Annotated in this window: 42 protein-coding genes and 1 riboswitch; of the genes, 22 read left to right on the top strand and 20 right to left on the bottom strand. The window is 69.4% G+C overall.

Annotated features, from left to right (window positions below):
* A partial coding sequence (locus tag ABFX54_RS36410) for a hypothetical protein (RefSeq protein ID WP_346111267.1) occupies window positions 1-1,319 on the bottom strand: 1,319 nt, incomplete at its 3' end.
* Window positions 1,320-1,671: 352 nt separating this feature from the next.
* On the opposite strand from ABFX54_RS36410, the gene ABFX54_RS36405 reads away from it, so the two are divergent.
* From ABFX54_RS36405 to ABFX54_RS36395, 3 genes are all read left to right on the top strand, one after another.
* Window positions 1,672-3,150, top strand: coding sequence for a class I adenylate-forming enzyme family protein (locus tag ABFX54_RS36405; protein WP_346111266.1), 1,479 nt, complete (start codon window positions 1,672-1,674; stop codon window positions 3,148-3,150).
* Between the two features lie 140 nt (window positions 3,151-3,290).
* Entirely contained in the window at window positions 3,291-3,644 is a 354-nt protein-coding gene (locus ABFX54_RS36400; protein WP_346111265.1) for a DUF4190 domain-containing protein, read from the top strand.
* Window positions 3,645-3,779: 135 nt separating this feature from the next.
* Window positions 3,780-5,432, top strand: a complete 1,653-nt coding sequence (locus ABFX54_RS36395; RefSeq protein WP_346111264.1) for a DNA repair helicase XPB — start codon at window positions 3,780-3,782, stop codon at window positions 5,430-5,432.
* 293 nt (window positions 5,433-5,725) lie between these two features.
* Here the strand turns inward: ABFX54_RS36395 and ABFX54_RS36390 are convergent, their stop codons facing one another.
* The gene (locus tag ABFX54_RS36390; protein ID WP_346111262.1) at window positions 5,726-6,058 is read right to left on the bottom strand and encodes a hypothetical protein; all 333 of its coding nucleotides are present in this window, start codon (window positions 6,056-6,058) and stop codon (window positions 5,726-5,728) included.
* A 121-nt stretch (window positions 6,059-6,179) separates the two neighbouring features.
* Between ABFX54_RS36390 and ABFX54_RS36385 the strand changes: the two genes are divergently transcribed.
* Both ABFX54_RS36385 and ABFX54_RS36380 read left to right on the top strand, forming a co-directional pair.
* Window positions 6,180-8,189, top strand: coding sequence for a HelD family protein (locus ABFX54_RS36385; RefSeq protein WP_346111261.1), 2,010 nt, complete (start codon window positions 6,180-6,182; stop codon window positions 8,187-8,189).
* Window positions 8,190-8,252: 63 nt separating this feature from the next.
* A complete protein-coding gene (locus tag ABFX54_RS36380) occupies window positions 8,253-8,783 on the top strand; it encodes a YbhB/YbcL family Raf kinase inhibitor-like protein (RefSeq protein WP_346111260.1) in 531 nt (176 codons plus the stop codon).
* A gap of 193 nt (window positions 8,784-8,976) precedes the next feature.
* On the opposite strand, the gene ABFX54_RS36375 is transcribed toward ABFX54_RS36380, so the two are convergent.
* From ABFX54_RS36375 to ABFX54_RS36350, 6 genes are all read right to left on the bottom strand, one after another.
* Window positions 8,977-9,213: a hypothetical protein gene (locus ABFX54_RS36375; RefSeq protein ID WP_346111259.1), complete on the bottom strand. Its 237-nt coding sequence runs from the start codon at window positions 9,211-9,213 to the stop codon at window positions 8,977-8,979.
* Window positions 9,214-9,362: 149 nt separating this feature from the next.
* Entirely contained in the window at window positions 9,363-10,991 is a 1,629-nt protein-coding gene (groL, locus tag ABFX54_RS36370) for a chaperonin GroEL (RefSeq protein ID WP_346111258.1), read from the bottom strand.
* Window positions 10,992-11,320: 329 nt separating this feature from the next.
* Window positions 11,321-11,521: a cold-shock protein gene (locus ABFX54_RS36365; RefSeq protein WP_106250594.1), complete on the bottom strand. Its 201-nt coding sequence runs from the start codon at window positions 11,519-11,521 to the stop codon at window positions 11,321-11,323.
* A 247-nt stretch (window positions 11,522-11,768) separates the two neighbouring features.
* Window positions 11,769-12,044 (bottom strand): MoaD/ThiS family protein, encoded by a 276-nt coding sequence (locus ABFX54_RS36360; protein ID WP_132331077.1) that lies wholly within the window; start codon window positions 12,042-12,044, stop codon window positions 11,769-11,771.
* A gap of 24 nt (window positions 12,045-12,068) precedes the next feature.
* On the bottom strand, window positions 12,069-13,301 hold the full coding sequence (thrC, locus tag ABFX54_RS36355) for a threonine synthase (RefSeq protein WP_346111257.1): 1,233 nt from the start codon (window positions 13,299-13,301) through the stop codon (window positions 12,069-12,071).
* Between the two features lie 13 nt (window positions 13,302-13,314).
* A riboswitch (SAM riboswitch) is annotated at window positions 13,315-13,456 on the bottom strand.
* 79 nt (window positions 13,457-13,535) lie between these two features.
* Window positions 13,536-14,090, bottom strand: a complete 555-nt coding sequence (locus ABFX54_RS36350) for an RNA polymerase sigma factor (protein WP_346111256.1) — start codon at window positions 14,088-14,090, stop codon at window positions 13,536-13,538.
* A gap of 107 nt (window positions 14,091-14,197) precedes the next feature.
* On the opposite strand from ABFX54_RS36350, the gene ABFX54_RS36345 reads away from it, so the two are divergent.
* The gene (locus ABFX54_RS36345) at window positions 14,198-15,628 is read left to right on the top strand and encodes an alpha,alpha-trehalose-phosphate synthase (UDP-forming) (protein ID WP_428834610.1); all 1,431 of its coding nucleotides are present in this window, start codon (window positions 14,198-14,200) and stop codon (window positions 15,626-15,628) included.
* 141 nt (window positions 15,629-15,769) lie between these two features.
* On the top strand, window positions 15,770-16,942 hold the full coding sequence (locus tag ABFX54_RS36340) for an MFS transporter (protein ID WP_346111273.1): 1,173 nt from the start codon (window positions 15,770-15,772) through the stop codon (window positions 16,940-16,942).
* Here ABFX54_RS36340 and ABFX54_RS36335 read toward each other — a convergent pair.
* Genes ABFX54_RS36335 through ABFX54_RS36325 form a run of 3 tightly spaced genes read right to left on the bottom strand, consistent with a single transcriptional unit; the run spans window position 16,920 to window position 18,693 of the window.
* On the bottom strand, window positions 16,920-17,549 hold the full coding sequence (locus ABFX54_RS36335) for a hypothetical protein (protein WP_346111253.1): 630 nt from the start codon (window positions 17,547-17,549) through the stop codon (window positions 16,920-16,922). The genes ABFX54_RS36340 and ABFX54_RS36335 overlap by 23 nt on opposite strands.
* Window positions 17,550-17,583: 34 nt before the next feature.
* Complete coding sequence (gene otsB, locus ABFX54_RS36330; protein ID WP_346111252.1) at window positions 17,584-18,354, bottom strand: trehalose-phosphatase; 771 nt, start codon at window positions 18,352-18,354, stop codon at window positions 17,584-17,586.
* A 39-nt stretch (window positions 18,355-18,393) separates the two neighbouring features.
* Complete coding sequence (locus ABFX54_RS36325) at window positions 18,394-18,693, bottom strand: DUF3263 domain-containing protein (protein ID WP_346111251.1); 300 nt, start codon at window positions 18,691-18,693, stop codon at window positions 18,394-18,396.
* Window positions 18,694-18,811: 118 nt separating this feature from the next.
* On the opposite strand from ABFX54_RS36325, the gene ABFX54_RS36320 reads away from it, so the two are divergent.
* From ABFX54_RS36320 to ABFX54_RS36300, 5 genes are all read left to right on the top strand, one after another.
* The gene (locus tag ABFX54_RS36320) at window positions 18,812-19,618 is read left to right on the top strand and encodes an SAM hydrolase/SAM-dependent halogenase family protein (RefSeq protein WP_346111250.1); all 807 of its coding nucleotides are present in this window, start codon (window positions 18,812-18,814) and stop codon (window positions 19,616-19,618) included.
* A gap of 145 nt (window positions 19,619-19,763) precedes the next feature.
* Window positions 19,764-20,531: a hypothetical protein gene (locus tag ABFX54_RS36315; protein WP_346111249.1), complete on the top strand. Its 768-nt coding sequence runs from the start codon at window positions 19,764-19,766 to the stop codon at window positions 20,529-20,531.
* Entirely contained in the window at window positions 20,528-21,775 is a 1,248-nt protein-coding gene (locus ABFX54_RS36310) for a S8 family serine peptidase (protein ID WP_346111247.1), read from the top strand. The genes ABFX54_RS36315 and ABFX54_RS36310 overlap by 4 nt, the downstream gene beginning before the upstream one ends.
* Before the next feature lie 25 nt (window positions 21,776-21,800).
* On the top strand, window positions 21,801-22,205 hold the full coding sequence (locus ABFX54_RS36305) for a Zn-ribbon domain-containing OB-fold protein (RefSeq protein ID WP_346111246.1): 405 nt from the start codon (window positions 21,801-21,803) through the stop codon (window positions 22,203-22,205).
* Window positions 22,202-23,386 carry a lipid-transfer protein gene (locus ABFX54_RS36300; RefSeq protein ID WP_346111245.1) on the top strand — a complete coding sequence of 395 codons (1,185 nt, stop codon included), beginning with the start codon at window positions 22,202-22,204 and terminating at the stop codon, window positions 23,384-23,386. Before ABFX54_RS36305 ends, ABFX54_RS36300 begins: the two co-directional genes overlap by 4 nt.
* 190 nt (window positions 23,387-23,576) lie before the next feature.
* Here the strand turns inward: ABFX54_RS36300 and ABFX54_RS36295 are convergent, their stop codons facing one another.
* The 5 genes from ABFX54_RS36295 to ABFX54_RS36275 form a co-directional block, all read right to left on the bottom strand.
* A complete protein-coding gene (locus tag ABFX54_RS36295; protein ID WP_346111244.1) occupies window positions 23,577-24,593 on the bottom strand; it encodes an ABC transporter ATP-binding protein in 1,017 nt (338 codons plus the stop codon).
* On the bottom strand, window positions 24,577-25,614 hold the full coding sequence (locus tag ABFX54_RS36290) for an ABC transporter ATP-binding protein (protein ID WP_346111243.1): 1,038 nt from the start codon (window positions 25,612-25,614) through the stop codon (window positions 24,577-24,579). Before ABFX54_RS36290 ends, ABFX54_RS36295 begins: the two co-directional genes overlap by 17 nt.
* Window positions 25,615-25,628: 14 nt before the next feature.
* A complete protein-coding gene (locus ABFX54_RS36285; RefSeq protein WP_346111242.1) occupies window positions 25,629-26,609 on the bottom strand; it encodes an ABC transporter permease in 981 nt (326 codons plus the stop codon).
* A complete protein-coding gene (locus tag ABFX54_RS36280) occupies window positions 26,602-27,546 on the bottom strand; it encodes an ABC transporter permease (protein WP_346111240.1) in 945 nt (314 codons plus the stop codon). Before ABFX54_RS36280 ends, ABFX54_RS36285 begins: the two co-directional genes overlap by 8 nt.
* A gap of 129 nt (window positions 27,547-27,675) precedes the next feature.
* Window positions 27,676-29,313 (bottom strand): peptide ABC transporter substrate-binding protein, encoded by a 1,638-nt coding sequence (locus ABFX54_RS36275; RefSeq protein WP_346111238.1) that lies wholly within the window; start codon window positions 29,311-29,313, stop codon window positions 27,676-27,678.
* 472 nt (window positions 29,314-29,785) lie between these two features.
* On the opposite strand from ABFX54_RS36275, the gene ABFX54_RS36270 reads away from it, so the two are divergent.
* The 4 genes from ABFX54_RS36270 to ABFX54_RS36255 all read left to right on the top strand — a co-directional run bounded on the left by ABFX54_RS36270 (window position 29,786) and on the right by ABFX54_RS36255 (window position 32,124).
* The gene (locus tag ABFX54_RS36270; RefSeq protein ID WP_346111237.1) at window positions 29,786-30,721 is read left to right on the top strand and encodes an ABC transporter permease; all 936 of its coding nucleotides are present in this window, start codon (window positions 29,786-29,788) and stop codon (window positions 30,719-30,721) included.
* Window positions 30,714-31,580 (top strand): ABC transporter ATP-binding protein, encoded by an 867-nt coding sequence (locus ABFX54_RS36265; protein ID WP_346111236.1) that lies wholly within the window; start codon window positions 30,714-30,716, stop codon window positions 31,578-31,580. Before ABFX54_RS36270 ends, ABFX54_RS36265 begins: the two co-directional genes overlap by 8 nt.
* Window positions 31,581-31,596: 16 nt before the next feature.
* Window positions 31,597-31,761, top strand: coding sequence for a hypothetical protein (locus tag ABFX54_RS36260; RefSeq protein WP_346111235.1), 165 nt, complete (start codon window positions 31,597-31,599; stop codon window positions 31,759-31,761).
* A 207-nt stretch (window positions 31,762-31,968) separates the two neighbouring features.
* A complete protein-coding gene (locus ABFX54_RS36255) occupies window positions 31,969-32,124 on the top strand; it encodes a hypothetical protein (RefSeq protein ID WP_346111233.1) in 156 nt (51 codons plus the stop codon).
* Between the two features lie 779 nt (window positions 32,125-32,903).
* Here ABFX54_RS36255 and ABFX54_RS36250 read toward each other — a convergent pair.
* Window positions 32,904-33,866, bottom strand: coding sequence for a hypothetical protein (locus ABFX54_RS36250; protein WP_346111232.1), 963 nt, complete (start codon window positions 33,864-33,866; stop codon window positions 32,904-32,906).
* Between the two features lie 409 nt (window positions 33,867-34,275).
* Complete coding sequence (locus ABFX54_RS36245; RefSeq protein ID WP_346111230.1) at window positions 34,276-35,592, bottom strand: KamA family radical SAM protein; 1,317 nt, start codon at window positions 35,590-35,592, stop codon at window positions 34,276-34,278.
* Window positions 35,593-35,769: 177 nt separating this feature from the next.
* On the opposite strand from ABFX54_RS36245, the gene ABFX54_RS36240 reads away from it, so the two are divergent.
* The 5 genes from ABFX54_RS36240 (at window position 35,770) to ABFX54_RS36220 (ending at window position 43,206) form a co-directional block, all read left to right on the top strand.
* On the top strand, window positions 35,770-36,327 hold the full coding sequence (locus tag ABFX54_RS36240) for a DUF1707 SHOCT-like domain-containing protein (protein WP_346111229.1): 558 nt from the start codon (window positions 35,770-35,772) through the stop codon (window positions 36,325-36,327).
* A gap of 196 nt (window positions 36,328-36,523) precedes the next feature.
* Window positions 36,524-37,543, top strand: coding sequence for a phosphate acyltransferase PlsX (plsX, locus tag ABFX54_RS36235; RefSeq protein WP_346111227.1), 1,020 nt, complete (start codon window positions 36,524-36,526; stop codon window positions 37,541-37,543).
* A 42-nt stretch (window positions 37,544-37,585) separates the two neighbouring features.
* Window positions 37,586-40,027, top strand: coding sequence for an HAD-IC family P-type ATPase (locus tag ABFX54_RS36230; RefSeq protein ID WP_346111226.1), 2,442 nt, complete (start codon window positions 37,586-37,588; stop codon window positions 40,025-40,027).
* On the top strand, window positions 40,024-41,751 hold the full coding sequence (argS, locus tag ABFX54_RS36225; RefSeq protein ID WP_346111225.1) for an arginine--tRNA ligase: 1,728 nt from the start codon (window positions 40,024-40,026) through the stop codon (window positions 41,749-41,751). Before ABFX54_RS36230 ends, argS begins: the two co-directional genes overlap by 4 nt.
* 120 nt (window positions 41,752-41,871) lie before the next feature.
* Window positions 41,872-43,206 carry a hypothetical protein gene (locus ABFX54_RS36220; protein ID WP_346111224.1) on the top strand — a complete coding sequence of 445 codons (1,335 nt, stop codon included), beginning with the start codon at window positions 41,872-41,874 and terminating at the stop codon, window positions 43,204-43,206.
* 600 nt (window positions 43,207-43,806) lie between these two features.
* On the opposite strand, the gene ABFX54_RS36215 is transcribed toward ABFX54_RS36220, so the two are convergent.
* Complete coding sequence (locus ABFX54_RS36215; protein ID WP_043633494.1) at window positions 43,807-44,190, bottom strand: cell division protein SepF; 384 nt, start codon at window positions 44,188-44,190, stop codon at window positions 43,807-43,809.
* A 168-nt stretch (window positions 44,191-44,358) separates the two neighbouring features.
* Here ABFX54_RS36215 and ABFX54_RS36210 point away from each other — a divergent pair, with 168 nt between their 5' ends.
* Window positions 44,359-45,123 (top strand): PhzF family phenazine biosynthesis protein, encoded by a 765-nt coding sequence (locus ABFX54_RS36210; RefSeq protein ID WP_346111223.1) that lies wholly within the window; start codon window positions 44,359-44,361, stop codon window positions 45,121-45,123.
* 1,391 nt (window positions 45,124-46,514) lie between these two features.
* Here ABFX54_RS36210 and ABFX54_RS36205 read toward each other — a convergent pair.
* A complete protein-coding gene (locus tag ABFX54_RS36205; RefSeq protein WP_346111221.1) occupies window positions 46,515-47,309 on the bottom strand; it encodes a hypothetical protein in 795 nt (264 codons plus the stop codon).
* Window positions 47,310-47,929: the final 620 nt, after the last annotated feature.

Raw genomic sequence — 47,929 nt, 5'->3', positions numbered from 1 at the left:
GCGCCCGCCGGGGCGGCCCCACCGGCCGACCCCAGCCGCCGCAGCTGCCGGTCGGAGTCGGCCGGATAGCGGACCGACAGCCCGCCGCCCAGCGCCAGGGCCGCCGTCGTGGCCCTGAGGTCCGCGGGGTCGGCCGCCCAGCGCAGCGCGACCCCGAGCGCCTCGGGAGCGAGGGTGTCGTCGGCGCACATGTACGACAGCACGTTGGCCGCCGCCACCCGCTCGGCCGCGCTCCCCTGCCCCCACACCTCCAGGAACTCCTGCCGCACCTCGTTCGGGGAGTGGCGGGCCAGCAACGCCACGCCCTCCGCGGCGCGGAGCTGGACCGCGGGCCCCTGCCCAGGCAGCGACAGCACCCAGGCGCGCAGCGGCTGCCACAGCCAGAACGCGTAGCGCGCGACCAGCTCCCCCAGTACCCGCTCGCGCTGGTGGGCCGCGCGGAAGCCGGTGCGCCCGCCCTCGGCGCCGATCAGCGGCCCCGAGGCGGGACGGTGACTCTGCTCCTCGCAGAGCTTCTCCAGCCGGGCGAGCTGCCGTTCGTAGACGGACCCGGCCAGCCGGTGGGTGAACGCCAGCGCCGCCACGGCCAGCACCTCGCGAATGGGCGGCTTGGTGTCGAACCAGGCCGCCACCTCGTCACCGGCCGGCTCGTCGCCCCGGGTCAGGCGCGCGGCCAGGCGCACGACCTCGGCGGGGGTGGCCAGGGTCAGCGCCAGGTCCCTGGCCCTGCCCACCTCGTCGCCGCCGAGCCCCGCGCGCCGGTCGAACGTGCGCAGGCACAGGTCGAACAGCTCTCCCCGCTCCGGCACGGTCCACCGCTGCTCCACCTCGACCGCCTGGGACAGCTCGCCGCCCCTGGTGACGACCAGGTAGGAGCCGAGTTCGGCCAGCTTGCGGGCCAGGTTGACCAGCTCGGTGCGGTCGGTGCTGGGCGTGATCCAGTCGTGCAGCAGGTAGGCCCGGCCCGGCTCGTAGTCGATGCCGGTCAGCAGCTCGCCCGCCCCCGCCGCCGGGGACAGCACGGTGATCGTGCTCTCGGCCAGCGACATGCGTGACAGCAGCGCGAGCCCGCCTAATCGCCGGCCCGTCTCCTCCTCCCCGACGAGGACGAGCAGGTGGCGGGTGGTCAACCGGCGCATCGCCTCGGGGAAGCCGCCCGGCTCCAGGTAGGGGCAGAGCAGCGCGTCGGCCTCCCTCCGGCTGAGGTCTCCCGTGGCCGGACCGGCCACGGCACGGAGATGGTCACCGACCGTTCTGAGACTTCCGGTGAGCGTTATGTTGTCGAGGTCGATCTCGCCCGGTGCAGGCGTTTCGGTCACGAAAGTCACCTCGGGATTAACGGGGAAGTTTTCTACAGGAAGCTTTCCTGCCCAACAAGTTTCTTCATTCACGTACAGCGGAGTCGCACAGCGTCACCATTGCTGGCCCGACCTGCGGAAACGGTCGCGCGGTCAGGTCGATCCGGATACGCGGGACGGACTCTTTCCTCACTACTCAAGACCTCGCGGCCCTCAGATCTTCCACCATTACACGATCCCGGCCAAACTGAAAACACAAATGACACGAAAGCGGATTTATGCTCATTTACGGGCTACATGAAGACCGTCCACAATGACTAGTCAAGGCGAAGGAGGCTTGACTGCGCCTCCTCACTCGCATCAGGTTGGGCATGTGACCGAGCAAACGCTGGGCCGTCTGGCCGAGGAGTCGTGGAACCGTTTCGACGACCACGACTCGGTGTTCTACGAGGGCGTCTGGCACCGCAGTCACACGCTCGCCGAGCGGGCGCGCCGGATGTGCGGCGGAATCGCCGAGGCGGGGATCCGGCCCGGCGACCGCGTGGCCGTGATGATGGCCAACTGCCCCGAGGTGCCGCTCATCTACCAGGCGCTGTGGGCGGCGGGCGCGGTGGTGACGCCGGTGGTGTTCCTGGTGGGGCCGGACGAGCTGCGGCACATCCTGCTCGACAGCGGCGCCCGCGCGATCGTCACCTCGCCGGAACTGGCCGCCACGGTACGCGCCGCCGACGTGGACATCCCCGTCTACGTGGACACGGCGGAGCTGGAGCAGGCGACCGGACGCGGCCCCGTGACCAGTTCCCCCGGCGACCTGGCCGCCCTCATGTACACCGGCGGCACCACGGGCCGGGCCAAGGGCGTCATGCTCAGCCACCGCGGCCTGTGGCAGGTCGCCAAGGACGCCTTCGAGCTGTCCCGCCAGGAGGGTCTCGACCGCGCGCTGATCCCCGTGCCGCTGTCGCACGCGTACGGGCTGATCGTCACCGTCGCCTCGATGCACGCCACCGAGCCGCAGCAGGCGGTGCTCATGCGCTGGTTCGACCCGAAGGCGTTCCTCGCGCTGGCCGCCGAGCACCGCGTCCAGTACGGCAGCGTCGTCCCCACCATGATCCACCTGCTGCTCGCCGAGCCGCTCGACGAGCACCCCCTGCCCGACCTGGCCTTCCTCACCTGCGGCGCGGCGCCGCTCGGCCGGGAGGCGCTGGAGGAGTTCGAGCGCAGGATGCCGGGCACGCAGATCCTGGAGGGCTACGGCCTGACCGAGACGAGCGCGGTCACCACCTTCAACCCGCCGGGCCGGCGCCGGGTCGGCAGCGTCGGCCTGCCGCTGGCCGGCTACTCGATCACCGTCCGTGACGGCGACGGCGAGGCGGTGGAGACGGGGGACGTGGGCGAGATCTGCGTCTCGGGCGAGTCGCTGATGCTCGGCTACTGGGGCGAGCACGAGCCGGACCCCGAGGGCACGGCGCTGGTCGGGGCCGAGTTGCGGACCGGGGACATCGGCTGCGTGGACGACGACGGCTACCTCTACATCGTGGACAGGAAGAAGGACCTGATCATCAGGGGCGGCTTCAACGTCTTCCCGCGCGACGTGGAGGACGCGCTCAACCGGCATCCGGACGTCGTGCTGTCGGGCGTCGTGGGCCGCCGCGACCCGCACCTCGGGGAGGAGGTCGTGGCGTTCGTGCAGCTCAGGGAGGGTGCGAAGGTGACGGCCGAGGAACTGATCGGGTGGGCGCGGGACCGGGTGGGGCGGGTGAGGTATCCCCGTGAGGTGCGCTTCGTCGACTCCGTCCCGGTGACGAGCGTGCTCAAGCTGGACCGGAAGGCGCTGCGGGAACGACTCGGCTGAGCGCCCGGTGGTCTCGCGCGAACGACGCTCGGAGGCTTCGGCGCTCTCATGCGAGCGATGCCCGGAGGCCCTGTGATCTCGTATATCGGGTCAGGCGCCGGCCAATTCCGTGATAAGTGTTGACCTGTCTGGAGGTGAACATGAGTCAGGAAGACCCGTCGGGCTATCCGTACCAGCCCTATGGCGCCCCCTACGGTGAGCAGCCGCCCCCGCAGTACGGCTACGGCTACGGCACGCCTCCACCGCGCAACAACGGCCCCAACGCCAACGCCATCGTCTCCCTCGTGCTCAACCTGCTCGCGGTCGTCTCGTGCTGCAACATCCTCGGCATTCCCGGCGCGATCCTGGCCGGCCTGGCCCTCGGCCGGGCCGCCACCGATCCGCGTTCGGCCCGCAGCATGGTGATGTGGAGCTGGATCCTGTTCGGCGCGGGCTTCGTGCTGACCATCGCCGGCTTCGTCATCCTCGGGGTCAGCGGCGCGTTCGACGACTGAGCCGCGCTGGCCAGCCTCCATTGGCATCGTGGACTAATCCTGGCTCCACCGTTGTTGGAGTCTTGAAGCGGGGACGCCGGGATCACGAGACGATGGTCCTGTCGCGCCGAGCCCCCGTCTGAACCCCACGGAGAAATGCCAGTGAGCGATGGACCGCTGATCGTCCAGTCGGACAAGACGCTGCTGCTTGAGGTCGACCACGAAAGGGCCGACGCCTGCCGTAAGGCGATCGCCCCGTTCGCCGAGCTCGAACGCGCTCCAGAACACGTGCACACCTACCGCGTCACCCCGCTGGCGCTGTGGAACGCCCGCGCCGCGGGCCACGACGCCGAGCAGGTCATCGACGCGCTCATCGGCTTCAGCCGCTACCCGGTGCCCCACGCGCTGCTCGTGGACATCGCCGAGACCATGGCCCGCTACGGCCGGCTCCGGCTGGAGAAGGACCCCGTCCACGGCCTGACCCTCACCTCCACCGACCGGGCCGTGCTCGAAGAGGTGCTGCGCTCGAAGAAGATCCAGCCGATGCTGGGCGAGCGGATCGGCGCCGACTCCGTGGTCGTGCATCCGAGCGATCGGGGCAACGTCAAGCAGGCGCTGCTCAAGCTCGGCTGGCCCGCCGAAGACCTGGCCGGCTACGTCGACGGCGAGCAGCATCCGATCAAGCTGCTGCAGGACGGCTGGGAGCTGCGCCCCTACCAGCGCGAGGCGGCCGAGGCGTTCTGGAACGGCGGCTCTGGCGTGGTCGTGCTGCCCTGTGGGGCGGGCAAGACCATCGTCGGCGCGGCCGCCATGGCCCACGCCGAGGCCACCACGCTCATCATGGTCACCAACACGGTCTCGGCCCACCAGTGGAAGACCGAGCTGCTCAAGCGCACGTCCCTGACCGAGGACGAGATCGGCGAATACTCCGGCACCAAGAAGGAGATCCGCCCGGTCACCATCGCGACCTACCAGGTGATGACCACCAGGCGCAAGGGCGTCTACAGCCATCTGGAGCTGTTCGACGCCCGCGACTGGGGCCTGATCGTCTACGACGAGGTGCACCTGCTGCCCGCGCCGATCTTCCGGATGACCGCCGACCTCCAGGCCCGCAGGCGGGTGGGGCTGACGGCGACGCTGGTGCGCGAGGACGGGCGCGAGGGCGACGTGTTCTCGCTGATCGGTCCCAAGCGCTACGACGCGCCCTGGAAGGAGATGGAGAACCAGGGCTGGATCGCGCCGGCCGACTGCGTCGAGGTGCGCGTGACGCTGACGGACGAGGAACGGCTGGCGTACGCGATGGCCGAGTCCGACGAGCGCTATCGCTTCTGCGCCACGACGCCGTCCAAGACGCACGTGACCGAGGCGCTGGTCCGGCGCCACCTGGGCGAGCAGGTGCTGGTCATCGGCCAGTACATCGACCAGCTCGACGAGCTGGGTGAGCACCTCAACGCGCCGGTCATCAAGGGCGAGACCCGGGTCAAGGAGCGCGAACGCCTCTATCAGGCGTTCCGCGACAAGGAGATCCAGGTGCTGGTGGTGTCGAAGGTGGCCAACTTCTCCATCGACCTGCCGGAGGCCGCCATCGCGATCCAGGTGTCGGGCACGTTCGGCTCGCGCCAGGAGGAGGCGCAGCGGCTCGGGCGGGTGCTGCGGCCCAAGGCCGACGGCGGGGGCGCGCGGTTCTACACGGTGGTCAGCAGGGACACGGTGGACCAGGAGTTCGCGGCGCACCGGCAGCGGTTCCTGGCCGAGCAGGGGTACGCGTACCAGATCATCGACGCCGACGACGTGCTCGGCGGCGTCTGAGGGGCGTCTGGGAACGACGTCTAAAGATGGTGATGCCCGGCCGCTCGCCCGAGCGGCCGGGCACTTCCGCGTGGTGTCATGTCCACGAGACTCCGCGGGCCGACGACATTCGAACCACCCCCCTCACCTGCGTACTATCACGCCGCCTGCGACATACCCCCATGATCCGACAAACCCACCTGAAATGCCCGATTATCTCGGTGTTCTCAGGTTCGTTACGAACGTACGGATCTGTGGTAATTCGCGCAAGCCGAGCACGTCAAACATGCCCCCTCGGCGCACCGGCAGGCCCCTCAGCGCACGAGCAGACCCCCGAGGAAGAGCACGCCCTCCGCGACGATCCACGCCAGCACCCCTGCGCCCATCAGCCGCGCGAAGGCGTGGGGATCGTGCCGAGGCCACGGGAGCAGCCAGGCGGCCACCGTGCAGCAGGCGGCCAGCACCGCGAACAGCCCGGAGACGGCGGAGACCGTGGACAGGCGCTGCGAGCACAGTGAGGCGGCCTCCCCGCCCGCGCAGAACGCCTGCGCCCCCCACCCAGCGAACACCGACAGACCCCACAGCGCGGCGAGCAGGAAGCTCGCGATCGTGGGGATGACCGGCGAGAAACGAAGCTGGACCCGCACCACCTCCTGTGCGTACCCAGACCGCCGCCGGTAAATGCTTTGGAGTCATGCCGAAGTCGCCGTTAAACTGGTCGATTCGCTGCCTTGACCACCTCCGAAACCGACAGGGAGGCACTTCCGCATGCCCGCACACCAGCTGGCACCCGACATACCCACCGACGTGCTGGCCGCCGAGCAGGCGCATCTGGCCGAGTCCAGGGCCGCGCTCAAGGCCATGCGCGCCCACGCCCAATCCCTGTCCGCCGACGCGGCCGGCGACTGGGTGTCGCAGCAGATCCTCCAGTCGCTGCTCGACCAGCGCGTCGCCGCCCTGGCCGACCATCCGGACACGCCGCTGTTCTTCGGCCGCCTCGACCGTGCCGCGGGTGACGACCTGCCCGGCACGATCTACGTCGGCCGCCGCCACGTCCACGACGGAGGCAGCAAGCCGCTGGTCATCGACTGGCGGGCGCCGGTGTCCCGCGCGTTCTACCAGGCCAGCCCGGCCGACCCGATGGGCGTCGTACGCCGGCGCCGCTTCGGCTACCACGGCGGCGCGCTCACCGCGTTCGAGGACGAGCCGCTCGGCGAGGGCGGCGAGATCGGCCCGTCGAAGATCCTCACCGAGGAGATCGAACGGCCGCGCACCGGGCCCATGCGCGACATCGTGGCCACCATCCAGCCCGACCAGGACGAGATCGTCCGCGCCACGCTGGCCCAGACCGTCTGCGTGCAGGGCGCGCCCGGCACCGGGAAGACCGCCGTGGGCCTGCACCGCGCCGCCTATCTGCTGTTCACCCACCGCGAGCGGCTGGCCAGGTCCGGCGTCATGATCGTCGGCCCCAACCGGGCCTTCCTGTCCTACATCTCCTCGGTGCTGCCCGCGCTCGGCGAGGTCAAGGTCGACCAGACCACGGTGGCGGGCCTGCTCGGCGACCACGCGGCGCCCGAGGACCCGCTGGTGGCGGCGGTGAAGGGCGACGCCAGGATGGCGCCGGTGCTCGAAGCCGCGCTCTGGCTGCACATCGTCAAGCCCGAGGACGGCCTGGTGTTCACCAAGGGCGCCTACCGCCACCGGGTGGCCGACTACGAAGTACGCGAGATCGTGGCCTCCCTGCGCGGCACCACCCGCTACAACCCCGGCCGGGCCGCCCTGGCGCAGCGGCTGGCCCACATGGTGCTGGTCAGGATGGAGCAGCGCGGCGAATCCCCCGACGACCGGGTGCAGGACGCGGTGGCCAGGTCGAAGCCGGTCAAGCAGCTCGTGGACGCCGTCTGGCCCAAGCTGACGCCCGAGCAGGTGCTGTTCCGGCTGCTGTCCGACCCCGGCTTCCTCGGCCGGGCGGTCAAGGCCGCCAAGTCGGATCTGTCGCCGGAGGAGCAGGAGCTGCTGATCTGGCGCAAGCCGTACCGGAGCTGGAAGTCGGCGAAGTGGTCCGCCGCGGACGCCGCGCTCCTCGACGAGCTGGGCGACCTCATGGAGCGCACGCCGTCGCTCGGCCACCTCGTGGTGGACGAGGCCCAGGACCTGTCCGAGATGCAGTTGCGCGCGCTCGGGCGGCGCTGCCGCAACGGCTCGGCCACCGTGCTGGGCGACCTGGCCCAGGGCACGACGCCGTGGTCCACCACCTCGTGGGAGTCGGTGCTGCGCCACCTCGGGCAGGGCGAGGGCGAGGTGACGGAGCTGACGCTGGGCTTCCGCGTGCCGCGCGAGGTGCTCGACTACGCCGCCCGGCTGCTTCCCTCCATCGCGCCCGCCCTGGCCGCCCCGCGCTCGCTGCGCCCCGGCCTCGGCTCGCTCACCGTGAGCGAGGGCGGCTCGGTGGCGCGGGCCGCCGAGGAGGCGCTGGCCAAGGAGGGCTCGATCGGGGTCATCGTCCCCGACGCGCTGATCGACGAGGTCTCGCGGGCCCTGGCGGAGCTCCCCCACGCCGTGCTCGACCCCGACGCCGCCCAGGAGCACCGCCTGCTGATCGTGCCCGCCACGCTGGCCAAGGGTCTGGAGTACGACCACGTCATCGTGGTCGAGCCGGCCGACATCGTCGCCGCCGAGCCCAGGGGCCTGGCCCGGCTGTACGTCGTGCTGACCCGCGCGGTGACCTCCCTGACGGTCCTGCACGACAAGGCGCTCCCGGCGCAGCTGACGGCGTGAGAGCGGTGGGCACGGCCGCTTCTAGGATGGCTGGGCAAGCAGCTCTCAACCTAGGAGGATGCCGTGCCCGCACCGCTTCCACACGAATACCTGCCGTCGGTTCCCGCGCTCACGGTCGAGAGTGACGACCTCCAGGACGGCGCCAGGCTCGCCGACCTCCACGTCTTCAACGACTGGGGCATGACAGGCGGGAACCAGTCTCCCCACCTGCGCTGGTCCGGTGCTCCCGAGGGCACCCGGAGCTACGCCGTCACCTGCTACGACCCCGACGCCCCCACCGGCAGCGGCTTCTGGCACTGGGTGCTGTCCGACCTGCCCGCCTCGGTGACGGAGCTGCCCGCGGGCGCGGGCAGCGCTCCCGACTTCAAGGGCCTGCCCGAGGGGGCCGCGCACGCGCGCAACGACTACGGCACGAAGGCGTACGGCGGCGCCGCCCCGCCTCCCGGCGACCCGCACCGCTACGTCTTCACGGTCCACGCGCTCGGCGTCGACCGGCTGGGCGTCGACAGCGACGCCAGCCCGGCGGTGGTGGGCTTCAACATCACCGCCAACACCCTGGCCCGCGGCCACATCGTCGCCCTCTACGGCGTCTGACCGCGAGACACATGAAAGCGCCCCGCCACGGCGGCGGGGCGCTTTTCGGGCCGGCGATCGTCACCGCCGGCGACCTCGTGTGTCAGCCGGGCCCGGCCACCGGCGGCCGAAGCCGGACGGGTCCGGCCGCGGGCCGGGCGGCCTCAGTCGGTCAGCCAGCCCTGCGGGCAGGCTGGCCGCGGGCCGGGCGGCCTCAGTCGGTCAGCCAGCCCTGCGGGCAGGCCATGAGCTGCGGGAGCAGCGCGTCGAGCACCGTGAGCCCGGTCTGCGAGTTGGGCAGGCAGATCGGCCCCTGCAGCTCACGCAGCAGGGGGATGTCGTTCAGCGACAGGGCGCTCCGCTCGGCGAAGGCCGGGACGGCCGGGGCGGTGGTGGCGGCGACGAGAGCCAGGGCGGCGACGCCGAAAATGCGCTTGCTGCGAGAAAGCATCCTCTTACTCCTTTGTACAGGCGGTGTGGTGGCACCACCCTTCCTCACTTGGAGTAGCCGAGCAATTGTGAAACGTAATGGCAGTCAAACAAAACAAGAGCGGCCCGGAAAAGCCCGGACCGCTCTTCGTTCTTACGACGAGAAAAGACCTAGAAGTCCATGTCGCCGCCGCCGGGCATGCCGGCCGGCGCAGCGGGGGTCTTCTCGGGCTTCTCGGCGATGACGGCCTCGGTGGTGAGGAAGAGCGCCGCGATGGAAGCGGCGTTCTGCAGCGCGGAGCGCGTCACCTTGGCCGGGTCGAGGATGCCCACCTCGAACATGTTGACGTAGTCGCCGGTCGCGGCGTTGAGGCCCTCACCCGGGGTGAGGTTGCGCACGCGCTCGACCACGACGCCGCCCTCAAGGCCGGCGTTGACCGCGATCTGCTTGAGCGGCTCCTCCAGCGCCTTCTTGACGATGGCGGCACCGGTGGCCTCGTCGCCCGTCAGCTCCAGCTTGTCGAACGCCTTGGCGCCGGCCTGCAGCAGGGCCACGCCACCGCCGGGGACGATGCCCTCCTCGACGGCCGCCTTGGCGTTGCGCACGGCGTCCTCGATGCGGTGCTTGCGCTCCTTGAGCTCGACCTCGGTCGCGGCGCCGGCCTTGATCACGGCCACGCCGCCGGCCAGCTTGGCCAGGCGCTCCTGCAGCTTCTCGCGGTCGTAGTCGGAGTCGGTGCGCTCGATCTCGGCGCGGATCTCGTTGACCCGGCCCGCGATCTGCTCGGCGTCACCGGCGCCGTCGACGATCGTGGTCTCGTCCTTGGTGACGACCACCTTGCGGGCGCGGCCCAGCAGGTCGAGGGTGGCGGTCTCGAGCTTGAGGCCGACCTCCTCGGCGATGACCTGACCGCCGGTCAGGATCGCGATGTCGTTGAGCATGGCCTTGCGGCGGTCGCCGAAGCCCGGGGCCTTGACCGCGACCGAGCGGAACAGGCCGCGGATCTTGTTGACGACCAGGGTGGCCAGGGCCTCGCCCTCGACGTCCTCGGCGATGATCAGCAGCGGCTTGCCGGACTGCACGACCTTGTCGAGCAGCGGCAGCAGGTCCTTGTTGGCCGAGACCTTGCTGTTGACGATCAGGATGTACGGGTCTTCGAGCACGGCCTCCATGCGGTCGGAGTCGGTCACGAAGTACATCGACGTCATGCCCTTGTCGAAGCGCATGCCCTCGGTGAGCTCAAGCTCAAGGCCGAAGGTGTTGCTCTCCTCGACGGTGATGACGCCTTCCTTGCCGACCTTGTCCATCGCCTCGGCGATGAGCGAGCCGATCTCGGGGTCGGCGGCGGAGATGGAGGCGGTGGAGGCGATCTGCTCCTTGGTCTCCACGTCCTTGGCCAGCTTGGAGAGCTCCTCGCTGACGCGCTCGACGGCCGCCTCGATGCCCTTCTTCAGGGCCATCGGGTTGGCGCCGGCGGCGACATTGCGCAGACCCTCGCGCACCAGCGCCTGGGCGAGCACGGTGGCGGTGGTGGTGCCGTCACCCGCGACGTCGTCGGTCTTCTTGGCGACTTCCTTGACCAGCTCGGCGCCGATCTTCTCCCAAGGGTCCTCGAGCTCGATCTCCTTGGCGATGGACACACCGTCGTTGGTGATCGTGGGAGCGCCCCACTTCTTCTCCAGCACGACGTTGCGGCCCTTGGGACCCAAGGTCACCTTGACGGCGTCGGCGAGCTGGTTCATACCGCGCTCGAGACCGCGCCGGGCGTCCTCGTCAAACGCGATCATCTTGGCTGCCATAAGGCTAGACCTCCCAGATACAGGGTGGCTTGTCGTGGACCGAGCCGACGCCCGCGACGGCATGGGCCCGCATCTCCGTTCGGCAGACCCCATCGTCTCGATCCGATGTTGGCACTCTGCTGCACAGAGTGCCAACGAACTGTTTAGCACTCTACCCTGCCGAGTGCAAGCGAACGCACCCGCGCCGGATGTTCCTCCCCAGGTCGGAAGTCAGTACGGCGAGCCGCCCGAAGCAGCTCGCCGCACGCGAGTCGACGATTGAGAGGTGACGGTTCGCACGGACTGCGCTGCCGTGCGAGCCCGCCCGGTGCATACCAGTTGACGTGACCTCAGACCGTGCGGACGGACTCCGCCTGCGGCCCCTTCTGGCCCTGCGTGATCTCGAACTCGACGCGCTGACCCTGTTCGAGAGAGCGGTACCCGTCCATCATGATCGCTGAGTAATGGACGAATACATCCTTACCACCGTCTACCGCGATGAAGCCGTAGCCCTTGTCCGCGTTGAACCACTTGACGGTGCCCTGCGCCACTTCCGACTCCTCTTACTGGTCTCTCAGATCTCGCCCATTCCTCCGCGAGGCCTGTAATCGCCTGACATAACTGAAAATCATGCAGACGATCGCCCTCGACCATACCTGTGGCACGGGGTTTGGCAACAGAGTCAATCTGCAAACCAGGTATTTCTTCGCAGCGAAGCTCGTACAACGTTGAATTAGCCCTGGAAAAGCAGAAGGCGCCCACAAGGGGCGCCTTCCACGATCGGGGATGCCGCGGCACTCAGCCGCCGGCGACCGCGGGGATGATGGAGATCTGCGTGCCCTCTGGGGCGGGAGTGTCGAGACCCTGGGCGAAACGGACGTCCTCTTCCCCAACATAAACGTTGACGAAACGTCGAATCTTGCCCGATTCATCCAGAATTCTCGCGCCGATGCCGGGGTAGTCGGAGTCCAGCTTGGCGAGCACGTCACGAAGAGTCGCGCCTTCGCCACTCACTTCGGCGTTGCCCCCGGTGTACGTGCGCAGAATGGTGGGAATCCGCACAGAAACGCTCATGGTAAATGTCGCCTTTCCTGGTTGTCAGACAGTCGCGCGGAACGCGTCGAGGGAGGGCCGGATCACGGCCGTGGGCGCGGCGTCGTCGCTGATGGCGTCGAGGGTCTTGAGCCCGTCGCCGGTGTTCAGCACCACGGTCTCGGCCTCGGGATCGAGCCTGCCGCTCTCGGCCAGCTTCTTCAGCACGCCGACGGTCACCCCGCCCGCGGTCTCGGCGAAGACCCCCTCGGTCGAGGCGAGCAGCTTGATGGCGGCCACGATCTCGGCGTCCGTGACGTCCTCGACGGCTCCTCCGGTGCGTCGTGCGATGTCCAGCACGTAGGGACCGTCGGCCGGGTTGCCGATGGCCAGTGACTTGGCGATGGTGTCGGGCTTGACCGGCTGGACGACGTCGTGACCGGCCTTGTACGCGGCCGACACCGGCGAGCAGCCTTCGGCCTGCGCCCCGAAGATCTTGTAGGGCGTGTCCTCGACCAGCCCCAGCCGGATCAGCTCCTTGAAGCCCTTGTCGATCTTGGTGAGCTGGGAGCCCGAGGCGATGGGGATGACGATCTGCTCGGGCAGCCGCCAGCCGAGTTGCTCGGCGATCTCGTACGCGAGCGTCTTGGAGCCCTCGGCGTAGTAGGGCCGCAGGTTGACGTTGACGAAGCCCCACTTGTCGCCCATGGGGTCGCCGATCAGCTCGGAGCAGAACCGGTTGACCTCGTCGTAGGTGCCGTCGATCGCGATCAGCCGGCCACCGAACACGCGGGCCATGGCGATCTTCGCGGCTTCGAGGTTGGCCGGGATGAACACGCACGCGTCGAGCCCGGCCCGCGCCGCGGCGGCGGTGACCGCGCCCGCGAGGTTGCCCGTGGAGGAGCAGGAGAGCGTGTGGAAACCGAAGTTGCGCGCCGCCTCGACGGCCATGGCGACCACGCGGTCCTTGAAGGAGTGGGTGGGGTTTCCCGAGTCGTCCTTCACGTACAGGGATTTGAGTCCCAGTGACTTGCCGAGGTTTCCGGCCTTGACCAATTTGGTCCAGCCGGGGTTCATATTCGGCTTTTCGGTCACGTCAGCCGGGACAGGGAGGAGCTTGCGGTAACGCCAGATGTTGGCCGGGCCGGACTCGATGTCCGCCCGGGTCACCGTGCCGAAGTCGTAGGCCGCCTCAAGCGGCCCGAAACACTCCAGACAGGCGAAGCTGGGACCCAGGGGGTAACGCGCGCCGCACTCGCGGCAGGACAGACCGACAGCAGGACCAAAGTCGAGCGACATGAAGCGAGGCCTTCCCTCATCTTCGCCCACGGCCACCTTGACCGCGAACCGGAATTGGCACCTAGTCCCGGTCGGCCTCGCCAGGTCGCGAGTCGAAAGCCGGGAGGGTTGCCGGGGCTTCGCAGGGCCGGTCCCTCCACCCCTCTGGATGAGCAATATGAAGTTGTTGAACTGGACTCTACCCGCTCAAGTGGCCGAAACTTCCACCCGTCTCACCATGTGGGACGGTTGGTCTCAGCGATAATCCTCGCCCAGGACGCCCTGCACGTACTTGCGCGCCTGGTGGATGCGGGACTTCGCGGTGCCGAGCGGAATGCCGAGCTGCTCGGCCACCTCGTTGTAGTCGAGCTGGACGATGTCGCGCAGCACCAGCGCCTGCGCCAGGTCGGGCTTGTCGGCCTCCAGCGCCTCCATCGCGTCGAGCAGGTCGAGCCGCGAGCCCGCGATCACGCTGACCCGCCGCACGTCCGGCTTCTGCATGGGCAGCTCGTCCGAGCTCTGCTCGGCCGCCCTGCGCTTGAGCGTCCGGTACGTCGTCCGCGCGCAGTTGGCGGTCACGATGTGCAGCCAGGTGCTGAACCTGGCCCGCCCCTCGAAGCGGCCGATGTTGCGCGCCACGGCCAGCAACGTATCTTGCGAGGCCTCTTCCGCATCCTGGTGATAGGGGAGGATTCGGGCGCAGTGGCGCAGCACGTCAGGCTCGATCCGCGCCAGGAGCTCGCCAAGTGCGCGATGGTCTCCTCCGGCCGCGGAGCGGGCGAGTTCCTCGGTTAGCTCATCAAGCGCCATAGATGGGATCCTATGTTTGTGATCGATGGGAGCCTAGTTGACTTCCTCGCCCCGCCGCACGCGAGATGGCGCGGTCCGCGCGTCAATCCCGCGACTCGTGACCGAGGATGTCCATGAACAGCGTCCTGCTCGCCTCCAACAGAGGCCCGGTCTCCTTCACCGTCTCCGACGACGGCGAGCTGACCATGCGGCGCGGCGGCGGCGGGCTCGTCTCGGGCCTGTCGGGCGTGGCCAAGGACGACGGCGTGCTGTGGGTCTGCGCCGCGCTGTCCGACGGCGACCGCAGCGCCGTGCGCCTGGCCTCCGGCGGCCGCATCGACCAGGCCGGCTACGACACGGGCCCGCTGCGCATGCTCGACATCGCGCCCGCCGTCTTCCACCGCGCCTACAACGCCGTGGCCAACTCCACCCTGTGGTTCGTCAACCACCTGCTCTACGACATCCCCAACACGCCCAACTTCGGCACGCGGTTCGAGCGCGAGTGGGAGTCCTACCGCGACTACAACGGGGCGTTCGCGCTGGCGCTGGCCGAGGAGGCCGGCCACGGCGCCCGCGTGATGGTGCAGGACTACCACCTTACGCTGGCCCCCGCCATGCTCCGCGCCGAGCGGCCCGACCTGCGCATCGCCCACTTCAGCCACACGCCGTGGGCGCCGCCCGAATACTTCTCCCTGCTGCCCGACGAGGTGGCGCGCGAGGTCCTGGAGGGCATCCTGGGGGCCGATCACGCCGGGTTCCTCACCGACAGATGGGCCCAGGCGTTCATGGACTGCTGCGAGCGCCTGCTGGGCGCCGAGGCCGACCGCGTCGGGCGCAGCGTCACCCACGACGGCCGCACGACCCGCATCGGGGTGCAGAGCCTCGGTGTGGACGGCTCGGCGCTGTGGGAGCGGGCCCGCGAGCCCGACGTCGAGTCCCACATGACCGCGCTCAGGGAGCAGGTGGGCGACCGCAGGCTGATCGTCCGCATCGACCGCACCGAGCTGTCGAAGAACATCGTCCGCGGCCTGATCGCCTACCGTGAGTTCCTGGCCGCCCATCCCGAGTGGCACGGCCGGGTCGTCCACCTCGCCTTCGCCTATCCCAGTCGGCACGACCTGCCCGAATACCGCGAATACACCGCTTCGGTGCAGCGCCGTGCCCAGGAGATCGAGGACGAGTACGCCACCGACGACTGGGACCCGCTGATACTCAACGTCAACGACGACTATCCGCGTTCGCTGGCCGCGTACCGGATGGCCGACGTGCTGCTCGTCAACCCCATCCGCGACGGCATGAACCTGGTCGCCAAGGAGGGGCCTGTCCTGTCCGAGCGGTGCGCGCTGGTGCTGTCGCGTGAGGCGGGGGCGGCGGCCGAGCTGGGGCAGCACGCGCTCCTGGTCAACCCGTACGACATCAGCGGCACCGCGGCGGCCCTGCACGACGCGCTGGTCATGCCTGAGGACGAGCGCCGCATGCGCCGCGACAAGCTGCACGCGGCCGCGACCGCCCTGCCGCCGCAGAAGTGGTTCGCCGCCCAGCTCGACGCCCTGACCTGAGCCGGCTCGGGGTTTTCGGCTGAGCCTGCTCCGCCGATTTTCGGCTGAGCCTGCTCGGCCCCCGGTTCCGAGCGGGCTCGGCGCGCTGACCTACCATGAGAGGGCGACGCCCCTCACCGATCAGGAGGCTGCCGGGTGAGCATGGTCTTACCGCCCATCCGGCTGATCAGAGATCGTCCGACCTGGCTCATCTACCTCCAGCTCGGCGCGTTCGCCACCTACATGTACGGCCTGAGCGCCGCCCTGCCGCTGCTCCGCGCCGACCTGCGCGTCCCGGCCACCGTCGCGGGCCTGCACGGCACCGCCATGGCCGTGGGCACGATCGTGGCCGGGCTGCTGCTGCCGGCGCTCACCCGCAGGTTCGGCCGGCGCGCGACCACCTGGATCGGTCTGGCCGGGATGAACGCCGGCCTGCTCGTGATCGTCCCCGCCGACGCCCTGCCCCTGACGATGCTCGGGTACGGCGTCTCCGGCGGGTTCAGCTCGATCATGCTCTACACCGCCATGGCCGCGCTCAGCGACCACCACGGCCCGGCGGGCCCGGCCGCGATCAGCGAGGCCAACGCCGTGGGCGTGGTGGTGGGCATGGCGATGACGTTCTGCCTCAGCGTGGTCGCCCAGAGCACGTTCGGCTGGCGGGCGGCGCTGCTGGTCACGCCGGTCGTGAGCGTGCTGCTGGCCCTGTTCATGAGCCGCGTCTGGCCGCCGTCGCCTCCCGTCCCGCAACAGCCGGCCGAGACCAGTGCGGGTACGGAGGCGGTGGGCAGGCCGGGGTGGGGGTTTCATCTGGCGGGGCTGGTGCTGTTCTGCTGCGTGGCGATGGAGTTCACGTTCAATCTGTGGGCCGCCGACCTGTTCGCCGACCGTACGGGAATCAGCGCGGCCGCGGCGGCCACCGGGCTGACGGCGTTCGTGGGCGGGCTGGCGGCGGGAAGGTTCGCCGGGGCGCAGCTCGCTCTGCGGCTGCCCCCCGTGCCGCTGTTCGTGGGGGCGCTGGCGGTGGCATTCGCGGGCTGGCTGCTGTTCTGGCTGAGCACCCACCCGGCGCTCTCCTACGCCGGGCTGGTGGTCTGCGGGCTCGGCGCCTCGCTGCACTTCCCGCTGGCGCTGTCGGGGCTGATCGCCGGCGCGGGAGGCCGGGCCGACCTGGCCGCTGCGGCCTCGCCGATCTGGGCGGGAGCCGCCATCGCGGCCGGCCCGCTCGCGCTCGGCGCGCTCGCCGACGGCTTCGGCACCTGGAAGGCGTTCCTCCTGGTGCCGGTGCTCATCGGCCTGGCCGTGGCCGGGGTGCTCAGCTCCAGTCGGCGTTCCTGAGCACGTCCGGCAGGCCCGGCGTCCTCCACTGGTCGACGACGAGGATCCTGGTCTTCGGCAGGTACCACTCGCGCTGCGTGTAACGCGACTTCACCTTGCCGTTGACGTACGAGACGCAGGAGGCCCGCCACTCGCGGTAGGCGGCCTTGTGCCCGGGGCCGACCTGGCGCAGGCCCGTGACCCTGGCCGAGCCGAGGGTCTGGCCCCACTTGCCGTTGCTCGGGCACTGCTGCACGTCGGTCGCGGGATAGAACGGCCGCTTCCCGTCGTAGGCGTGGAACAGCTCGTTGCCGTACTTGATGGCCTTGGGACCGAGCACCCAGAAGCTCCGGCAGCCCGGGGTGCCGTAACCGCTGGAGGGCTTGGCGCACTTGCCGGTGACCACGCGGGTCCAGTCGGGGCGGACCCGGTGGACCGCCCATGTGATCGGCAGGTGCAGTGTCAGACCGCCCCTGAGCTTGAGCGGCTGAGTGGTCGCGACGCTGCTCACGTTCGCGGTGGTGACGGTGTACGGGGCGCTGGTGGCGTTCGCGGCGCCGGTGGAGAGGGGTGCGGCGAGGAGGGTGATCGCGGTGAGGGCCGCGACGGCGAGATGACGCTTGGGCATGCCCCGACCCTAGGCAGCGGGACTTGCAGCACAATCACGAACGACTGAACGCCGACCCCAGCTCGCGCAGCAGCGCCACCACGCCCTGCGGCCCGTCCACCACGATGTCGGCCCGTTCGGCCAGCGCGGTCACCTCGGCGGAGCCGCTGCACACGGTCACCCCGGGCAGCCCCGAGGCGCGTACGGCGTCGAACGCGGCCAGATCACCCAGATCGTCACCCACGAACATCACCGACCTCGCGGCCTTCTCGGCCAGGAACAGGCTCAGCGCGTGTCCCTTGTCCATGCCGGGCGGCCGCAGCTCCAGCACCATGCGCCCAGGCTCGATCACCAGGTCGTGCTTCTCGGCCAGCTTGGCCAGCGGCTCGCGCAGCACGGCCAGCGCGCCCTCGGGATCGGGGCTGCGCCTGGTGTGCACGGCCACGGCCCGGCCCTTGTCCTCGATGACGACGCCCTTGAGGTCGAGCGTGCCGAGGAGCAGTTGCAGCTCCGCCTCGGCCCTGGGCACCCCGGGCGGGGGTGGTGGCGCGGAGATCCGCCCGTCCTCCCAGCGTTCGAAGCCATAGTGCCCGAGCACGACCAGCCCCTCCACGTCGGCCAGGCCGGGGCCGAGCTCCAGCGCGGTGGCCGCGGGCCTGCCGGTCACGACGGCCACCGCGAGGACGTGAGCGCCCAGCTCGGCCAGCACGGCCGGCGCTTCGGGGTGGATCACGGCCTGGGCCGGATCGGGCACGATCGGCGACAGTGTGCCGTCGAAGTCGAGCCCGATCACGGCGCCCGCCGGATCACGCAAGATCGCTTCCATTCCAGGGATGTTCTTCACGCGGCTGCCGTACCCAGCCGGTCAGGGGCGCATGCCAAACCTTCTGGCGGCGCGCTCGCGCTGGCGGGTGGACCGAAGCCTGCGCAGCCTCTTGACCAGCATGGGGTCCTGCTCAAGAGCCTCCGGCCGGTCGATCAGCTCGCTGAGCAGCTGGTAGTAGCGCGTGGCGGAGAAACCGAAGCTCTCCTTGATGGCCTGCTCCTTCGCGCCCGCGTAGCGCCACCATTGGCGCTCGAAGGCGAGGAGCTCGATGTCGCGTTCTGAGAGCGGTTGTCGGGACGGTTCCTGGGCAGCATTGTCACCGCTGAGCGGTGCTCCCATGGTGTCCTCCTCGAAAGGGGCGAGTGACGGTCACGTCGCTCGCACGCGGCCCGAGGCCAATCGTAATGTGCCGAGTGCGGCTGTTCACGGCGGATTGAGGGACGTACAGTCACCAAATGTGACCTCAGTCATCACGCTCCTCACGGACTACGGCCTCGAAGACGGTTACGTGGCGGCCTGTCATGGCGTGATCGCCGGCATCGCTCCCGAGGCCCGCGTGATCGACGTGTGCCACCTGATCCCCTCGGGCGACGTACGGCGCGGGGCGGCGGTCCTGGCCCAGACCATCCCCTACCTGCCGCTGGGCATCCACATCGGCGCGGTCGATCCGGGTGCGGGCGGCGCCAGGCGGGCGGTGGCCGTCGAGGCGGGCGGCCGGGTGTTCATCGGCCCCGACAACGGGGTGCTGTCGTGGGCGGTGCACGCCAGCGGCGGCGCGGTGGCGGCGTACGAGATCAGCAACTCCGCGCACTTCCTGCATCCGGTCTCGCCGACCTTCCATGGGCGCGACGTGTTCGCGCCGGTCGCGGGGCGGCTGTTCGGCGGGCTGCCTCCGGCGGCCCTGGGACCCGAGGTGCCGCTGTCCCGGCTGGTCTCGCTGCCCGAGCCGACCTCGCAGCTGCGCGAGGGCTCGGTGGAGGGCGAGGTGGTCTCGGTCGACCGTTACGGCAACACGCAGCTGTCGATCGCGGCCGGCGACCTTCAGGCGCTGGGCGTGCGCGTGGGCGACACGCTGGGGGTGTGGCTGGGGCGGCGGCAGCTCGCGCTTCCCTTCCGTGAGACGTACGCGGCGGTGCCGCCGGGGGAACTGGTGGCGTTCGCGGACTCGGCCGGGCTGATCGCCATCGCGATCAACTGTGGTGACGCGGCCCAGCGGCTGGGGCTCCCGCCTGGGGCACATGTCCGACTTTCGCCCACTCCGTAGGCGGAAAGCCATAGATCGGAATTACTCCGCGTATCGGTCTGTTTACCGAAGCGTCGGAATGACCGAACGCTCTCGTGTCAGAATGCGGAACAGATCGGAGGTCCCTCCCCTCCCGTTCGAGGTTGACATGTTCCACTTGTCCCTTGTGCTGTTGTCCATCATGGCCGCGGTCTGGCCCTCACCGGCCCCGACCGTCTCAGAGCGCTGGCACGCGTGGCCGGTCGCCCGGGTCTTCCCCGACTCGGTGCCCGGCTCCAGCCCTTCGGGGGCGCGGGTCACGTACGTGCTGGCCGGAGTCGCCCCCGAGGCGCCCTGCCGGCGCGCCTTCCAGCCGGCCGCGGTGGGTCCGGGGTGCCGGACGGCGTTACGCGCCACGTACGCGGACAGCACCGGCACCTTCGTCGTCACCGTCGGCATCGCCGTCCTCGACAGCCGGCCGCCCACCCAGGCCCTCGCTCCCGCCACCGATCCGGGAGCCGGCCTCACGGACGGATCCGGTCTCACAGATGAATCCGCAGACGGTCTCACGGACGGGTCCGCAGACGGTTTCACGGCCGGTTTCGCGGCAGGCACAGCGCCCGACCCCGAAGCCGTATTCGTGGCAGGCCCGACAGCCGGTCTCGGGACCGTTTCCGTGGCAGCCCCGACGGCGGGTCTCGGGGCCGTCTTCGCCGATGCCGGGCGGCCCGCCACCGTGCGGCCCGTGGCCTTCCCCGGCGGAGCGGCCGAGGGGTTCGGCGATCGGCAGTACTTCACCGGCGTGGTGGTCGACTCCGACGAGCGTTATGTGGTGGCGACGGCCGCCGGATACGCCGACGGGCGGGCGTACCGACCGGGCGACGGCGCCTTGGTCCGGCTGCGGCACGCGGCGCGGCAACTGGCGACGGTCCTGCACCAGGCACTGACCCGATGAGGCGGCTCATCGTCCCGACGCTGGTGGCCGGCCTGACGGCCGTCATCGCCGTCCCCGGCACCGCCGCCCACGCCACCGACACCACCCGCACCACCTGCACCACGGACAAAGCGGACACGGCAGACGCGGCGTACGCGACCGGCGCCGCCGACGCAGCGGGCGTCACCGACGTGGCGGACGATGTCGGTGATCTGGGGGAGGCTGCGCGGGCCGGGCAGTGGCAGCTCGGCACACTGCGGTTGCCCGAGGCGTGGCGGGTGAGCAAGGGCGCGGGCGTGGTGGTGGCCGTACTGGACACCGGTGTGAACGCGAACCACCCCGACCTGCGCGACGCCGTCATCCAGGGCCCCGACCTGACCGGCACCGGCGACGTGCCCTGGGGCCCGCACGGCACCGCCATGGCCAGCCTGATCGCGGGGCGCGGGCACGGTGACGGCAGCGGGATCATGGGCGTCGCCCCCGCCGCCAAGGTGCTGTCCGTACGGGTGACGCTGGAGAACGGCGACCCGAGGCGCGGCAGGCAGCTCTCCGGCTGGCGTGACGCGCTGGCCAAGGGCATCCGGTACGCGGCCGACCACGGCGCCGACGTCATCAGCATGTCGCTCGGCGGCGGCAGCGGCGCGTGGGAGGGGTACGCGGCGGAGGAGGAGGCCGTCCAGCACGCGATCAGCAAGGGAGCGGTGCTGGTGGCCTCGTCGGGCAACGACGGCGCCGCCGCCAACAGGAAGAACTTCCCCGCCGCCTATCCGGGGGTGATCGCGGTGGGCGCGGTCGACCGGCGGATGAGGGTGGCCCGGTTCTCCAACAAGCAGGACTACGTGTCGGTGGTGGCGCCGGGCACGCAGATCGTCACGGCCGACGCGGGCACCTCGTACGTGGTCGGCGACGGCACCAGCTCGGCCGCCGCCATGGTCGCGGGCATCGCGGCGCTGATCAGGTCGGCGCATCCCGGCATGTCGCCCTACCACGTGCGCCGGGCCATCGAGCTGGGCACCGGGCGGCAGCCGTCGGGCGGCTACAGCCCCGCCTACGGGCACGGCGTGGTCGACGCGCTGCTCGCCCTGCGGATGGCGGACCGGCTGGCGGTGCCGGTCACGGCCCTGGCCGGTCCCGGGCCGTACTTCGGCGACGGGCCCGTGCCGGCCACCAGGGTGCCGGTGGTGGGCGGCATGCTGCTGCTGATGGTGGTGATGTCGGCGCGGGTGGTGCTGCGGCGCAGGACCCGGCGGAGGGATATAACCTAGCAAGCGCTTGTGTGATACTCCGGCTATGACGTACGCGATCGACGGCTGGTTCGCCATCGAGGAAGCGGGCGTCCGCCTGCTGGGCACCCGGTGCCCGGCCTGCGGAGCGGTGTGCTTCCCGCCACGGCACGGCTCGTGCCCCGACCCCCGGTGCGCGGGCACGGAGATGGAGGTGTTCGGGCTGCCGCGGCGCGGACGCGTCTGGTCGTACACGAACGCCTGCTACCCGCCGCCGGCGCCGTACGTGGCCGCGCAGCCGTATGAGCCGGTGACGCTGGCCGCGGTCGAGCTCGACGACGTCGGGATCGTGGTGCTGGGGCAGGTCAAGGGCCTGACCGTGGACGAGCTCACGGTGGGCATGGAACTGGAGCTGACCTCGGGACCGCTGGCCGACGGCCCGCTCGTGTGGATGTGGGGGCGAACGTCATGAGCGTGGTCGTGATGGGCACCGGGATGCACCCGTGGGGCAAGTGGGGCCGCCCCTTCCTCGACTACGGCGTCGCCGCCGCCCGCGAGGCGCTCAAGGACGCCGGCCTGGCTTGGACCGATGTGCAGTTCGTGGTCGGCGCGGACACCATCAGGAACGGCTACCCGGGCTTCGTCTCCGGCGCCTCCTACGCCAAGGCGCTGGGCTGGTCGGGCGCCAGGGTCGCCTCCTGCTACGCGGCCTGCGCGTCGGGGGCCCAGGCGCTGGACATCGCGCGCACCAGGATCCTGGCGGGGCTGTGCGACGTCGCCCTCGTGGTCGGGGCGGACGCGACCCCGAAGGGCTTCTTCAAGCCGGTGGGCGGCGACCGCCCCGACGACCCCGACTGGCTGCGCTTCCGCCTCCTCGGCGCCACGAACCCGGCCTACTTCGCCCTCTACGCCCGCCGCCGGATGGCCGTGCACGGCTCGACGCCGGAGGACTTCGCCGCCGTCAAGGTCAAGAACGCGCTGGCGGGCTCGCTCAACCCGCTGGCCCGCTACCGCGAGCGGGTCACCGCCGAGCAGGTGCTGGCCTCGCCCATGGTGGCCGACCCGCTGCACCTCATGGACATCTGCGCCACCTCGGACGGCGGCGCGGCGGTGGTCCTGGCCTCGGAACGGTACGCCCGCCGCCACGGCGGCACCCGGGTCCGCCTGGCCGCCGTCTCCACGGTCACGCCCACCTTCCCGAACACGGTGCTGGAGCTGCCGGACTTCGCCACGGACTCCCGCGTCACCGACCCCCCGCCCGGCCACCTGCCCTTCAGGGCGGCGATAGCGCACGCGGCCTACGAGGAGGCGGGCCTGGGCCCGCAGGACGTGTCGCTGGCCGAGGTCTACGACCTGTCCACGGCGCTGGAGCTGGACTGGATGGAGGACGTCGGCCTCTGCCCGCCCGGCGAGGCCGACAAGCTGCTCCGCGACGGGCAGACCGCGCTGGGCGGCCGCATCCCGGTCAACCCGTCGGGCGGGCTGGCCTCGTTCGGCGAGGCGATCCCGGCCCAGGCCATCGCCCAGCTCTGCGAGCTGACGGCGCAACTGAGCGGCCGGGCGGGTGCGCGCCAGGTGGAGAACGCCCGCGTGGGCCTGGCCGCCAACCAGGGCCTGTTCGGCCACGGCTCAGCGATCATCGCCACCCGCTGAGCCGGGCCCCCGGACCCAGAAAGCAGGTCAGGCTTTGGACCACGTCACGGGGCCCACAGAGCGCCGTGACGGCGCTCTGCCACTGACGGGTTCAGCCAGCGTCTCCCTGGAGGGCCATCAGCCACGTGCGGCGTCTGGGGCTACCCGGCACCGCCGTAACAGATGGGCCCTCCAGAAAGACGGCAAGAAATCACCCCACATGCACCACATCATGGGTTTCGGCGAAATGGCAGGCGCTTTCGTGCGCCGTGCCCGGCCGGATCTGCAGCAGCGGCTCCTCCTCGGCGCAGATCTCCTGCGCCTTCCAGCACCGCGTCCGGAACCGGCACCCGCTCGGCGGGTTGGCCGGCGACGGCGGGTCGCCCTGGAGGATGATCCGCTCCCGCTGCTCCCGGCCCTCGGGGTCGGGCACCGGCACCGCCGACAGCAGCGCCTGCGTGTACGGATGCGCGGGCCGGTCGTAGATCTCCGTGTCCTTGCCGAGCTCCACGAACTTGCCCAGGTACATCACCCCGACCCGGTCGGAGATGTGGCGCACCACCGACAGGTCGTGGGCGATGAAGATGTAGGCCAGGTTGAACTCGTTCTGCAGCCGTTCGAGCAGGTTGATGACCTGCGCCTGGATCGACACGTCGAGCGCGGAGACCGGCTCGTCGCAGACGATGATCTCCGGCTGGAGCGCCAGCCCACGGGCGATGCCGATGCGCTGCCGCTGTCCGCCGGAGAACTGGTGCGGGTAGCGGTTGATGTGGTCGGGGTTGAGTCCGACCACCTCCAGCAGCTCCTGCACCTTCGTGCGCCGGTCGCCCTTGGGGGCGACCTCCGTGTGGATCTCGTACGGCTCGCCGATGATGTCGCCGACGGTCATCCGGGGGTTCAGCGAGGTGTACGGGTCCTGCATCACCATCTGGATGTTGCGCCGCATGCGCTTGAGCTCGCCGCCCCTGGCCTTGGCGATGTCCCGGCCGTTGATCTTGACCGAGCCCGAGGTGGGCCGCTCCAGCGCCATCAGCACCTTGGCGAGGGTGGACTTGCCGCAGCCCGACTCGCCCACGATGCCCAGCGTCTCGCCCCTGTTCAGGTCGAACGAGACGCCGTCGACGGCCTTGATCGCGCCGATCTGCTTCTTGAAGAGGATGCCCTGCGTCAGCGGGAAGTGCTTGACCAGGTCGCGCACCTCAAGGATGCGCTCACTGTCGCTCGCCATCGAGGACCTCCCTCCAGTAGTGGCAGGCGCTGCTGCGCACGCCGCTGATCTCGTAGAGCGGGGGGGCTTCGGTCACGCAGTTGTCCTGCCGGTACGGGCACCGCGGGTTGAACGAGCAGCCCGGCGGCAGGTCCAGCAGGTTGGGCGGCAGGCCCTTGATCGCGTACAGTTCCTGGCCCTTGAGGTCGACCCTGGGGATCGAGTCCAGCAGGCCCTTCGTGTACGGGTGCGCGGGCGACTTGTAGATGTCGTACACGGGGGCGTTCTCCACGATGCGCCCCGCGTACATGACCGCGATCTTGTCGGCCACGTCGGCCACGACGCCGAGGTCGTGGGTGATGAGGATCAGGCCCATCTGGCTCTCGCGCTGCAGCTCGGCCAGCAGTTCCATGATCTGCGCCTGGACGGTCACGTCCAGCGCCGTGGTCGGCTCGTCCGCGATCAGCACCTCGGGGTCCAGCGCGATCGACATGGCGATCATGATGCGCTGGCGCATGCCCCCGGAGAACTGGTGCGGGTAGTCGTGCACGCGCTGCTTGGCGGCCGGGATGCGGACCCGGTCCATCAGCTCGACGGCCTTCTTCATGCCGTCGGCCTTGGACATGCCCCGGTGCACCCGGAACATCTCGCTGATCTGCCAGCCCACGGTGAAGACCGGGTTGAGGGCGGAGAGCGCGTCCTGGAAGATCATCGCGATCCGCTGCCCGCGCACCTGCGTGCGGGCGTCCTCCGACAGTTTGAGCAGGTCGGTGCCCCTGAAGCGGATCTCCCCCTTGGGGATGACCGCCGGTGGCATGTCGAGAATGCCCATGATGGCCTGAGCCGTCACGGACTTGCCCGACCCCGACTCGCCCAGCACGGCGAGAGTCTCGCCCGCGCCGACCGTGTAGCTCACGCCGTTGACCGCGCGCACGACGCCCGCGCGGGTGTGGAACTCCACGTGCAGGTTGTCGACGGCGAGCAGCGGCCCGTCGCCCGGCCCTCCCTCGGCGGGCAACGCGTCCGGAGTCGTCTTCGTCACTTTGATCCTCCCTCCTACCTGAGCTTCGGATCGAGCGCGTCGCGCACGGCGTCGCCCATCATGATGAACGCCAGCACGGTGACGCACAGGAACACGGCCGGGAAGATCAGCGGCAGCGGCGCCTCCAGGAACCTGTTGCGCGCGTCGGCGATCATCAGGCCCCAGGAGATGTCCGGCGACTGCACGCCGACGCCCAGGAAGGACAGCGCGGCCTCGGCCGCGATGAATCCGCCCAGGTTGATCGTGGCCACGACGATGACCGGAGCCACCGAGTTGGGCAGCAGGTGACGGAACATGATCCGGCCCGCTCCCGCGCCCAGTGCCCTGGCCGCGACCACGAAGTCCTGGCTCTTCGCCGTGATCACGGCCGCCCGCATGATGCGGTACGTCATCGGCCAGCCCAGCACCGCCAGCGCGATGATGACCAGCATGATGCTGTTGGCCCGGCCGCGGAACGTGGCCGCGATCAGCAGGGCGCCCAGGATCGGGGGGATGGCGAAGAAGATCTCGGTGAGCCGCGAGGAGACCGTGTCGACCACGCCGCTCTTGTAGCCGGCGATGATGCCGAGCAGCCCGCCCACGAGCGTGGTGATGATCGTGGTCAGCACGCCGATCACGATGGAGTTGCGGGCCCCGTAGATCGTCCTGGAGTAGACGTCGCAGCCGAGGCTGTCCCGTCCGAACAGGTGGCCCGCGCTGGGCGTCTGCCGCGCCGTGGACAGGTCGCACGTCCTGGCGTTGAACGGGTCGACCGAGGTGAACAGCTGCGGCCAGAACGACATGACCAGCAGGATCAGGATGATGATCACCGACAGGATGAACATCGGCCGGCGCCTGAGGTCGTACCAGGCGTCGGTCCACAGGCTCGCGGGCTTGCCGCCCTTGGCCTGCTTGTGCTTTCCCTGGCGTGGCGGCGCGGGGGCGGTCACCGTGTCCGAGACCATGGTCTGCGTCTCCGGGAGTCCCGGCCCGACCGGCGGGGTTGGGTCACTCATAGCGGATCCTCGGGTCTAGCACGGCGTACAACAAGTCGACGACCAGGTTGGCCAGGATGTAGACCAGCACCAGTACGGTGACGATACCGACGACGACGGGTTGTTCGCGCAGGTACACCGACGTGAAGAGCTGGTTCCCGATCCCCTGGAGATTGAAGATCGTCTCGGTGATGACCGCGCCGCCCATCAGGTTGCCGAGGTCGGCTCCCAGATAGGTGACCAGCGGGATCAGCGCGTTGCGCAGCCCGTGCCTGCCGATGACCCGGCGTCTGGACAGGCCCTTGGCCGTGGCCGTGCGGATGTAGTCCGCCCTCAGCGTCTCCGCCAGGCTCGTCCTGGTGAGCCTGGTCAGGTACGCGATGGACGTCCCCGCGAGCACGAAGCCGGGCAGCAGGTAGCTGCGCCAGCCCGCGAACGTGCCCGCCACGGGGAAGATGTCCGCTCCGGTCCACTGCTTGAGTTTGACACCCAGCAGGAGCTGCAGCACGAAACCGGTCACCAGCGTGGGCACCGAGATCAGCAGCAGCGTGGAGGCGAGGATCATGGTGTCGGTGGCCTTGCCGCGGCGCAGCGCCGCCCACAGGCCCAGGCCGACGCCGATGACGGCCTCCATGACCAGCGCGGTCAGCGCGAGGTTCAGCGTGATCTGGAACTTGCCGGCCATGATCTGGGACACCGGGATGTCGGCGAAGTTCACGCCGAAGTCACCACGGAAGAGAACGCCGCTGATGTAGTACCAGTACTGCAGCAGCAGCGGATCGTTGAGATGGTACTGCTCGCGCAGCACCTCGGCGATCGCGGCGTCCGGACGCTTGTCCCCGAACAGTGCCGCGATGGGGTCTCCGGGCAGTGCGAAGACGATGCAGAAGATAAGTAGCGTGGCGCCGAGCAGGACGGGTATCGCCTGGATCAGTCGCCTAATGACATATCGGCCCATTCAAGCCCTCCGGTACACACTTGGAGGCAGCCCCCAGAGTCCGTGGTTTACCCGGCTCGAGTGGCTGCCTCCAAGCTCAGCCATCCGACGGGTGGACGGCGGGAGCCGCCGCCCACCCCGCGAATGACGTCAAGCCTTCTCTACGTCGGCCCAGTTGATCTGGTTGAGCAGGTTGAGCTTGACGTTCTTGACCTTCGTCGAGTGCCCGAAGTTGCTCCGGTAGAAGTAGACCGGGATGTAGGGGAGGTCCTTGAGCAGGATGTCATCGGCCTGCTGGTAGAACTTCAGCCCTTCGGCCGCGTCGGTGGCCTGGTCGCCCTTGGCCACCAGGTCGTCGAAGTCCTTGTTGGAGTAACCGCCGTAGTTGGAGCCGGTGCCGATGGCGCCGGTGCCGAAGATCGGGGTCAGGTAGTTCTCGGCCGCCGGGTAGTCGATCGCCCAGCCCATCCGGAACAGGCCCTTGTACTCCTTGGCGTCCAGGGCGTCCAGGATGCCCTGGAACTTCTCGAACGGCTTCGGAGTGACCTCGATGCCCAGGTTGGCGCGCAGGTTGTTGGCGACGGCCTCGATCCACTCCTTGTGGCCGCCGTCGTTGTTGTAGCCGAGCTCGATGGTCTTCGGACCGCCGGCGGCCTCGTACAGCTTCTTGGCCTCGGCCGGGTTGTACGTGCACGCCTCGCACGCGCCCTGGCGGTAGCCGGGGATGGCCGGGTTGATGAAGTCGTCGGCGGGCGAACGGGTGCCGGAGAAGACCGTGTCGGTGATCGTCTTCCGGTCGATCGCCATCGAGATGGCCTTGCGGACGTCGACGTTCTCGAAGTCCTTGTTGTACTTCAGCGGGGTGCCGATGTAGCCGATCGACGCGTCGGGCTCGTCGAAGTAGCGGTCACCGAGCACCTGCTTGGCCGTCGAGATGGCCGTGGCCGGCAGGGAGTCGTGGATGTCGAGGTTCTCGGCCTGGAGGTCGTTCCAGGCGGTCTCCGAGCTGGTGTAGACCTTGAACTGGAGCTTGGTCCAGCCCGTGGGCTTCTTCCCGGGGAACTTGTCGTAGACCGACAGCTCGATGGTCGGGTCGGTGCCCTTCTTGTAGGGCTTGTCCAGCTTGAACAGACCCTGGCCGATCGGCTGCTCGCCGTAGGCCTGGGTCACCTTGCCATCGGGGCCGATGGCCGACTTGGGCATGGGGTAGAAGGCGGTGTAGCCCAGCATCGTCTTGAACTGGGAGAACGGCGCCGTGAGGGTGACCTCGAGCGTGGTGTCGTCGACGACCTTGAGACCCTTCATCTCCTTGGCCGCCGGCGTCTTGCCCTCACCCGGGTGCACGTCCTCGTAACCGGCGACGCGACCGAAGAAGTAGGACGAGCTCATGGCGTTGTCCTGGAGGGCGGCGAAGTTCCACGCGCGCGCGTAGTCCGCGGCGGTGACCGGCGTGCCGTCGTGCCACGTGTAGCCGGACTTCAGCTTGATCGTCCAGACCTTGCTGTCCGTCGTGGTGATCGACTCGGCGGCCTCTTCGACCGGCTGCTTGTTCTCGTCGTAACGCACAAGCGGCGAGAACACGGCGGCGAGGACCTCAGAGCCCTCGGTCTCGGTCGTGTTCTGGGGGTTCAGGAGCTCCTGGGGCTCACCGATCTCCATGCGGACCGGCGTCTCCCCGCCGCCCGCGGCAGTGCCGCCGCTGTCCGAGGCACCGCCGCCACACGCGGCAACCGCGAGGGCGAGCAGCGCGGTACCGGCGACGATCCGTGCGCCCTTAGTAACACGCATGGTGAAAGAATTCCTCCCTCTACAGGTGGGCGCCAAGCGCTGAGCTGCGGTGATCCGGAGCAGCCTGACGGGGGGTTCCTGGTATCCCCCCGGATTTGGCTGACATGGTCAAACCAGCCGACGCCCTGCCAGTCGATCGCGACTATCCCTTACTACTTGCCACCAGGGAGTCTCTGGCGCATTGCAGTTCGGTCACACGTGTGCCTATCCACCGTCACGGGCATTCCGCCCAAAGACGTACAAACAGCGCAAACAACCATAGAGGGTAGAGCCCGGACGTGAACAGTCGATGAAAAATACCCCCTACATGACAGTGGTCGCGCCCTTGCCACCACACCCCGGTTCACTGGGCTACGGTTGAGCAGGTCTTGACGACGCCTTGGAACCCGGCGTCGGCAAGCTCCGTCCAACAGACTGTCGCCGACCCGCGCGACAGGCACCCCACCGACCGGGATCCAATAGAGTCCTTGCCATGAGCCAGCCGGAATCCGCTGTAGCGGACGCCCAGGCGGGCGGCCGAAGCGGGCAGGAGCCGCTGGCCAAGCTCGCCAAGAGATACGGGCTTCGTCGTGCCATCGCACGGCCGAGGTTTCCTGTCTACCTGCGCCAGCTGTGGCAGCGGCGTCATTTCATCCTGACGTACGCGACCTCACGCAACGTCACGAAATACTCCAACTCCGCGCTGGGCCAGCTGTGGCAGGTGCTGACGCCCCTGCTCAACGCCGCCATCTACTTCCTGATGTTCGGCCTCATCCTGGGCGGCAACAAGAACATCGACAACTACCCGGCCTTCCTGCTGACCGGGATGTTCATCTTCACCTTCACGCAGCGCACGGTCACCGCGGGCGCGAAGTCGATCTCCGGCAACCTGTCCATGATCAGGGCGCTGCACTTCCCCAGGGCGTCGCTGCCGCTGGCCTACACGATCCAGGAGCTGCAGCAACTGGCCATCTCCATGGGCGTGCTGCTCACGCTCGTGGTCGCCACCCAGGAATGGCCCACGTGGTTCTGGCTCATGATCCCCGTGGTGCTGCTGCTGCAGACGATGTTCAACATCGGCGCCGGCCTGGTGGTCGCCCGGCTCGGCGCCACGATGCGCGACCTCAACCAGTTGTTGCCGTTCATCACCCGCACGTGGCTCTACGCCTCGGGCGTCTTCTTCTCGATCCAGGACAAGGTCGTCGACGCCGCGCAGCTGCCCCAGTGGGTGGCCAACGTGATGTATCTCAACCCGGCGGCCTCCTTCATCGAGTGGATGCGCGAGATCCTCATCGCCTCCCACAACCCGCAGTACGGTCACCACCCGCCCCCGATGGTGTGGATGTCTTGCGTATTCTGGGCGGTGTTCGCACTCGGCTTCGGCTTCTGGTTCTTCTGGCGGTCCGAGGAGAGGTACGGGCGTGGCTGAACTGACCAAGGAGCTGTCACAGGTGAAGGGCGACAAGCCCGCCGTCCCCGGCAAGGATGTGAGAGTGCATCCCAACCCGGAGCCTCCGGGCAAGCGGCCCCTCGACGTACCCACGGGCACTCCCACCGTCATCGTCGACGACCTCCACATCGTCTACCGCGTCTACGGCGCCGCCTCGGACAACGAGAAGGGCAACGCGGTCAACGCCCTCACGCGCATCCTGAAGCGCCAGGGGCGGCCGCAGATGAAAGAGGTCCACGCGGTCAAGGGCGTGACCTTCGTGGCCTATCACGGCGACGCCATCGGCATCGTGGGCCGCAACGGCTCGGGCAAGTCCACGCTGCTGCGCGCCATCGCGGGCCTGCTGCCGCCGCACGAGGGCGCCGTCTACACCGACGGCCAGCCCTCGCTGCTCGGCGTCAACGCGGCCCTCATGCGCGAGCTGACCGGGGAGCGCAACATCGTCCTCGGCTGTTACGCCATGGGCATGACGCCCGCCGAGGTCAGGGAGAAATACCAGGAGATCGTCGACTTCTCCGGCATCGACGAGTTCGTCCAGCTGCCCATGTCGACCTACTCCTCCGGCATGGGCGCGCGGCTCCGCTTCGCCATCTCCTCGGCCAAGACCCACGACGTCCTGCTCATCGACGAGGCCCTGGCCACCGGCGACCGCGAGTTCCGCAAGAAGAGCGAGGAACGCATCCGCCAGATCCGCGAGTCGGCCGGCACCGTCTTCCTCGTCGCCCACGACCTGCGCGTCATCGAAGAGACCTGCAACCGGGTCATCTGGCTGCACAAGGGCAAGATCAAAATGGACGGCGACCCGAAAGAGGTCATCGCCGCCTACAACAAGGGCTGATCGATCATCTGATCACGTGCTGCTCGCCGCCGCGGCGCCGGTCGCTGCTGCGCCGCTGATCGTTGCCACGTCGCTGGTCGCTGCTTTGAGCTGCGCCGCCCTGATCGGCGGCGCTTCAAGCCCCAACCCCTCCATCCTTTACGGCACCGCCACGGCAGGCCACCCGCCGCACTCCGGCTGAGGGCCCTCCAGGAAACGCCCGCTGAACCCTTCAGTGGCGCGCCACCGTTACGCGAGCCCACGTTCCCCTCCTCCGTGGCCAGGATTTCGATCTCGTGTGCGAAACTCCCGCGACCCACGGGACAAAAGACTGACACCGAGCCTGCCGTTCCGATAGAATTCGAACGTCAATTCGATCCTAGGAACGGTGATGGAGTGGGGGCTCGCGATGGCAGAGCTTTCGGCCGCGATTGACCACCTGGCCACCGAGGACGTGTCCGAGATCCCGAGAATGCAGCTCGCCGAGCAGCTTCTCGAGCTGCACTGGCAGATGGCCCGCCTGCAGGCCCAGATAGCCCGCCGCACAGGCGTCCGCCTCCCCTGACCGCCCGAGCCCGCCTTCAGACCTGCCGCGCCCGCGTTCAGAGCCACCACAACGCCCGAAGACCGCCCCGGCCACCCCGGGGGCTGGCCGACCACCACTCACGCCTTCCAGAGCCACCACAGCCTCCCCGAACCCACACCCGAGTCGGCGATACGACAGGCTGCGCGGGGGCCAGGGGTTTTGCGCCTCAGAGGGTCAAGTGGGCGCGCGTATCGGCGGCCGGCCACGTGGCGGTCAGCGGGCGTATTCCTGGAGGCCACCGGCCACGTGCGGCGGGTAGCGGTCAGCTCGGCTCCGCCGTAAAAGAGAGAAAGGCCACTCCACGCCGGTGGGGAGAAGCCGGTGGGGAGAAGCCGGTGGGGAGAAGCCGGTGGGGAGAAGCCGACGGAGAGACCCCCCGGACATGGAAATCGCCGCCAACCACAAAGGGTTGGCGGGGGGGTGGGGCGGCGCCGCTGCCCTGCAGTAGCGGCGCCCGCGCCCTGGCCGTGGGCGCGTCCGCCCAGGCCCGTGGTGAGGCGGCCCGCGACTGCGGGAGCCTCGCAACCGTCGCGCGTCAGTGTCCCGGGCGCCCGGCACCTCTCTGGGAGCCCGGCGACCTGCCGCGTCAGTGTGGCAGCATCCCGATGCGGGACCCGCCGTCATGGAACAGCTGGGGCACGTGAGCGGGCCGCCAGGTCGCCGGCGGGTCCGGTGCCCGGGCGTCGGCACCTAGGACGCCCGCGAACCGTACTGCCGGCACCGGGCCGGCCTCGCTCATCAGTGCCTCCGTCGCGGTCCTAGTCGCGAACCCAGCGGTCCCGCACCGAGCTCGTCAGCGCGTCGGTGGTCCAGCCGAGGGCAGTGATGACGTCGCTGTAGGAGCCGGCGGCCCTGGTCCCGCGGGCCTGGGCGAAGCTCGCGCCCTCCTCGACGAGCGGGGCGAGGTCGTCCATGGCGGCGGCCTGGGAGGTCGCGGGCAGCGCCTCGACGACCGGCGCCATCTCGCCGGGCGCGACGTGCCCGATCATCGGGGCCAGCCCGCCGCTCGCGGCGTTCGGCAGGGCGCGCTGGGCGGCCTGGCCGACACCGCCGAGGACGAGGTCGGCCGACAGGGACTGGAAGCCCTTGGCGGTGCCGGCCATGACGTTGCCGCTGTCGGAGGCCGGCAGCAGGCTGGTGGTGTGCAGCTGGGTCACCGCGCCCCCCGTGGGCGACCCGAGCAGGCCGTTGATCGCGCTCTGCGTGGACGTGCCGGTGGTCGCGGCCTCGCCGCGCCCCTGCTTGCCCGCCTTGACCGAGGGCGTCGCCGGCTGCGCCATGCGGGCCGCGCCCGACAGGACGGGCAGCGAGCCGGTGAGGCTGCTGCCGGTGGTGAGCGGGAAACCGCCGACGATGGGCGACAGCTCGGGCAGCGGGCCACCGTCCTGGGTGACGTCCTCGAAGCCGTTCGCCGAGATGCCCTGCTCCGCCTGGTTCTCGGCGGCGGCGTCGAGCTCCGCCTCGGTCATCTGCGAGGCCGGCTTGGCGGCGGACTTGGCCTTGAGGCCATCCAGCAGGCCGCCCAGCAGACCCTTGCCGGCCAGGCCGCTCAGGAGGCCGCCCAGCGGGCTGCCGGCTGCGGCGGTGCCCGCCCCCTGGCTGTCGATGGGAGCGTACCTGGCGATGCTGTATTGAACTTCGGCCTGCGCGGGCACGGCCATCGCCGCCGCGGCCAGACCGAATGCTGTGACGGCCATGGCCGTCTTGACTACTCGATTCATGATTGCCTTCCCGGCTCGTGATCGATCGCTCTCGAATGCGGTGGAAATGCGAATCGATAACCCCCGTATGCCGTGGCGTGCGCGCTATGGGCACCACACGAAGCGTGCCGCTACGGCTGAGCTACGCCAGCAGTTCTATCACTCGCATTGATCGGCCGCAGGCGCATGAATCCCCATGTAGGAGGGGTTTGCAGGCCGGTTACCGAGTAAAGGGGGAGCGTTGAGCGGAGAGACAAAACGGGAAATAGGAGGGCCTTGTTTCGATATTGTGCGCACGCGCGTGAACGCGCGCGTGCGCACGGAGGAGACCCCCTGCCGGCCCGCGAACAAAGGGTCGCGAAAAAAGTCGCGGGCCGGTGGTGCGATTCTTTCCGGTCTCTTTCCGGTCGCGGTGGACGCGCGCGACCGGTCAGGCGGGAAGCAGGGCTTCGGCCGGCTCGAACGGAAAACGGTCGGCGAAGGCCGGGCGCAGATCCGTCAGCCAGACCGCGGACGGGTCGTAGCGCGCGAAGAACGGCCGGCCCACCAGCGACGGGTCGCGGGCCTGGATGAAGTGGAGCATGAAGACCTGCTCCCCCGCGATCTCCGTGACGCCGTCGACGCACACCTTGCCCGGTGTGGCCGACATCGAGGGCCCGCGCACCGTGCGGCACAGCCCCGAGACGGACGAGTAGGCGTCCCTGAAGATCTCGTACGCCCGCGCCAGCGGCACCGCGAAGTAGTCCTGCGGCCCGGTGTCGCGCTCGACGAACATGTAGTAGGGGATCATCCCCATCCGGTGCTGCCGCCGCCACATGTGCGACCACAGGGCCGGATCGTCGTTGATCGACCTGATCAGCGGCGCCTGGGTCCTGATCGTGGCCCCGCTGCCGATGATGCGCTTGACCGCCGACTCGACCAGCGGCGACTCCAGCTCGCGCGGGTGGGAGAAGTGGGCCATGAACGCGAGGTTCTTGCCCGCCCGCACCACCTCCTCGAACAGGCCCAGCGTGGCGTCGGCGTCGGGGTCGGTGGTGAACCGCTGCGGCCAGTAGGCCAGCGCCTTGGTGCCGATCCTGATGGATTCGAGCTGCTCCAGTTCGAGCAGCGGCTCCATGTAGCGCCTGATCACGGGCTCACCCATGATCATCGCGTCGCCGCCGGTGATGAGCACGCTGGTGACCTCGGGATGGCGGCGAATGTAGCCGACCATCTGGTCGATGTCGTCGGAGGCGAACTTCAGGTCCGCGTCTCCGACGAACTGCGCCCACCTGAAGCAGTAGGTGCAGTAGGCGTGACAGGTCTGCCCCTGCTTGGGGAAGATCAGCACGGTCTCCGGATATTTGTGCTGCAGCCCGAGGACGAGTTCGTCGCCGATCCTCGGGACGTTGAGTTCCTTCTGACCCGCGGGATGCGGGTTGAGCTGGGCGCGTACGCGGTTGGCCTCGGCCTGGATCTCGGAGTTGGGGGCCTCGGCCTTCAGCAGGTCGGCCAGCCTGGCCACGTCTTCCGCGGGAAGCATGTCCGCCTGCGGGAAGACCAGCCGGTATATGGGGTCGTCGGTCGCGGCAGACCAATCTATGAGTTCATCGACGACATAGGCGTTCGTCCGGAAGGGCAGCACCGTGGCGACCGCGCGGACCTTGAGCCGCTCGTCGTCAGCCAGCCCCGCACGCCGCAGGAGCTCGTCAAGGTGCTTGGACGTGTACGCCTTGAAGCGTCGCGTGCCTGCCTGGTTCAAGATCACTAGGCCTTTCCCATCTTTTTTGTTCGATCGGGTGTAAACCTCACGACCCTGTCGCGCGTCTACGGTCCTTAATACCCGGACGCGCTCAGCGGCGTCACCGGTTCCGCTGGGCTCCAAGTTTTCCTTGAGGTTCGGGACACTCGCGACATATCGCGATCGGGCATAGACTCCTATACCGTGACCGACCATCCGCAGCTTCGCGCCTCAGACGCCGACCGCGACCGCGTGGCCGCGGTGCTCGGCGAGGCGCTCGCCACAGGAAGACTGACCAGCGTCGAGCACGCCGACCGCCTCGACGTGGCCTACACGGCCAAGACCGTCGGCGAGCTCGTCCCCCTCACCCGGGACCTGCCCGAGGTGTCCGCCTCCAGTCCACCCGCCGGCGTCGAACGGCAGGTCATCGACTCGAAATTCAGCAAGATGGTGCGCAAGGGCCACTGGGTGGCCTCCAGGCACCTCAAGCTGTCGGCCAGGTTCGGCGCGCTCGTCATCGACCTGTCGGAGGCCGTGCTGCCGGGCCGCGAGATCACCGTCGAGACCGACGCGCGGTTCAGCAAGGTGATCGTGCGCGTGCCCGACAACGCCAACGTGATCGACGAAGGCAGCTCGCTCTTCGGCAAGCGCAACGTGACGGGCGGCTCCCAGGGCGACGGGCCGCTGATCCGGGTGACCGGGTCGTCGAAGTTCTCCAAGGTCATCGTCACCCGCGGCAAGGACGACTGGAACCTCCACTAGAGGACCGGCGCCATGCCCTGGACGAGGCCCCCGCCGGCCTGGACGGCCCCGGACATGACTGGAACGTGCCCTCCAGGGAACCAACAGGGCCTACCCGCCGGTTAACCTGGCACCTGCCTCGCCTGCGATGCGGACATACCGAGCCCGCGTACCGGCCAAGCCGTGACGGCGGGCTCGATGCCGTACGAGGTGATCAGTGTCCGACAGCAGGCCCATCGCGCTCGACGCCATGGGCGGCGACCACGCACCCCACGAGATCGTGGCGGGCGCGGTGCACGCCGTGCGCGAACGCGGCCTGGCCGTCGTCCTCGTCGGCTCCCCCCGCGTGCTCTACGAGGCGCTCGCCGACCACGACGCCACCAAAGAGGTCCCGATCGTCCGGGCCGAAGAGGCCCTTTCCATGGACGAAGGCGCGCTGGCCAGCCTGCGCCGCCCCCGTTCCAGCATCGCCGTCGCCTGCCACCTCGTCCGACGCGGCGACGCCGCCGCGGTCGTGTCCGCCGGATCGACCGCGGGCATCGTGGCCACCGGCAAGCTCCGGCTCAAGGGCCAGCAGGGCGTGCTCAGACCGGCCATCGCCGTCGCGCTGCCCACGCTGCCCACCCCCACCGTGCTCCTGGACGCCGGCGCCAACGCCGAGGTCAAACCGGAGATGCTGGTGCAGTTCGCCCACCTCGGCGCCACCTACGCCGAACTCGCCCACGGCGTCCAGGACCCCAAGGTGGGCCTGCTCACCATCGGCAGCGAGGCGGAGAAGGGCAACAAACTCGTCAAACGCGCCCACGAGCTGCTGCAGACCTCCCCCGGCATCCAGTTCGCCGGCAACGTCGAGGGCCACGACCTGCTCACCGGCAAGGTCGACGTGATCACCACCGACGGCTTCACCGGCAACGTGGCGCTCAAGACGATGGAGGGCGCGGTCCGCTACGCGTTCACCGAGCTCAGGGAGAGCATCGGCGACAGCAGGATGGCCCGGCTCGGCGCCGCCATGCAGCGCTCCCGCATCCGTGACCTGCGCCGCCGCCTCGACGCCGAGGAGCACGGAGGAGCCGTCCTGCTCGGACTCAACGGCACCGTCGTCATCGCCCACGGCGCCTCCAGGGCCCAGGGCATCAGCGCGGCCTGCCGCCTGGCCGCCGACCTGGCATCGGCCGGCGTGGTGCCGGCCATCGGCGAGAAGGCCGCCTCCCAAAGTCGCTCCCACAGGTTGTGGTGAAGGCTTAGGGTGTGAGTCCGATCCACAGAAACGGGGGGTTATGTGGACGGGCTCACCTTGACCGCGCCCGGGCTGACGTCCGCCCAGGTGGCGGGGGCGAAGGCCAACCAGGTGCCACGCCGGTCGAGCAGGTCGCTGAGCGCGATTCTCAGAGCGAACGTCTTCACCCTGTTCAACCTCGTCATCGGCGTCCTGTGGGCCCTCATCCTGATCTTCGGCGAGTGGCAGGACGGCGCGTTCGGGCTGGTCATGGTGGCCAACGCGCTGATCGGCATCGTCCAGGAGCTGCGCGCGAAACGTACGCTCGACAAGCTCGCGGTGATCAACGAGGCTCCCGTACGCGTGCGCCGCGACGGCGCGGAACGCGAGGTCAGCCCCCGCGACGTGGTGCTGGGCGACCTCATCCTGCTCGGCCCCGGCGACCGGCTGCTGGTCGACGGCGAGGTCGTCCACTCCGAGGGGCTGGAGGTGGACGAGTCGCTGCTCACCGGCGAGGCCGACCCCGTGCACAAACAGCCCGGCGAGGAGGTGCTGTCGGGCAGCTTCGCGGTCGCGGGCTCCGGGGCGTTCGTCGCCACCAGGGTCGGCGCCGACGCGTACGCCGTGCGCCTGGCCGAGGAGGCCAGCCGCTTCCACCTCGCCCACTCCGAGCTGCGGGCCGGCGTCGCGAACTTCATCAAGTACATCACCTGGCTGGTCATCCCCATCGGCGCGCTGCTGATCTACAGCCAGCTGCACAACTCGGCCGACCTCGGCACCGCCATCACCGGCGCGGTCGCGGGCATCGTCACCATGATCCCCGAGGGCCTGGTGCTGACGACCTCCCTCGCCTTCGCGGTCGGCGTCGTCCGCCTGGGCCGGCGCAAGTGCCTGGTCCAGGAGCTGCCCGCGATCGAGGGCCTGGCCAGGGTGGACGTGCTCTGCCTGGACAAGACCGGCACCCTCACCACGGCCGGCATGGACCTCGACCAGGTCCTCCCCGTCCGGCCCGACGAGCCGGCCCGCACCGTCCTGGCCCAGCCCGGCGGGCCGGCACCCGCCACCCGAGTCCAGCCCGACGGCCCCTTGGTCGATCCCGCACCCGCCGCCCTGGCCCAGCCAGACGGTCAGCCGATCGACGCCGCGCTCGCCGCGCTCGCCCATCTCGACAGCCGGCCGAACGCCACCGCCGAGGCCATCAGGGCCGGCTACCCTGCCGTCACCGCCGGCGGCTGGAAGGCCGGCGAGACCGTGCCGTTCTCCTCGGCGCGCAAGTGGAGCGGGGCCGACTTCGGCGAGCACGGCGTCTGGGTGCTGGGCGCGCCCGACGTGCTGCTCCAGGGCGGCGACTGCTACGACAGGGCCGCCGAGTTGGCCGCCACCGGCACCCGCGTCCTCGTGCTGTGCCGCGCCACCGGCCTGGCCGCCCTCACGGACGCCCCCGCCACCCCCGCCGCCCTGCTCCCCGTGGCGCTCGTCACGTTCAAGCAGCGCATCAGGCCGGACGCCCGCGACACCCTGCGCTACTTCGCCAAACAGGGCGTCAACCTCAAGATCATATCCGGCGACAACACTCAGGCGGTGTCGGCCATCGCGACCGGCCTCGGCATCCCCGGCGCCGACCGCGCCATCGACGCCAGGACGCTCCCGCACGACGACCCGGACAAACTCGGCGAACTACTCGACAACCACACCGTCTTCGGCCGGGTCACCCCGCGCCAGAAGCGGGAGTTCGTGACCGCGCTGCAGTCCCGCGGCCGCACGGTCGCCATGACCGGCGACGGCGTCAACGACGTGCTCGCGCTCAAGGACGCCGACCTCGGCATCGCGATGGGCGCGGGCAGCCCGGCCACCAAGGCGGTCGCGCAGGTGGTGCTGCTCGACGACAAGTTCTCCACCCTGCCCCACGTCGTGGGCGAGGGCCGGCGGGTGCTGGCCAACATCGAACGGGTCGCCAACCTGTTCCTCACCAAGACCTTCTACGCGATCGTGCTGTCGCTGCTGGTCGGGGTGGCCGGGGTCGCGTTCCCGTTCGCGCCGCGCCACTCGACCCTGACCAACGCCCTGGTCATCGGCATCCCGGCGTTCTTCCTCGCGCTCGCCCCCACGCTTGAGCGGGCCAAGCCCGGGTTCGTGCCCCGCGTGCTGCGCTTCGCCGTACCGGCCGGGGTGCTGTGCGCGCTGGCCGTGCTGCTGTCGTTCCGGGCCGCGCACAACGGCGCCTCCTCCCTCCTGGAGGACCAGACCGCCGCCGTGATCACGCTCTTCCTCACCACCTGGTGGGTCCTCGTCCTGATCGCCAGGCCGCTCAACTGGTGGCGGGGAGCCATGGTCGCGGCCATGGCGGCGCTCTTCTGCGTCGGCCTGTCGCTGCCGTTCATCAGGGAGTTCTTCGCCCTCGAACCCGGCGACCTGACCAACGATCTGATCGCCGTCGGCATCTCGGTCGTGGCCGCCTTTCTGATAAGCGTCTCGGTCAAGGTCGCCGGTACCCTTAGACCATGACCGACCCGCAGATTGTGCTCACCGAGCGCGTCCAGCAGGCGCTGGCCCGCGCGTTCGGCCCGGAGCACGCCGACGCAGATCCGCTGATCCGGCCCTCCCAGTTCGCCGACTTCCAGGCGAACGTCGCGATGAGCCTGGCCAAGCGTCTGCGACGGAGCCCGCGGGAGGTCGCCGAAGCGATCAGGGCGGAGTTGTCCGACTTCCCCGGCACCATCGAGGTTAGCGGCCCCGGCTTCCTCAACATCACCCTCGCCGACTCCTTCATCGAGTCCGAGGCCCGGCAGATGCTGGCCGACCCGCGCCTCGGCGTCGGCACGACCACGCCGTCGCAGACCATCGTGATCGACTACTCCGCGCCCAACGCCGCCAAGGAGATGCACGTCGGCCACCTGCGCACGACGATCGTCGGCGACTCCCTGGCCCGCCTGCACGAGCACCTGGGCAACACCGTCATCAGGCAGAACCACCTGGGCGACTGGGGCACCCCGTTCGGCATGCTCATCGAGCACCTGCTCGACATCGGCGAGCAGGCCGCGGTCGCCCAGCTCGAAGCCGGCCAGGGCACCGAGTTCTACCAGGCGGCGCGGGCCAAGTTCGACAGCGACGAGGGTTTCAAGACGCGGGCGCGGGCGCGGGTGTCCACCCTGCAGTCTGGCGACCCCGACACGCTGCGGCTCTGGCACGTGTTCATGGACGCCACCGTGCGCTTCTTCAACAAGGTCTACGACCTGCTCGGCGTCACGCTGACCGACACCGACATCGCCGGCGAGAGCATGTACAACCCGATGCTCCAGAAGACCTGCGACGACCTGGAGGCGTCGGGCACGGCGGAGCTGAGCGAGGGCGCGCTGTGCGTGTTCCCGCCCGGCTTCACCGGCTCCGACGACAAGCCGCTGCCGCTCATCATCAGAAAGAGCGACGGCGGCTACGGTTACGCCACCACCGACCTGGCGGCCATCCGCTACCGCGTCCACGACCTCAAGGCCGACCGCATCCTCTACGTCGTCGGCAACGAGCAGGCGCTGCACTTCCAGATGGTGTTCGCCGCGGCCCGGCTGGCCGGCTGGCTGCCCGACACGGTCGACGCCGAGCACGTACGCATCGGCATGATGCTGGGCAAGGACGGCCGGCGCTTCAAGACCCGTTCCGGCGAGTCGGTCAAGCTGATGGACCTGCTCCAGGAGGCGATCGACCGGGCCGCCCGGCTGATCGAGGACCGCGGCTACGACGAGGCGCTCAAGCGGGAGATCGCCCACGCCGTCGGCATGGCCGCGGTGAAATACGCCGACCTGTCCGTCAGCCACGACAGCGAATACGTCTTCGACCTCGACCGCATGGTGGCCACGACCGGCAACACCGGCCCCTACATGCAGTACGCGACGGCCCGCATCCGCTCCATCTTCCGCAAGGCGGGCATCGAGCCGGACGAGGCGAAGACCCCGATCGTGCTGGCCGCCCCGGCCGAACGCGCGCTCGGCCTCCACCTGCTGGGCTTCGGCGAGCTCGTCGCCCAGGTCACCGCCGCCTCCGAGCCCCACCGGCTGTGCGCGTTCCTCTTCCAGACGGCCAGCCTGCTGAGCACGTTCTACGAGGAGTGCCCGGTCGTCAAGGAAGGCGTCGACCCTGAGACGAGAGACCAGCGGCTGGCCCTGTGCGCGCTCACGTTGCGCGTCCTGGAGACCGGGCTCGACCTTCTGGGCGTCCCTGTCCCCGAGCGCATGTAACAGGCAGTTGACTCAAAGTCTCCCGTTCCGTCGTGGGCGCGCCTCCACCGGGTTGGCGCGCCCCAGCGGTTACGCTTTACGCGGTCATGAACTGAGGCCGAATTGGGGGAGTTCTCTGCCTTGAGCACGGACCTGACTGCGAGCCCCCCAGCAGCGACCGAGTTGCATCGCTATGCCGAGGCGCTGCTGGCGCACCTCGCCGCCAAGGGCACCGCGCCTCCTGCCGCACCGAGCTTCCGCGACGTATCCGGCTACTGGCTGCCCCCGGCCGTCCAAGCGCTGGTCGCCATCCTGTCCGGCGACGACCCGCTGGAGCCCCTGAGCAAGGCGGCCGGCCGCGACGAGCAACAGACCGCCCTCTTCCTCTGCCTGGCGCTGGCGGTGTCCGGGCAGGGCAGCCGCATCCACGCCTCCTGGCTCGGCACCGCCTTCGGCGAACTCTCCCTCGACCGCCCCGTCTCCCACGGCCAGCGCTCGCTCTGGCTGGCCGCCGCCCGGGGGGCGTACGGCCCCGCCGGCAAGATCTTCGTGCTGCGCAAACTCGACGCGCTGGCCATCCAGGACCGCGCCGACCCGCAGGAATGGGTCCAGTCGCTCATACCCGGCGAATCCGCCGTCGTCGTACCGCCGTCGCTGGTCGACTTCCCCGAGATGGCCGAGATCCCCGAACTCGCCAGGCCCGCCGTCGCCGCCGCCCGCCTGGCCAGGCTACGCGGCCGCTGCGCCGAGATCACCTCGGCCCGCCAGGCCGAACACGACTCCGCTGCCCCCCTCGACAACAGCTCCAACAGCCCCGCCGCTGCCTGGGCCGAGAACGAGCCGCTGGCCGTCCTGCGCTCCCTGATCGGCCTGGGCGGACCGGCCGGGCCGATGGCCTCACTCAGCTCCTACCTGCTCGACGACCTGCGCCCCGGCGCCGACCCGCATCTCGCGGCCATCGCCCTGCACGTCGCGGCGCCCATCCTGCGCGGGGTGGCTGAAGAACTCGAAGCCGACAGCCGCCTCGACCCGCCGGAAACCCTGACCGTGCCGCTCCTCGGCCACCGCATCCACCTGCGCCCCGAGGGCCCCGACCAGGACTCGCTGGCGGCGGCGGAAGAGTCGATCGTCACCGACGGCATCGTGCCCCGCGGCCGCCCGTGGGCCGCCGTGGTGCTGACCGTCGCGGGCGTCGCCTGCCTCATCGGCGCCGTCTTCGCCTCCCACCTCCTGGCCGCGGCCGCCATCGCCATGATCGGCCTGGCCGGCTGGCAGCTCTGGCAGCGCCGCAAACTCGCCGAAGCGGACGCCCGCTACGTGGCCTCCCAGGTCAACGAGCTGAAGGAGCTGGCGGAGGGGGCCGTCTGGGCGCTGCACGCGTACGCGCGCGAATCGGACGCTCGGGCCAAGCAGGCCGCCGAAGACGCGGCCGAACTCACCCTCCTCATCCGCCGCGGCCCCCGCGCCGCCCACTGACCCCCAGCAGCCGCCCGGTCGTCGGGAGTTTCCGTACTACCGCTCTGTCCGCCACCTACCACCCAGCGCCCCGGCCATCCTGTGCCCTGTGCCAACGGCCACCGACGCCTCGCAGTCCAGCGGGGCTCAACCACCCTCGCAACCCATTCACCACGGTCGCAGCACAGTCGCCTCGGGATCTCGGATACGGCGACCGAACACCAACAGCCGTCGAAGTCCGATTCGCGGCTGCGCGGCCTGTCGCGGGACAGCCGACGTAGCCCTCGTCCCGGTCGACCACCGAGCAAGACAGCGCGCCCGCCACAGCAGCGCCACCAAGACGGGGCCCGCCACGGCCGTTGCCGGCAGCAAGGCTGACCACCCGGTTAGACCTTGAGCGGCCAGCCCGTGACCACCAGCCGCTATGACCAGCGCGGGCCCTAGGACCAGCGGAACCCTATAACCAGCAGGGCCCTATGACCCGACACCTGCGCGCTTCACATGCGCGCTTCGATGGGAGACGGCGACCGCCCGCAGGTACAACAGGTACAAGTCGACGAGCGGAGGGGGATAAGACGAGGATCATCTGGCGGTCAGCACGGCCTCCCTAGAAGTGCGCGATCAGGTGGTCTCGATCTCCACGTGAGCCGGCGCGAGCAGGAAGACGCGCTCGGCGATGCGCTCGATCCGCCCCTCACACCCGAAAGCCAGCCCCGCGGCGAAGTCCACCATCCTCGTCGCCTCGGACATCGACATGCCCGTAACGTCCATGATCACCGTTTGCCCGTCACGGAAATGCTGACCGATCAACGGCGCGTCGTTGTACTTGAGCGGCTGGACCATCACGATCCGCGACGAGTCGACGTTCGCGCGCCACCGCCGGGCGGCCCGCTCGGTCGCGGGGACATACTCGTCCTCGTAGTGCTCGTCGTCGTCATAGCCCTCGTCGTAGTGATCGACCCCGCTCAGGCCAAGGTAGCTCACCACCTTGCGCACTGCCCCCATCGGCTTGTCCTTTCCTCAGGAACTCACCGTAATCGGCACGTCCCTACACATTGGACGGTAACCGACGATTCCGCATTCGCCACGCGACACGCCCAGCCCTAATTCCATTTTGTACGGCTTGCAGCCTGGTTGCAGCTGGATATCCGCCCCCCGTATACCCTGAGCCACATGCTCCTCTTCACCGTCGATGCCTTCACCGACACAGCTTTCAAGGGTAATCCCGCGGCGGTCTGCCTGCTGGACACTCCGGTTACTGAGCAGTGGATGCAGAGCGTAGCCAACGAGATGAGCCTCTCCGAGACTGCTTTCCTGTTCGGGGATTCGCTGCGCTGGTTCACCCCGAAGGTGGAGGTCACGCTCTGTGGCCATGCCACGCTGGCGACCGCACACGTCCTCTATTCGACCGGTGCGGCGACGGGGCAGCTGGAATTCAGCACGGCCGGCGGGATCCTTACCGTGAATCGGCGCACCGACGGCATGATCACAATGGATTTCCCTGCCAAGCATGTGAGCCCTGTCCCCGTTCCCGACGGCCTGGAGAAAGCGCTCGGGGCCACTCCGGTGCGGGTCGGAAAAAGCGCGCTCGACCTGCTGGTCGAGGTGGACTCGGCGGAAACCGTACGCTCCCTCGCCCCCGATATCGAAGCCCTGGCCGCCATCGACGCGAGAGGCGTCATCGTCACCGCTCCCGGCGATGACACCGATTTCGTCTCCCGCTTCTTCGCCCCGAACGTCGGCGTCAACGAGGATCCGGTAACGGGCTCGGCCCACTGCGCCCTGTCGCCGTACTGGTCGGCCCGCCTCGGCCGCACCTCCCTGACCGGTGCCCAACTCTCGGCGCGAGGCGGCATCGTCCACGTCCGTCATGAAGGGGACCGGGTCCACCTGGCCGGCCACGCCGTCACGGTGATGTCTGGCACGCTCCACCTCTGACCCTCGCCTCATCCGGAAATCTCCACCCGTCTCTCTGCCGCCATAGCCACGAAGTAGTCCTGAGAACTCAGCGGAAACAGCCGAACCCCAGCCGGCCACCGCCCATCCCCCTGCGAACGGAACTCGGCCGACTGCTGTCCGTAGCCATGCGACCACCGGCGATGCGGCCCGCCGCGCCACGGCAACGTCCGGGACCCCCTCCTCCGTACGGCGCGTACAGGCGGACCGTCCAAGACCTGACGGCCTCAGCGTGAAGGCGGTGCGGCTCCCGCTCCGGCCGCTGTGCTGACCGGTCAACCGAAGCCCTACCTCCTTGGCACCGCTGCGGGCCACCGAGGCACAGCACTCCGGCCACACCCCCAGTCGCGCACGCGTCAGCCCACATCCATGAGCGCCAAGCCGGAGACCTTCGTCAGGCGACGTGATCATGACGTCATGCTGGCAGGCTCCACCGACATATTCCCCAACGCCGACACTGATCCCGAAAATCTCCGGAAACAGCGGCTGCGGCAGGGCGAGTAAATCGAGCTATGTCCGGCGAAGGGCCACCCGCAAGAAGCGCCGTTTATTGTCCAGTGCGCCGGCCAGTCGTCCAGGGCATTCACCTGCTGCTGGACAACCCGATGCGGCCCTGGCGTGATGCCCGTCGCCCGGATCCGGACGACGGCCTGAGAGCGCGCACGTCCATGTGCCCGCCTCCGGCATTCCCCATCTCAACACCGGGGAGAGCATGTCCAAGACGATGAGGATCTGACCCTCGTCGCCACGGCGGTGGGCAAGGGCAACAGCGTCGGTAACCGCAACGGCAAGGACGGCTACTGTGCCCAACCCGACCCTCGCACGTGACCGTACCGGCCGGCGGCCACGCGCCCCCGCCCCTGGCCTTCGCCCTGCCCGCCGAGCATGGGCGCCCATCACCCCATCCTTCGCAGAGCCGAACGCCACACCATCTCCTCCGGCTGTCGCTCGCCTGCTTCGCCTCTACGCCACCGCCTCCGTCGCGGCCCTGGGCTTCCCCGACACACTGATCGTCCTGCGCTCACTGCTGGGGTGGCTCGGCGTGGTGCTGGTGTACGGCCGGCTCTTCGACCGGTGTCAGTCGTGGGCCGGCCCGATCGGGCTGCTGTGCGTCCCGCTGCACTGGGGCGACAGGCGGATGGTGGGACTTCAGCACGCGCCCCTACGACGACGCGTCAAGCCTGCTGCTCTGCGCCTGCCTCCTCGCGATCGGCCTGCCATCCCTGACATCGGCCACCTTGGCGTCTGTCGCGCCTCCGCGGTGCTCTGGTGCCTGCCCGATCAGGCTCGCTCACTGGGCAACCCGGCAGCAGCCAGGACGAGCGAGCCAGTCATCGACAGGTGTAGCCCCCTTGAGAGACCGTTGCCGGCATTCAGTGCAGGCCGTCCATCTCGCATATCACGTCAGTGAACCTGCCGATTCGTACTGCGCTCGGAGGGACCATCACGCGCTCGACTCCGTTGCCGTCCCACAGGTCACCCGAGAGTGTGAGCAGGTGTGCGTACCCGTCTGCCCTCATTCCGATCGAGCTGTCGATGTGGGGCCAGCCGAACGCCTGGCTGTCCCCGAGGGTGAATCCTTGCTCGTCTTGACAGTAGAAGCGCCACTCCTCGCGGAGGGGACCCTGCACGTACCGTTCGACGGAAGATTCCCAGTGGTCTTCGTGGAAGTCCGGCTCGGCGCGGTAGTCGAACGCCTCCAGGATCGGGTCGCCGGTAGCGAATTCACCCGAAACCGCCGGCAGGGTCATGATCGGTACGGCGTGCAGCCGGACCGTGCTCAAGGCATCCCCCGGTGGTGGCACCGGCACATCCACGGCGCACGCTGGGTCCGCGCAGATGATCGTGCACTCCTCGGAGACGCTGCCGACCGCGCTGAAGACGTTGACAGGCCGAGCCGGGTGGGCAGATGCTCGCCGAGACAGAGGGCCGGTTCGTCGGGATCGAGCCCGGCGAACAGGCTGAGCGAGGTCACTGTCGTGGTCTGCGGCCGGCTCGAGAAGCGCTGGTGCTCCTGCCCGGCATCGACCGGTAGGCGGCTTGTCGGGGCCGGCGGGCTTCAGCGCGAGACCCGGCTGGGCCAGAGCCGCCATTTTCGGACCGAGGCGCTCTCCCGGCAGCTCGGTGCACAATTCACGGATGTCCGCGATGGCGCTCTCCTGATGCATGGGCCGATTCCAGCAGACGTTCCCGACAATTTCTCGATCTTCCCCGATCACACGGAACGATGCTCGCACGTGCCAGGAACGTCAGCTCCGGACCTGGATGGGTGCAGCCGAACTCGGCGCCCTAGGCGATCAGACGGTGATGGCGTATTCGTCCTTGGTGACGGGTCTCGCGGGTCTCGCGAACGCGATGTTGTCGAGGGCCGAGCCGGCTGGCCGAGGACCGGCCGAGATCGCCATTCGTGACAACGGCTCTGACCCTGAGAATGGCCTCGCCCCCGGCCGATTCCTGCAGGGCGCCGATGATCTCCAACCGGTCACCGACCAGACCCCTGGCTGTTCCCCCGATCCCAGACGGTGCCGCAGTGGGAGCCGGACCTGGGGGCGTCGGTGTCACCGCGGCAGCATCGGGATGTGCTGGAGGTCCTCACCGATGCCGGTGGGGCGATACGGGCGGGCAAGATAGTGTGGCGCCTTCGATGACGTGCACGAGCATGCCCACCCCTCCAGGACGCCAGAAAAGGGCCCGAACATGCAGAAGAGGGCCCCGACGCCGCAAGGCATCGAGACCCTCTCCTCCAAAGATTGTCCGGCGGTGACCTACTCTCCCACACCCTCCCGAG

Origin of the sequence: Nonomuraea maheshkhaliensis (assembly GCF_039529435.1) — a bacterium.
In the GTDB taxonomy this organism is placed as follows: domain Bacteria; phylum Actinomycetota; class Actinomycetes; order Streptosporangiales; family Streptosporangiaceae; genus Nonomuraea; species Nonomuraea maheshkhaliensis.
This window is presented reverse-complemented; position numbering and strand designations above follow the sequence as displayed.

Bases quoted from the DNA above. Each gene is read 5' to 3' on its own strand.
- ABFX54_RS36400 (WP_346111265.1), top strand. From the start codon at position 3,291: ATGAGTCAGGAAGACCCGTCGGGCTATCCGTACCAGCCCTATGGCGCC.
- ABFX54_RS36395 (WP_346111264.1), top strand. From the start codon at position 3,780: ATGCCAGTGAGCGATGGACCGCTGATCGTCCAGTCGGACAAGACGCTG.
- ABFX54_RS36385 (WP_346111261.1), top strand. From the start codon at position 6,180: ATGCCCGCACACCAGCTGGCACCCGACATACCCACCGACGTGCTGGCC.
- ABFX54_RS36375 (WP_346111259.1), bottom strand. From the start codon at position 9,213: ATGCTTTCTCGCAGCAAGCGCATTTTCGGCGTCGCCGCCCTGGCTCTC.
- groL (WP_346111258.1), bottom strand. From the start codon at position 10,991: ATGGCAGCCAAGATGATCGCGTTTGACGAGGACGCCCGGCGCGGTCTC.
- ABFX54_RS36360 (WP_132331077.1), bottom strand. From the start codon at position 12,044: ATGAGCGTTTCTGTGCGGATTCCCACCATTCTGCGCACGTACACCGGG.
- thrC (WP_346111257.1), bottom strand. From the start codon at position 13,301: ATGTCGCTCGACTTTGGTCCTGCTGTCGGTCTGTCCTGCCGCGAGTGC.
- ABFX54_RS36350 (WP_346111256.1), bottom strand. From the start codon at position 14,090: ATGGCGCTTGATGAGCTAACCGAGGAACTCGCCCGCTCCGCGGCCGGA.
- ABFX54_RS36345 (WP_428834610.1), top strand. From the start codon at position 14,198: ATGTCCATGAACAGCGTCCTGCTCGCCTCCAACAGAGGCCCGGTCTCC.
- ABFX54_RS36340 (WP_346111273.1), top strand. From the start codon at position 15,770: ATGGTCTTACCGCCCATCCGGCTGATCAGAGATCGTCCGACCTGGCTC.
- ABFX54_RS36335 (WP_346111253.1), bottom strand. From the start codon at position 17,549: ATGCCCAAGCGTCATCTCGCCGTCGCGGCCCTCACCGCGATCACCCTC.
- otsB (WP_346111252.1), bottom strand. From the start codon at position 18,354: ATGGAAGCGATCTTGCGTGATCCGGCGGGCGCCGTGATCGGGCTCGAC.
- ABFX54_RS36325 (WP_346111251.1), bottom strand. From the start codon at position 18,693: ATGGGAGCACCGCTCAGCGGTGACAATGCTGCCCAGGAACCGTCCCGA.
- ABFX54_RS36310 (WP_346111247.1), top strand. From the start codon at position 20,528: ATGAGGCGGCTCATCGTCCCGACGCTGGTGGCCGGCCTGACGGCCGTC.
- ABFX54_RS36305 (WP_346111246.1), top strand. From the start codon at position 21,801: ATGACGTACGCGATCGACGGCTGGTTCGCCATCGAGGAAGCGGGCGTC.
- ABFX54_RS36300 (WP_346111245.1), top strand. From the start codon at position 22,202: ATGAGCGTGGTCGTGATGGGCACCGGGATGCACCCGTGGGGCAAGTGG.
- ABFX54_RS36295 (WP_346111244.1), bottom strand. From the start codon at position 24,593: ATGGCGAGCGACAGTGAGCGCATCCTTGAGGTGCGCGACCTGGTCAAG.
- ABFX54_RS36285 (WP_346111242.1), bottom strand. From the start codon at position 26,609: ATGAGTGACCCAACCCCGCCGGTCGGGCCGGGACTCCCGGAGACGCAG.
- ABFX54_RS36280 (WP_346111240.1), bottom strand. From the start codon at position 27,546: ATGGGCCGATATGTCATTAGGCGACTGATCCAGGCGATACCCGTCCTG.
- ABFX54_RS36275 (WP_346111238.1), bottom strand. From the start codon at position 29,313: ATGCGTGTTACTAAGGGCGCACGGATCGTCGCCGGTACCGCGCTGCTC.
- ABFX54_RS36270 (WP_346111237.1), top strand. From the start codon at position 29,786: ATGAGCCAGCCGGAATCCGCTGTAGCGGACGCCCAGGCGGGCGGCCGA.
- ABFX54_RS36255 (WP_346111233.1), top strand. From the start codon at position 31,969: ATGGCAGAGCTTTCGGCCGCGATTGACCACCTGGCCACCGAGGACGTG.
- ABFX54_RS36250 (WP_346111232.1), bottom strand. From the start codon at position 33,866: ATGAATCGAGTAGTCAAGACGGCCATGGCCGTCACAGCATTCGGTCTG.
- argS (WP_346111225.1), top strand. From the start codon at position 40,024: ATGACCGACCCGCAGATTGTGCTCACCGAGCGCGTCCAGCAGGCGCTG.
- ABFX54_RS36215 (WP_043633494.1), bottom strand. From the start codon at position 44,190: ATGGGGGCAGTGCGCAAGGTGGTGAGCTACCTTGGCCTGAGCGGGGTC.
- ABFX54_RS36210 (WP_346111223.1), top strand. From the start codon at position 44,359: ATGCTCCTCTTCACCGTCGATGCCTTCACCGACACAGCTTTCAAGGGT.
- ABFX54_RS36205 (WP_346111221.1), bottom strand. From the start codon at position 47,309: ATGCATCAGGAGAGCGCCATCGCGGACATCCGTGAATTGTGCACCGAG.